Here is a 57671-nt window from a genome sequence, read left to right on the forward strand (position 1 = left end):
AACGAAAAATGGGAACAACAAAAAGAATACGTAAGACAACAGCTTTCAGAAGAGAAAACGGGTGAAATCTACGGTAGGCGTAAAACCGATGTGGAACCAGTTTTCGGATTTTTGAAGGCTAATTTGCATTTCACTCGTCTGTCAGTGAGAGGCAAAGAGAAGGTGAAAAATGAATTAGGGTTTGCCTTCCTGGCGGTGAACTTGAGAAAGTACATTGCCAGGAGCGGCTAATATGATAATAATCCATCTAACGCTCCAACTAAAAAGGTTCCGAACATCATCTTTGGATGTTCGGAACCTTTTTCAATTATTTCTGGCTAGTTATGTCCCAGCCTCTTTTCAACATTAATGAGGGAGTATAAAAAATTTGGTATAGCAGTGAAGCTTTGAAAGCTTACTCTAGAAGAGCGAAGGCTCCGCACTTCGCTTGAAAAGTAAAGAAGATCCCACGCTTTTCTTCATTACCCCCAGCGTAAATTCATCGTTAATGTACAACATCGTGGTAATCCTTCAGCATCCTCAAATAAGGTAAATGTGACACCAGTCGGAGTAAATGTTGTATTTACTTCAGTTGGTACACCTATTTCTCGAATGATTCGATCGACGGTGTCACGGTCTCCTTCTTGAGCAGAGTACATGATTTGGTACATGAGGTCTTGGGATGATGCTAGACTTGTCACTAAACGGTTCCCGTGTTGGATTAATTGTTGATACTTTGATAATGACGTTTCAAATAATGCAATGTTCACAGGAGGGTAAGGATACTCATTTTGTCGGTAATATCGAGGAACATACGGATAGTAATAATAATAGCTCACAGTATGCCTCCTTAGGAGTATTTTGCTGCCATTATAACGTATGTCATTCCATCCTATTGGGTGAATAACCTAAACTTGATTACTACTATTTAATTTGTTTATCATTATGGTAAAATACGACTTTTCCGGTATATTCTACATCTTTTTCTCCAAACCGATAAGAATGATTAAATTCTGGAATTGGAAAATATTCGTATGTGAAATAATGGTATTCACCTGTGAAATCCCAATCAAATAATCTAGGTTTAACAGCTTTTTCAATTTTCATATATACTTCATCATAACCATAATTTTCCATTGTTTCTTTTGGAAGTACATTGTCATACAAATAAATATACAAAACATTAGGGTCAAATTCATCTTTGCGCATCTTATAGCCATTTAAAGCATGTCCTGGAAGGGAGACCGTAATAATTTGTCCATTTTGAAAAAGTTGTTCAATTTCATCCAAAACAGTAACACGATTAGCATGAAACTCTGGCCATCTTAATCGTAGGTCATTCGCATGGATCCATTGAGTTTCTAACATCGAAACTAATGTAGAGTCAGGCTCCGGTGTTTTATCTGGGTCAACTTTTTCGTTAGGGTTATACTGCATTTCAATTGTAGTATCGTTTAATTGATAAGCATATAAATGTCCATCTTGCAAAAAAGGATACATATCTTTTTTATTCGTTAAATCATAACCGATATCATCATAATCCACATTTGGATTAAGTTTCTCATTAAGTTTAATTAAAAAAGATGAAGCAGAAAAATCTAATTTTTCTTCAATGGACGCACCGTTATATATTCTTTCGGCAACTCGAGCGAATCCAGCACAGATTCCGCTACTCCCTTTTATAGTACTAATGTTTGAAAAGCTAAAGGCATGGTAATCTATTCGAAAGCCTGAATCGATAACTAGTTGATCAGGATAAAGGTCGTTATATTCACTTTCGCTTTCATCCTCATCTTTTATTTCTTCGTTCTCATGTTCAGGAGCGTCATGGATCCATGGAATTGCAGTTTCTAACGCAAGATCATAGTTTCCGTGAACTTGTCCGTAATCAATAAACCCACCTTTTCGTAGAGGATTGTCTTCTGGCATTTTAACAAAGTTGGAGTCAAGTTTAGAAAACAATCCCTGTACGGTGTTAGCTGATATTTTTCCAATTCGTTGAAAAGACAATTCTGCTACTCCCCACTCTTCATTTGGAATTGTTTCCACCATGTATTCATCAGAATTTTTTCCTTGAACTTCAAATATATACACTTTATGCCCCCAACCGAGGAAACGTTCTGTAAGCTCAAAGCCAGAGAAACGAAAATATAGAAATTCTTTTTTGTGTGCTTCATCGTCGGCTAGTAATAAAATAGGGTAACGCAAATTAAAGGAAAATGAAATTTCATTAAGATCTTGATTATGTTCTTGATTGTCGATTTTTATTAATTTTCGGTCTTCAAAATGAAAGTAATAAGCGGTTATTTTTTCTTTATCTTCTTCAGAATCTGAATATGAGATGGTGATTTGTCCATCATATCCTAGAACACGAACGGGTGTTTGAAGCGGATTGAACATTTGATTAAACTTACTGTTATAATAAGGTTCAATAAAAGCATAATACTTGTCATTTAAGTTTGTGGTGTGAAGTGTTACACCTAATCCTTCATCTTCAATAACAAAAGGTTCGATGTTTGTTATTGGTTCATGAGGGTCAAGTCCTTCCATAATTTTTACTAAGTCACTAATGCCGTCATCGGCTGAAGAATAAACAGTTGGATCTAGATTGTATTTATGGATAGCGTCATAATCTGAAATGCCATTACCACTAGAATCCCATTCATAAGGATCTAAGCCTAACTCCACTTTTTCACCATATGTCATTCCATCATCATTGACATCGATGTCCCATAGCTCTTCTTCCATATCCTCGGGCATGAGTGTTCCTGCGTGTTCGGTATAGTCAAAAACCGTTTTTTCAAATTCTTTTTTTAATTTATACTCCTGATATTTTACGTAACCGAATAAGGATAAAAGAATAATGGCTACGATGATAATGAATATCAGAAAAGCTTTCATTGTCCAACGGAAAAAAGCTTTCATTTAATACCTCCTATAAAAGTTGTGCTGTAAATAGACAAAATGTATTTTAATAGAAATATACGGAAGAAAATATAAAATGTTTCATAAATGGTAGAATTGAACTAGAATAAATAAGAGAATTAGGAAACTATGATTTTTGGAGGAGAGTGGAACATGTATAAATTTATATTATTTGATTTAGATGGGACATTAACTGACCCTAAGATTGGAATCACTTCATCTGTTCATTATGCATTGACGAAGATGGGGATAAAAGATATCGACTTATCAAGTTTAACGGCTTTTATTGGGCCACCATTGCAAGAGTCGTTTCAGTTGTTCTACTCCTTTCAACGAGAGCAAGTTCAGGAAGCCATTCATTTTTATCGAGAACGGTTTGTTCAAAAAGGAATATATGAAAATGAAATGTATAGTGGAATTGAACGATTGTTGAGTCATTTAAAAACATTAGGTTACACATTAATTGTTGCAACATCTAAACCAACAGAATTTGCTATTAAAATCGTAGAATATTTTAAAATTGATCGTTATTTTGACATGGTTATAGGAAGTCATTTAGACGGGAGGCGTACGTCTAAAGCAGAAATTATACAGTTCATTTTAGATTCATATGACCAAGAAAACAAAGCTGAGTTTATTATGGTGGGTGACCGAAAGCATGATATTATTGGGGCACACCAATGTGGAATTGATTCGTTAGGTGTATTGTACGGCTATGGAACAGAAGAAGAATTAAGAGGAGTAGAACCTACTTATATCGCTAGAAATATTGAAGAAATCAAACGATTATTTACATAGTAACAATGGAATTTACAATTTTGATTGAATTTTTCAAAGAATATTGTAAAGCATGGTAAAAACGAGTATCCTACATCGAGATACTCGTTTATTTCGTTTTTTTGTAAACTAAGAACTCGTAATTTCCCCACCATTTGGGTGTAAAATTTGGCCTGTCATATATGTCGAATCTTCAGACGCTAAAAACACAAAACTTGGTGCAACTTCAAAAGGTTGGCCCGCTCGTTTCATTGGTACTCTCGGGGTGTCCGTTCCAAATGTTTTTACATCCTCTGCCGAAAAAGAAGATGGAATAAGTGGTGTCCAAATTGGGCCAGGTGCAACACCGTTAACTCGAATATCTTTATCAGCAAGTGATAACGATAATGAGCGGGTAAAGGCATTAATGGCCCCTTTTGTTGCTGAGTAGTCTATTAGATCAGGTTCACCTTCATAGGCTGTCACAGACGTTGTATTGATAATCGAGCTTCCTGGTGCCATAAAGGGGAGAGCGGCTTTCGTTAAAAAGAAAAATGCATATATATTTGTTCGAAATGTAATATCTAGTTGATCCGCTGTAATGTCTTCGATACTTTTTTGTACATATTGAACGGCGTGATTATTGACTAAAATATCAATTTTTCCAAAGTGTTGGACAGTTTGATTCACTACTTCATAGCTCATTGTTTCATCTTGTAAATCACCTGGTATGAGTAAGCAATGACGTCCAAGTTGTTCTACTCTAGCTTTTGTCTCTTTGGCATCTTCATGTTCACATAAGTACGGAATTACAATATGAGCGCCTTCTTTTGCAAAGGCATACGCAACCGCACGACCAATTCCACTGTCGCCCCCAGTAATAATCGCAATTTTATCTTTTAATTTATGACTACCAATATAATGAGGGTTTTCTGAAATCGGTCTTGGAATCATTTTATATTCAAGACCAGGATGTTGTTGCTGTTCTTGCGGTGGAAAAGCAACAGGGACTTCTTCGCATTTTTTCTCCTTACCATAGTAATTGTAGACGGGATACATAGTAGACCTCCTGAATGCAAATGTCTTTATGTTTTATGGTAGAACGACTGAAAATGACACTGATACAGTACAATATGCAAAATGGGTATTTATCGTGCATAGAGGTAAATAGAAAATAGTGTTTTGTAAAAATAAATTACTCAAGGAAATAGTAGACACTGAAATTGGGATAACCACCAATGTTCAGTGCCTTTGTATTTTCTTACATCATTTGATTCCAAAATCATCCTTTTTAACTGTTGACATCTGGAATGTTTTAATATTATAATACGTTCAAATAAAATTGAACGTTAAAGGAGAGTAAAACATGTCAGATATTTATAAAATCACAGATATTGAACAATTAAAAGTCATCAGTGACCCAATACGAATAAAAATCGTATGGGAAATTATTGACCATGCAAAAACAGGAAAGATGATTGCCGATATTTTAGAGATGCCAGCTTCAAAAATTCATTATCATTTAAAAGAGTTAGAACGAGTTGGTTTAATTAAAGTAGTCCGAACGGAAGAAAAGAATGGCATAATCCAAAAATTTTATCAATGTATTGCCAGTCAATTCACATTTGATGATATATTGCCTCAGTCGCAACAGCATTCAGTGGCCGATAGCTTAAGAGAAAACATTACAATTTCATTAAACAAGACGGTTTCGTTAATTAAAAAAACGGAAGATGATTATTTAGAGGATTACAAAAATCAATTAATTGGGAATTTATTTGCCATTTTAGAGTTAACAGAGGATGAATTAAAAGTCATCAAAACGAAGTGGAAAGATTTAGTTGAAACAATTCAGGAGTACGGAAAGGATGAACACAAAGAAAATGCAAAGTCATACCACATAAACATGGTCGGTTTTCCAATTGAAAAAACAGAAGATGAAAGCGAGGGGTAAAGATGGAAGAAGCGGTAACACAAGAACAAAAGCAACCATCTCTTTTTAAAGAAAGAAAGTTTCTTTTATTATGGATGGCAGGCTTGTTTTCTAGTTTAAGTACGTCAATATTTATGTTTTCACAGTCTTGGTTTGTCGTTGAAACATTGCAATTAGAGGCCTCACTTGGTTTAATTTTTATCGCATCGACGATACCGAGGCTGTTATTTATGACTATCGGTGGAGTTGTGGCAGATAGAGTGAGTAAATCACTCATTATGTTTCTATCAGACATTTCTAGAGCCATCCTTGTTGTAGGATTAATAATCATGCTTTTCTTTGATGTTGTTTCTTTATGGACATTTGTCGGCTTTGCTTTAATATTTGGAGTTTTAGATGCATTTTTCTGGCCAGCCAGCGGTGCCTTTCTTCCTTCTATTGTGAAAAAGGAACAATTAACGAGAGCAAATTCTGTAGTTCAAATGACAAATCAAATGGCGATGATTTTTGGCCCGATGGTCGCAGGGTTTATTATTGTTCTTGGTGGTTATTCAGTTGTATTTGGTAGTACATCCTTGTTGTTATTTGCGGCTGCATTGTTTATTTATTTTATAAAATTAAAAGCAAAACCTCAACAAGCTGGGACAGAACTTCCTTCGTTTTTAAACTCAATTAAAGAAGGATTGGCTTATGTTAAACAAAGTCAATTCCTTACAGCGCTGTTATTAACCTCGGTGTTTTTAAACTTTTTTATCGTTGGCCCTTTAACAATGGGTTTGCCACTTTTTGTGAAAAATGTGCTCGAAGGGAGTACACTAGATTTTAGTTTTCTAGAAGGTGCCCTTGGAGTTGGAATGGTTGTTGGCTCTGTTGTTGTTGGGATATTAAATATTCGTAAAAAGCGGGGACTTGTTGCCATTGGAGCGTTATTATTACTATCTATTTCGTTTATGTTGTTAAGCACAACAACCGAATTATGGCAAAGTATGCTGATGGTCGTTTTGCTTGGGATTTCATTTTCTATCATTAATATTCCTTTAATTTCAGTTGTTCAAGATGTAGTAGAGGACCATATGATTGGAAGAGTAATGAGCTTATTGCAAATGTCCTCGTTAGGGCTAACTCCTGTTTCTTTTGGAGTAACTTCCATTGTTTTGACGATGGGTGTTCCTATCAACACGATTATGTTAACAGGGGCTTTATGTGTAATACTTGTTGCTTTTGTTGTATACTTCCGAGTTCCTGCTTTGAAGACGACAGATTGAGGAACAATGTTTTTCTTCTCAATAGGAGTTCCATCCTGTAAAATGAACTCAAAAATGAGAGAAAGGGGCTTGTAAATGAATGTCATAGTAAAAGAGATAACAACGATTGAACCGTATTTGAATGAGCTTAGTACCCTATTAATGGATGTTGTAGATGACGGGGCCTCTGTTGGCTTTTTACCGCCATTAAAAGAAAGGGAAGCCACTGAATATTGGGCTACAGTGCAAAATTCTACGGCCGTATTATTTCTAGCATTTATCGAAAACGAAGTCGTTGGAACAGTTCAACTTCAGTTGGAAACGAAAGAAAATGGAAAACACCGAGCTGAGATCGCCAAACTGATGACACACCCTCGTTTTAGAAGAAGAGGAGTCGGTCGCTTGTTAATGGAAGCGGCTGAAAATAGAGCTCGGAGCGAAAAACGAACATTACTTGTCCTTGATACGAGAAAGGGAGACCCTTCCAATGATTTATATACCGCACTTCAGTTTAAAAAAGTAGGTGAAATTCCCGAGTATTGCTTAACTGCAGACGGACAGTATGAAGCTACGGTTTATTACTATAAGCTTATCAATGATAAGTAAATGATTTTATGCACTCTTCGCATGAAGATCGCTTCTTTGTTTTTGCTGTTGGGTTAAAAACAAAAAGACACCAATTAATACAAGAACGCCCCCAATCAATTGCCAATAAACGAGCTTTTCACCAAGTAGAAGGACGGCAAGAATAGTCGCTCCGACAGGCTCACCTAGTATACTCATCGAAATCGTTGTCGCATTCATATAACGTAGCAACCAATTGTGAATGAGATGAGCAAGTGTTGGGATAATCGCTAACAAAAGAAAAAGACCCCATTCTCGACTTTCATATGAAAAGAGAGGAATTTGAGCGATAAGGTTATATCCTGTTAAAATTAAAGCTGTAAAGAAAAAGACAGAAAAACTATAAATCCAATGAGACATGTGTTGGACGACATTTTGTCCTATCATTAAATATCCAACGACAGCAATGACACTGAAAAAGGAAAGAATATCTCCTAAAATTGCTTCGTCACTTAAACCAAAATCACCCCAACCCACCATCATGGCTCCGATAATGGCGATTGTCATCGTGATGATAGCCGATGTCGTTGTTCTTTCTTTAAATATAAAAAAACCACCGATTAACGCAATAATGGGTTGCAAAGCTAGAATAATGGTTGAACTTGCCACGGTTGTCAAAGTTAAAGAAGCAAACCATAATCCGAAATGTAAGGCTAGAAAAATGCCAGAACAAAACAAAAGGTTCAACTGCGTAAAGTGAATTTGTATAATTTCTTTGCGTTTTATCCATAAAACAGGGAGTAAAAAAACGCATGCAAACCACATCCGGTACATTGCTAATATGGTCGGTGGTGCTTCTGACCATTTTACAAAAATAGCAGAAAAGGAAATGAGAATAATAGATAAAACGAGTGGAACGGTATATGATTTTTGTTCTGAATTGAACACCATAGCATTCTCCCTTCATTTGAGCAAACAAGTGAAAAATAAGCATAGTATCTAATATATTATACAAATAACAAGTCGAAAAGAAAGAATAATTTTGACGGAGTATTTGGAGTACCGTATAATATTTTTATAGATTCAGTTACATTTCCTTTTTTAAAAGATAAGAAAAACTTTGGTATAGCAAATGAAGCTGTGAAAGCTTATGCTAGAAGAGCGAAGGCTGCGCACCTGCGCGTTTCACCCCAAGAAGAGCTTGTGGTTCACTGTCAAAAGCGGGCAGGGCTCCGCTCTTCGCTTTTAAGAAAAGACGCTCCACGTTTTTCTTAAAACATGTTTTTCATAGAAACGGGTATGATACAAATAGTATCTATACATAATTGTGGCTAATGTAACGAACAAAAGTCCGGAATCGAAGGAGAATGGAAACAATGTCTAATTTTAAAAAAATTGATGTGAAGTTAACAACTGAAAAAAAGCCAAAACCAAATGCAGAAGAACTTGGTTTTGGAAGAATTTATACGGATCATATGTTTATTATGGACTACACGGAAGGACAAGGATGGCATGATGCACGTATTGTTCCTTATCAACCCGTTGTCCTTGATCCGGCTGCGAAAATCTTGCATTACGGTCAGTCTGTTTTTGAAGGGTTAAAGGCGTATTTATCTGAAAATGACGATATTATGTTATTCCGCCCAGAAAAAAATATGGAGCGTTTAAACAGGTCGAGTGAGCGTGTTTGTATTCCAGCAGTTGATGAGGAATTTGCACTACATGCGTTAACAGAATTATTAAAAATTGAAAAAGAATGGATTCCAAAAGCACAAGACACTTCCTTATATATTCGACCATTTATTTTTGCGACAGAGCCATTTTTAGGGCTAGCACCATCTAAAACATACCAATTTATGATTACGTTATCTCCTGTTGGCGCTTATTATAAAGAAGGAATGAATCCAGTAAAAATTGCTGTAGAAGAAGAATTTGTTCGTGCTGTTCCTGGTGGTACTGGTGAAGCGAAAACGGGTGGAAACTACGCAGCGAGTATCATTGCTCAAGTGAATGCAGAGAAAAATGGATTTTCGCAAGTTCTTTGGTTGGATGGAAAAGAAAAAAAATATGTTGAAGAAGTAGGAAGTATGAACGTGTTTTTCAAAATCAATGGTGACATTGTGACACCAGCGTTAAATGGAAGTATATTAGAAGGAGTTACCCGTAGTTCAATCATTGATCTTCTTCGTTCATGGGATATGACTGTAACAGAAAGAAATATTTCATTTGAAGAAGTATATGAAGCCTTTCAAAACGGCCATTTAGAAGAAGCTTTTGGGACGGGAACAGCTGCCGTTATTTCTCCAATTGGTGAATTTGGTTGGAAAAACGAGCGAATGGTGATTAATGAAGGAAAAACTGGAGAAGTCTCGAAGAAGTTGTATGACACATTAACAGGCATTCAAAAAGGGGAAATTGAAGACCTATTTGGTTGGACAAAAAAATTATAATAAGCACATAAATGAAACTGTCGAAAATTCTCGGCAGTTTTTTGTTTGTTTGTAAATATAGGATAAATTTCTCTTGTGAAACATTAAGCATATATGTAATCTTGGAAATAATGAATGGATAATTTATCCTTTGTTATTTTTGTAACTTTAGTATGAATAGAGTAGGGAAAACAAATGAATGATATTCGCTTCCTGAAAAGTAGGAAGCGAATTGTTTTGTATATAAAAAGAGGGGGAAATTAAGTGAAAGTGAAAAAAGCTTTTTTAATTTGCTGTATTGTCGTACTTCCTTATGTCTTAACAGGATGTGGATTTACCGGTGAAATATTTAAAGAAGTAGTAAATGAAGTAAAGGAAGAGATGAATTCCACAGAGGAACAGGAATCAACAGATGTACAAGAACAGGTTTTTAATACACCGCCTTTAGACAAAGAGGAGTATGTTGAGTATATCGGCTTATATCAAGAACAATTAAAAGAAGAGTTCTTTGAACTTTCTCGTTTGTTACATGATGAAAGTATGGATGATTACGTTCAAGCAAATCAAAATCAAATTGAAAAAATAACAACAATCATCAATCAATACCGTGCTTTACATGCTCCAGATGATTTTTATGATGTTCATTTTGACTATATGGTCGCAATGGATTATTTTGAAAGTGGCTTACAATCATTTGAACAAGGATTAGTGAACGGAGATGATCGTGCGATTGAAGAAGGTCTATTTGATTTAGAACAAGGTCAAAATTACTGGAATTATGCATTTGCCGTTCTTGGGCTCACTGAGGCGATTCCAATGGGAGATGGAACGATTACCTCGCAAGATTTAAAGGAACTTGATCAATTAGCTGGAATGGACCGTGACAGTGTATTGTTAAATTTATCAATTACTGGAGAAGAGTTAGTTGGCCATTGGGGATTTGAAAACGAGGATGGGTCGTTTAATACATCTATCATTCTTCATGAAGATGGAAAATATGAAGGATATAGTAACGGTGTGTATCCCGATGACAACAATGTGATGAAAGGTTATTGGTTATATCATCATTTAACACGTACTTTACATGTGTATACGGACTTAATGTTAGAAGATGGTGAATCTATTCCTGTACCAAGACCAGAAATGATCATGGATGTGCAGTTGTTTAAAGATGATCAAATATTAATGATGGACGTAGAAACATTAAACTCCTTTTTCTACACTAAGGGTGAGTAACGACTGTGTCATAAACTTTGCGGACATATGTTCCGCTATTTTTGAAAAAAGAGCTATTTTTGACAAGCTATCGGACATATGTTCCGTTATATGCATGCAAACGCGTAGGTTTCGTTGGTATTATTATAAAGTAACTGAACGTATGTCCGTTAAAAATGAAAATATCGGTGTTTTTACAGTAATAACGAAACAAATGTCCGTTCAATTAAAGGATAGCCCCTTCTTTAAATAGAGGGGGCTCAAATGTTAAAATCCCTCATCTAAATAATCCATAGTATACGGTGTTCCGCTAGCTGTATGTTCATTCACCCATTCTTGAGCTGCTTCGGAAAATTCATCCCAATGAGCCATTTGCTCTTTATGTTCTTCTAGCCAATTCATACAATATTGTGGGTCAAGATTGTGACTTTGACATGTGGCCAAAAAATGAAGCACCGTTTCTTCTGTACAGTTTTGCCAAGTTCCACAAGTTTCTTTAAAGATCGCTTGAATTTCATTTTTTGTATTTTCCATCCTCAAATTTCACCTGCCTTTCCGTTTTCGAATCCAATACAGTAACATTATGTCCGATTAAAGAAAAACAATGAAAAAGAAAGGAACTTTTTCTTCAACCAGCACATTCGTGAATTAGGTGAATATCCTATTATAATGATGGAAAGGGGGGTGTGTATGGAGTTTATAATTCAATCGTTTGAGTTCCATCATATCATCGTGTTAGTGATTGGGTTGTTGCTTGGGATTTTAGTAGGGGCTCTTCCGGGACTAACGCCAACGATGGGTGTCGCCTTAATGATTCCATTTACCTTCTCGTTAGGACCGACAGAAGGGTTAATTTTGTTAGGTGGCATTTATTGTGGAAGTGTCTTTGGAGGATCGATTCCAGCGATATTATTTAATGTGCCCGGTGCACCAGCTAATGTAGCAACGACATTTGATGGATACGAGATGACAAAACAAGGGCATTCGAGAAAGGCTCTTGAATTGGCCACGATTTCTTCAGTTATCGGTGGCTTGTTTGGAATGTTTTTACTGTTATTTTTTGCTCCGGTGTTTGCTGACTTTTCCTTAAGATTTGGACCAACAGAAAGCTTTTGGATTGCGATTTTTGGTATTACCGTTATTGCCGCCATTTCAGATGGTTCCGTTTTAAAAAACTTAATCGGCGGTGGTATTGGAATTGCATTGTCCTTTATTGGGATTAACACTGTAACAGGGACAGCTCGGTTTACATTTGGAATGGACAGTTTAGTAGGAGGCTTACATCTTGTCGCTGTATTAATTGGGTTATTTGCCTTCCCTCAAGCATTACGTCTTCTAGAAAACCTTCACCAGAAAAATTCGAGACAACCAACAAAAGAAACGAAGCAATCTTCTTCAGTAAAAGAGTCATTTCTTGATATTGTAAAAAAGCCAAAAGCCTTATTTCTTGGAAGTGGACTTGGAGCTTTTATTGGAATGATTCCTGGTGCAGGAGGAAATATCGCCAGTTTACTGGCTTATAATGAAACAAAGCGATTTTCAAAAGAAAAAGAAAAATTTGGAAAAGGACATAAAGACGGTGTTATTGCATCTGAAAGCGCGAACAATGCGATGGTCGGTGGTTCTCTTGTCCCATTGCTTACATTGGGAATTCCCGGCTCACCGACAGCAGCGATTTTTTTAGGTGGGTTGTTAATTCATGGAATTTGGCCGGGCAACAATTTATTTGTTGATCATGCGAATGTTGCCTATACGTTTTTATATAGTATGGTAGCGGCCCAAATTTTATTGTTACTATTAGCGTTACCACTTATTAAATACATGACGAAGTTAACGAATATCCCCGCATACTTTATGGCGCCTATTATTTTATCGTTTTCGATTATTGGTGCGTATACTACGCAAAACAATGTGTTTGATATTTATACGATGATTGTTATTGGGTTTATCATGTTTTTTATGCATAAAATTGGATTTTCAGCAGCGCCAATTGCTTTAGGATTTATATTAGGATCAATAGCTGAAGAGGGGCTGTTGCAAGGGTTACAAATCGGAGGCGCTCATGGTTCGGCATTTGCCTTTTTCTTTACAGGAACATGGAACGTCATTTTATATAGCCTTATTATCGCTACAATTTTAGTTTCGTTTGTGCAAAGCATGAAATCTACGAAGAATAAAAAGCTAGGGATAGTTACTAAAATGGAATGGTTTATGGCTAATGCTAAATCAGCTAATTTTGGTTGGACCTACATTTTTTTAGCCAACCTATTGTTATTGTGTATTTTTGCTATGAATGACATGGTTTTTGGACAACGAATTTTCCCGCAACTTACATTTAGTTTTATGCTCTTTTTCGTTTTATTGGCATGGTTAAAACAAATGATGACTGAAGGAAAACAGACGACCCTAAAAAATAACATAAAAAAATCAGTACTAACTTTTATTATTGCCGTCACTATCATTTGTTCACTCATTACGATTTTAAGTTTTTATGTTCAAGTGTTTCTATTAATGGTTCTCGTTCCTCTTTATATGTATTGCTATAACCGACAGGCTGTTTCTGTTAAAAAAGTGATGATAACAGCTGTGGTATTTCCGACGATGTTATATTTTGTATTTAGTTATTTATTGAATGTGCCGCTACCTTAAAATGAATCGAGCTGCCCCCTTGTTTGAGAAAGGGGGTGGATTTAATGTTGTGTTAATTGTCGACACTAACATCAGTTCCGTTATTGCGATAAAAATGAATAATATGAAATGCTAACAGACATACGTTCTTTTAATAAAGAAACCATACGATAAAAAGTTTTTCATGTTTAGCGGAACAGCTGTCCACTAATCAATTCGAACTTGTTCTTTTAGACACTATACTTACGTATTGGCTATTTTTTTATTTTTTGCTTTCCATTGTGTAAACGAATAAACTGAAAAAACAATTCCGATTATGTTTAGTAAAAGCATAAGACAATAATAAAGAGTAATATGGCCTTGTAATAAATATCCAAGATAGCGAATGCCATTTATGAGTAAAATAACGAATAAAAAGAAATATGTGTACTTATTCAAACGAGTCGTCACTCCTTAAGGATAGATACAATGATATTGTAACATATATTGTACAAGTTATTAAAAAAAGGCCACACTTTTCATGTGTGGCTGGGCTGTTACCATTATTCTATTACCCCAATAGACTGAAGCAATTGTTTGTATGTTTCTGTTCGAACTTCCATATCTGCAATAACGGCATCCCGGTCCATAATGAGCATGTCTGCTCCGGCTTGCTCCATTTCAGCTAAGAAATCTTCATCTTTTAAAATTTCCATAAATGCTAACTCTAGTGTTTCGATTACATTATTAGGAGTTCCTTGCCTTGCCGCAATCCCACGGTCAGTACTCATAACCACTTCTGGATATCCTAACTCAGCAAAAGTTGGAATATTTGGGGCAAATGAATGTCGTTCCTGTGTTGCTATTGCCAAAGGCTTTACTTCATCCCCTAATCGATAGATATCCGATAAATTTCCTGACACTACATCTGTATGACCTCCAAGTAACGAGGCGATTGCATCAGCAGCTCCTTGAAATGGTACGTGTTCTAGTTGGATGTTTGTAGAATCTTCGAGCAAAAGAGTCGCTAAATGTTGACCAACAAACAATCCTGCATTTCCTACTGTTATAGAACCAGGATTTTCTTTTGCCGTAGAAATTAAATCATCCAAGGAATCAATATCACTATCTTTATGGACAGCAAAAACGGTAGGATCCCCGCCCCAATTGACAAGTGGTTCAAATGTTTCGATTTCAAAACTTGTTTGACCTACAAGTGGTTGTGTAATAATATGTGGCAAATTATAAGCGACTAAAGTATAGCCATCTGGTTCAACAGAAGAAAAAGAATTCCACCCCACTTGACCACCACCACCAGGTTTGTTGACGATGATGAGCTCTTGACCTAAATATTCACTGGCATATTTAGAAATAATGCGAGCTTGTGTATCAGTGGCTGCTCCAGGGGAAAAAGCAACAATAAGTTGTATGCTTTTGTTAGGAAAGTCTGTTGTGTCAGTCGCTGGAGATTCGTTTGAACAACTGGCAACGAATAGTAAACAAAAACAAAAAAATAAAGAAACAATCCGTCTTATGTGCATTTGTTATACATCCTTTCTTAATCCTATCTTTTATATAGGTATGCATCTATCTTCTTTTTGCATGTTGTACTCCAAAAGATTGAGCTGCTTTTAGTAAGAGTTCATCATGATTTTCCATGTATTTTTTTGCTTCTTTTTTGCATCTTAAAGAAGAAAAGATTTTACAAAAATTGTAGGTGAAAATGAAAAAGGGGAGAGTGTAACATCTTGGCGAAGAAAAGTAAAGGATTGGTCATATTAGCAATTGGGTCGATTCCACTCATTATGACTTTAGGCAATTCAATGTTAATTCCGATATTGCCACAAATGGAAAAAGAATTAGGAATTACAGCCTTTCAAGCAAGTTTAACGATTACGATATTCTCTATTACAGCCGCCATTTCTATCCCCATATTAGGCTATCTGTCAGACCGTTTTTCAAGAAAAGCTATTATTATTCCTGCATTATCTCTTTATGGAATTGGAGGGTTATTAGCAGGGATTGCCTCTGCTTGGTTTGGAAATCCATATTTATGGATAATGGTAGGACGAGCACTACAAGGAATTGGGGCAGCTGGAACGGCTCCGATTGCCATGGCATTAACCGGAGATTTATTTAAAGGAGGCGACCAAAGTAAGGTATTAGGGATTGTCGAGGCATCCAATGGGTTTGGTAAAGTCTTATCACCGATCGTAGGATCTTTATTAGCGTTATTAGTATGGTACGGTCCATTTTGGGGGTTCCCTATATTTGTTATCATTTCTCTTTTACTCACCGCCTTTTTTGTAAAGGAAAAGAAGAAGAAAAAAGAAGCACCTCCTGTTGGAAAATATGTGAAAGGGCTATTCTCTGTTTTTAAGCATGAAGGAAGATGGTTATTTACTGCTTATCTTGCGGGGGCTACTTGTTTATTTACGTTGTTTGGTATTTTATTTTACTTATCAGATACATTGGAAACACAGTACAATATTGATGGTGTTTTAAAAGGGGCGATCCTTGCCATCCCATTGTTATTTATGATGGTTACATCTTTTACCACAGGAAGTAAAATTGGGAAAGATATAAGTCGAATGAAAAAAGTAATTATTTTTGGGTTTATCTTAATGACCGCTTCCTTTGCCACTTTAGTCTTTTTCACGAAATTGGTGCCATTTATCGCCGTCCTTGTTGGAAGTAGTATTGGGACAGGTCTAGTTCTTCCTTGTTTAAATAGTTTAATTACGGGTTCGGTAGGAGCAGCCCGGAGAGGATTTGTTACTAGTCTTTATGGTTCTGTACGTTTTTTAGGTGTTGCAGCAGGTCCACCAGTGTTTGAGTGGCTTATGAATTGGTCCCGAACAGGAATGTTTTTAGCAACGGCTGGATTAACCTTTGTGTTAGGGTTACTGTGTTTATTTCTTATTCATGTAAAAAAACCAAAAGATGATAAACATGATGGAGACCAACAAACGTTATTCCGAAAATTACAATTAGCAACAGAGTAAAGTTCCATTTTTTATCGCTTATGTTTCTACTGAATAAGAAGCATGGTAACAATGGTGCTTCTCTTTTTAAGCACACATAAAAAGAAATGAGGAATGAATCATGGACCGAGAAATGACGTATGGTGAAGACTATAAATATATTCCAACAACTTCGGTTTCAAGCGGAGAAGGGCTAGAAGTTGTGCAAGATGTCTATTGCCACACTGTACAAATTGTAAATATTTGTTTAGTTGGAAACCCAGAAACAAATGATTTTGTTTTAGTTGATGCAGGAATGCCAAAATCAGCAGATGAGATTATCAGAGCTACGGAAGAACGATTCGGAGAAGGGAGTAAGCCGAAAGCCATTATTCTTACTCATGGACATTTTGACCATGTTGGTGCAGTCATTGAACTTGTGAAGCATTGGCAAGTCCCTGTTTATGCCCACGAATTGGAAATTCCGTACATAACTGGAAAAATTAGTTATCCGAATCCTGATCCAACGGTTGAAGGTGGAATGGTCGCAAAACTATCTTCACTTTTTCCAAATGAGCCGATTAATTTAGGAGACCATGTTTCAGCTTTACCAACAGATAATACGGTTCCTCATATGCCAGGGTTCACTTGGGTTCACACTCCAGGGCATACACCGGGACATGTTTCTTTTTTCCGCGAAGAAGACCGAACTTTACTTGCAGGTGATGCGTTTGTTACAGTCAAACAAGAATCTTTGTACAGTGTATTAACACAGGAGCAAGAAATTAGTGGCCCTCCGCGCTATTTAACACCTGACTGGAAGGCGGCTTGGGAATCAGTGAAAACATTAGCTTCACTTAAACCGAATGTTGCGGTTACAGGTCATGGGCTTCCAATGACAGGGGAAAACTTGCATAAAAACCTTGATAAACTCGCGCTCGATTTTGACAAAATTGCCATACCAGACTACGGATTATTTATAGAAAACAATGTAAAGCATTAATAAAAAGGAGTTTGGACCATTTTGTTCCAACCTCCTTTTCATTTTTACAACCAGCTTGATAATTGTTTTTCAAGCGTGTCTTTGCTAACTTTCATTTTTTGTAATGGAGTTGGACAGAGTGTATTGTATTTTTTTATTTTTTTGTTTATGGTCTCTATTTTTGATTGTATTTCTTTACGTGATAGAGTTGGACGCTCCTTAATAAAGAGCTGAATATCGTTACAAATGGAATGCTGAAGTGCGAGCCATTCAGGACGATAATTTGCATGTTGAATTGTACGGTCTAACACATCCCCTTTTAAAATATGGTCAGGTAATGGTTTCCCACTTCCTTTTAATGGTCCTTCTTTCTTTTCAAAATCTTTAATCATATCCCCGAGCCAATCTCTGGACAAGATCAAAACTCCTTTCATGAAAAAGAATCACTTTTATGATAACAAGAAAAAAGTGGAAATATAATGGCAGTTTTGACAAAATGGTGAAGGTTATTTTAAGCCAAGTGTAGAACCTTAACAAATATAGGATTTTGAGCAACAAAGGTGGGGTATAGATGACAAGCGAAGACATGAGGAAAATGGTTGGGGTAACATTTACTTCATCATCCATTGGTATGTTCCTTTTATTTTTTAGTGTCCATTTAGGGACATACTTTTCAAAAAATTGGTTGGCGAATGTAGGGCAATATAATATTTTGTATGAATCAATTGTAATCACAAGTTTTATAAATATGTTTTTAATATTAGGAGGGGCACTATTACTTTTTGGTCTTTTTTTAGCGGGAATGAGTTATTTCCATTCTATTCGTCAAATGTAAATTACGTATATGACTCATTTCCTGTTATACACCTAGAGTAATTGTCCTATTCGAGTGAAGAAATTAAGGGAATAATGTTGGATTTTAGCTTCTTTTGGTGAATTTAACTTTTTTTTTCATTTGGGTGGTAGAATAGTTTTATAAAAAATAGATGCCAAACTTGGAGGTTAAAATGAAAACATTAGTCCCATTAACGAGTACATTAAAAATTGAGCAAGGTTCTCATATCTTATACTTTTATAATAAAAAGGATGAGTATATCGAGAATGCTGCTTCCTATATATTAGCTGGTATTGACCAAGGTCATCATATTGTTTTCATTGATAGTGAAGATCGCTTTGCTAAAATAAAAGAAAGACTCGGCTCTATCGATTTAAGTCATGTTCATTACGTAAATAATTATGACTTTTATGAAATGTATCAAGATTTTCATTTTGAACGGATTTTAAATAATTTATCATCCATTGTTGTTCCTTATGTTGAACATGAGTTAACGGTTCGAATCTGGGGTCATGTGGATTGGATGGAACAAGATAATATTACAAGTAAACTACATACATATGAATGCAAATGTGATATTACAATCGCAGGGTTAGGCTATACAACTGTTTGTGCTTATGATGCGGAATCAGTTCCCGCAAATATTTTATTAGAAATGATGAGAAGCCATGAATTTCTTATGACTGATAATAATATAACGCGAAGTACTCTTTATAAAACGTCGAATGAGTATAATCCTACTGCTTTCCCATCGTTATCGATTCAAACAAAGATTGATTCTGAAATTGACTTGTATAAACAAAAATTAGACTTTGTCCATGTCGTTTCCCATGAAGTACGAAATCCTTTAACGGTCATTAAAGCTTATTCTAAGTTGTTAAAAGAACAAGAGCATGATAGGGAGAGAGTTTTGCGACTTCAAGCTATTTATGATTCAGCGGTTGTAATCGATAATGAAATTTCACATATTATTACAACAGAACAAATGTTATCAACCGATGCGTTTTGGCAAAAAAATTTAATTTTTGTAAAATCGGCTGTCGACGAAGTTGTTGAAATTATGAAAATAAAAGGCCAGACACAAAATATAAAACTAGCGACTTTCATTCTTCTGAGCGGAAAAGAAATGGTCCTAAGTAACTTTATGGGTTTTAAAATGATTGTCTCAAACTTATTAAGTAATGCAATAAAATATAGTGAAGAAGGAAGTATAGTTACATTAGAGGTTTTTCAAAAGGATGAGCAGCTTATTATTGTAGTTGCGGATAACGGTGTCGGTATGACAAAAGAGCAATTAAGTAAATTATATATTAAATATGAAAAAACAAATCAAGAACAAAGTGGACAAGGCATCGGTTTGTTTATGGTTAAGAAACTTGTTGCCCACTTTGATGGTGAAATTGAAGTGGAAAGTGAAGTTGGCAAAGGAACTAAGTTTCAAGTCACATTGCCGATTATTCGATAAATCATTGCTCAAGTGAGGAGAAAGTACAACAGTCACAAATTTTTTTGTGCTGTTGTACTTTTTATTATTGAATGGGTAGCCAATTTGCCTTCCAACTTTCTCCTTCTTCGATTAATTGGAAGGTAAAGGGATGTTCACTATTTTGTGAGAGTATATAGACAATTGGATGGTCATTTTTTTCGTTATCTTCATATATGGCAAGTAGTGAATCGGAAGACTTATTCGATGTTCTTCGCATTTCATCGACATAATGTTTTTTTGATTTGTAAAGAAGAGAGCTTTCATGTTGCGTATGTAAATCATATAACATGTCATAGTCATGTTGTTGTTCTGTATAATAATAAAGCTCAACAAACTCAGTTTTTGATAGACTAGACAAAATCGAATTTAGCCCCGTTTTTTTATAAGTCGTATAAGTTTCAATGATGAGAGGGGAGAACTCATAATCTGGCATAGGATTTTGAGTTAAAATATTGTCTTGAATAAAAAAAGATTGCTCTTTTTTTGTGATTGAGTACGTAACTAGCTGATAATTATTGTCTTTTTTTGATTGATAGGCTAGCTGTACTATGATTTCATTTTCATTATGTTCAACTTCGGTAACAACAAAGGATGGAACAGAAACAATCTCGTTATAAAATTGGATAATCTCACTATAATTAACATTCTTTACACTGTATTGTTCCACCTCCTTAACATCTTGTTGTTCTATTGCTTGAAAATATGAGGTTAAGCTAGAAACAGCGAGCTTTGGCATTCCTTTTGCTAGCAGTGTTGCTTGAAGTTGAGCAAATGATCGAATTGGTTGTACTTCTTTTGAGTCGTTTTCTTCCCGTTCATCTGTTATAGGTGATATTCCAAAAAAAGATTGAAATCCATTTTTTATTGTGTCAACACCAGAAAATGAAGTAACCCATATCGTGGATATAATCGCAACAATTAGGAATGGAGCGAATTTAACGACACGAAGAATAGAGTGAGTCCGTTCGACTCTTACCGCTTTTTGACGAAGCAGTTGTTTTAATTCTTTTTTCGCTTCTTGACGCGGTTCGAAGTAAGGATGGCTTTTCAGCTTGTTTAATACGTCCTCATTCAAATGTTTCATTAGAAAAAATTCCTCCTTGTTCTGGAGATAGTAAAAGGTGTAACTGCTTTATCGCTCGGTGATAGTCAACACGAACTTTTGCTTCTTTGCAATCTAGTATTTCTGCCGTTTCTTTCGTACTTAGTTCATTAATGCCTCTCAAAATTAAAATATTACGATAATGTGGCTTTAACAAAAGTAAGGCATGTTCGATTTCTTGCCAATTTTCTTTTGCTTGTACCTCCTGTTCTGGCAAACCATCAATTGCGGCTTGTGAAGGCAATAATAAAGATGGAATAAACTGAATTATCTTCTTTCTGCGGTAATGGTCAATGGCTGTATGTTTTGCAATGGAAAGCACCCATGTTTTTATAGAAGAGTGATTTTTAAATTTTTTTAATCCTTTTAATACTTTTATAAATGTTTCTTGAGTTAAATCTTCGGCTTCATTGTGATGGTTTGTGAAGTATAAACAGTACTGATAAACGTCACGATAATATTCTTCACATATAGAATCAATTTCTTCTCTTAGTTTTTTTTCATTTTCCAAAATTCCCCCTCCTCCTATATGTCTATGTGTTTACCTTCTATTAATTTGTCGAATAAAACTTAAATATGTTTCATAAAAACAAAAATATTTTTGCTATTTTAAGCTACATGATAATAAAATAAAAGGTAGAAAATGGTCTTTATAAAATAGTGAGGTGAAAGTATGAGAATAGGGTTAGCGCAAGTTCCATTTTCATTAACTCCGCAAAACGGGTTACAAAATGTTATTTCAATGGTAGAAGAGGCCTCCAACAGGGGATGCGATATTGTTTGTTTCCCAGAATCTACTATACCAGGTCTACGTGGAGTTGGTTTTGATGTAGCCCCTTATGATCATCAATTTCAAAAGGACGCTTTAATGAAAGTGCAAAAGTTGGCGAAAATAAAAAACACGGCAATTATTTTGCCGATAGAATGGCAAAAGGAAAATAAGTTACATATAATCGCGGTTGTGATTTCAAAAAATGGTGAAATTCTTGGCTATCAAACTAAAAATCAAATTGACCCCGACGAAGATCAATTTGGCTATGAACCTGGTAGTGGTCGACAAATATTTGAGATTGAAGGTGTGAGGTTTGGAATCGTCATTTGTCATGAAGGGTGGAGGTATCCAGAAACCGTTCGTTTTGCAGCAGTAAATGGGGCTTCTATTATATTTCATCCTCAATTTACAAATGATGTTGAGAACTCAAGTTTTTATGAAAATGCGATGATTTGTCGAAGTTTGGAAAATAATGTTTATTTTGCTAGTGTGAATTATGCACTACCTAATCAACAAGTGAGCACAACATTGATTTCTCCAACAGGTCAATGCTTAGCTAAAGCTCAGCGAGAACAAAATGAATTAATTGTATTTAACATCGATCCTGTGAAAGCAACTAGAGTATTAGCAACTCGATTTAACAAACATTTAATAAAAAAGGAAACAAGTACTGACTTGTAAACGGTACTTGTTTCTTTTTTTATTTCTAATAGTTCTCTTGATATAGTGTGAGTAAGTATAATTGAACTAGAATAATAAGTTGATCTTTACCTTATTCAATGATTATCACTCAAAAAAAAGAAAATATTTTGGTAAATTACGAGAAATATTGTCTAAAATGTGAAATTAGCTATAGTTTTCCTGTATAATAAAGTTTGTCGGTCTTAAGACAATCTTACCAAAGGAGGTGTTCGTATATGGAAAATCTCCAGCCTTTCCAGTCATTTTTTAAGAGTATTAAAGAAGCGGCCGATCATATATTAGCTGTTATTAGTCAACAAATTGACGTAAATACATTTTGCGTTGCTAGCAATGACAGGAATACAAGTTTAATCTTTAGTGCTTTTCACCGAGACCATCATTTATTTGATCCAGGGACAAGCCTAGAATTTATGGATGCTTACTGAAGCATAATATTAGATGCAGGGCGTGACCCTGTTATTATTGATGATACATCAAAACATAACATTGCAAGCGAGTTAGAGGTAACATCACAATTAGGAATTAAAAGTTTCTTAGGAGTACCTATTGTTTTAAAAAATGGTGAAATGTACGGAACGTTATGCGCGATTTCTACATCTTACTATTCGTTTAAACAAAAGGATATAGATTTACTCTATTCAATGGCTTCTTTTTTAGCGTATTTTATTGAATTAGAGCATACAGAAAACTTATATCGACAACTCGTTGAAAAATCACCCGATGGTATTATTGTTGAAAAAGAGGGAGAGCTTGTTTACGCAAATCCAGCAACCTTTACTCTTCTAAATAAGCCTAAAAATAACGATTTAACTGGTGAAAAATTATCAAATTTACTCATAAATGAAGATTCTCCACGTTTTCCAAATAAGAGTAAGGATAGAGAAAAAACAAGTTTATTTGAAGAAAAACGATTAATCCAAGATAGTGGTGAACACTTAAGTGTAGAAACGATTAAAGAGCCCCTTTGTTATAAAGGGGAACCGGCAACCCAAATTATGGTCAGAGATATTTCATACCGTAAATATATTGAAGAAATGATTAAGCAGTCTGAAAAGCTATCATTGGCTGGTCAACTCGCTGCGAGTGTCGCTCATGAAATACGTAATCCGCTAACAGGGATAAAAGGGTTTATTCAATTATTAAAAGCATCAGCGACAGAAAACCATAGTTATTACGATATCATTATGTCAGAAGTTGAAAAAATTCGAGAAATCGTTAACGAGTTTTTATATTTGGCTAAGCCTGAAATACCTGTTGTGACTCAATATAATCTTGTTTCATTACTACATGAAGTGATAGTGTTACTTCAAGCGCAAGCAACGGCTCAGCGAATTACAATTCGTACAACATATAGTCCAAACCTACCTTCAGTGTTATGCGAAAGCAATCAAATCAAACAAGTGTTAATGAATATAATCAAAAATGCAATTGAGGTCATGACAGAAGGTGGTCAAATACAAATTCATGTTGGGCAAGAAAATGAGATGGTAAAAGCTACAGTTTCAGATGAAGGTCGAGGCATTCCGAAAGAACGGCTCGAACGATTAGGAGAACCTTTTTATACGACAAAAGAAAAAGGCACTGGTCTCGGACTAATGGTAGCAAAAAAAATTATCCAAGAGCACCGAGGGGAACTATTATTTGAAAGTGTTATTAATAGAGGAACAAAAGTTACGATGCTCTTGCCGATTAAATAAACCTAAAGCTGCATCCAATGGATTGAAATCATTGAATGTAGCTACTTTTTTAGTCATCAAAGAGAAGAGCATCGAGAAATGGAGGCGACATTTTTGATGATGAGTGTAAGCGATTTCTTGGAGGCGCAAAACGAACAAATCTCTTCCTTATATCAGTCTGTTTTAACATGCCATTGGATGGCAGCTACGACAGGTAACAAAGAGTGGAGCGATAAACATGAACGAGAGTTATCGAATTACTATAAGTACTTTTCTAACAAACAATCATTCGAACTTGTTCAATATTACTTAAGTCAAAATGAAATAACTAGTATAGAACGCCGGCAACTAGAAGATTTGTTTCATAAGATGGTAAAAAACCAAATCTCACTCGAAAAAATCAAACAAGGATTAGCACTAGAGAAAAAAATAGCAGAACGGTTTACAAATTTCCGACCGACATTTCATTATAAGGAAACAACGAATCATGAAATTCTTGATGTATTAAAACATAGCCTTAATGAAGAAGAACGGAAAGAAGCTTGGCTTGCAAGTAAACAAATTGGAAAAGTCATTGAGCCATCGATTCATGAACTCATCAAGGTTAGAAATGAGCAGGCTAAGGAACTTGGGTTTCAAAATTATTACGAAATGTGTTTCAATACCCAAGAATTGAATATAGATGAAGTGTTTCATTTATTTGAGCAATTACTTCAGTTATCTGAGGATTCATTTCAAAGGGTGAAGTTTGAAATTGATGAAGAAAGAGCAATATTATTTCAACTTCAAAAAGAAAATCTTCGCCCTTGGCATTATGTTGACCCTTTTTTTCAAGAAGCACCTTCAATAGAAAATCAGAACATGGATGCCCCGTATAAAGAAAAAGATATTGTCTCTATCGTAACGAATACCTTTACACAAATGGGTTTTCAAATTGAAGACATTGTAAAGCGAAGTGACTTATATCCTCGAAAAAATAAAAACCCATTCGGATTTTGTACTGATGCAGATCGAAATGGAGATATTCGTGTTTTTGCTAATATAGACGAAAGTGCATTTTGGACTTCTGTTCTTCTTCATGAAATGGGTCATGGTGTTTATTTTCAGCATATTAATAAAGAATTACCCTTCCTTTTGCGCTTTCATGCCCATACATTAACAACAGAAGCAAGTGCGATGTTCTTTGGAAGATTAAATAAAACGAGAGAATGGCAACGTTTATTTTTACATGAAAATGAAGAACAAATGAAGTCGAGTGAAAAAATGCTGCAAAGACAAATGCTTGTTTCAGCAAGGTGGATTATTTTGTTTACGTTTTTTGAACGCCAATTATATGAAAATCCAACCCAAAATGTAAATAAATTGTGGTGGAAGCTTGTTAAGGAAATCCAAGGGATAAACCCTCCTGAAGAAACAGATTATCCGGACTGGGCTGCAAAAATGCATTTTTCGTTAGCACCTGTTTCTTATCAAGATTATTTGTTAGGGGAGCTTACGGCATCACAACTATCCCATTATATTCAAACCCATATATCTGAAAATATATATAAAAAAGAAGTCGGTGCTTTTTTTATTGAGAAATTTTTTAAGCCTGGATTATCGATGCACTGGAATGATTTAATCCGATCAGCTACAGGGGAGCAGTTAACTCCACGTTATTTTGTTGATGAGTTTATGATTAATAGTAGGAAAGTGGATTCCTAATTGGTGATTGAAACAGAGCCTTTTATTTGGAAAAAATAGAATAATGGATTTTCAATAATACTCTCGATATTTACTCTATTCTTGAGTAGAATTTCAGTTAAAAGAGGACTACGGATAGGGAAATGGTTCATTATTTTCCGGGCAAGCGCAAATTTTGACAAAATAGTCTGAATTCTTCACTTGATACTAAAGAGACTTTTGTGATTTTTACCGTCCATTAGAATAGAGAACGGCTAAAAACACTTCCTTTTAAAAGCAAACAACTAATTTTCATTGCATAATGAAGGCAAATGGATATGCGGAGGTTTATGCTGGTAAAAACAGTGTCGAAATCATATGTGACTTCACCCCTTCATTGTACAAAAGCATAAACGTACAAACGGATTGGAGCGTTAATGGACGTCATTGCAAAATAAAATGGTAGCTTTTATACTTTTTTCATAGGAAGGGGAAGGTTACCATGTATAAACAAATGAGACAATATGGGGCTATGATTCTAGGAACATTTATGATTGCGTTATGCTTTACATTGTTTTTAATACCGAATGAAATTGCATCTGGAGGTTTGCCAGGTGCATCGTTAGTTATAAGTTCAGTTTTTGAAGTGAAAACATCCATTGTTCTATGGATTATTTCAATTGGTATATTACTAGGGAGTCGGTTGTTTTTAAGTTGGGGTGTTGTCGTTAAGTCAGTTATCGGATCATTGTTAGTTCCATTTTTTGTGAATATTACGTATAACGTGACACCATTAACGTCTGATCCATTGTTAGCAGCTATTTATGGTGGGTTAGGGATTGGAGTCGGGTTAGGAATCATATTACGATCTCAAGGAAACATCGGCGGATTCACATTAATTGCGATTATTTTGCATAAATATAAACAAGTTAAACCGAGCACGACAATTTTAGTGCTGGATTCAATCGTCATTGTTTCAGCAGGGATGATTTATTCACCAGAAAAAGCACTGTATGCTTTACTTGGAATCTTTTTAATGCGAAAAACAATGGATTTTATCATGCAAACAAAAGCATCAAAAATGGCGTATATTATTTCGTCGGTTGAATATGAAAACACAATTAAAGATGCGGTATTGTATGAATTAGATCGTGGATTGACCAAAATATCTGGTCAAGGCGGGTATAGTAAAAATGAAAGAGTTATCATGATGACAGTTTTACATCCAACAAAAGCTAGTCAATTAAAAGCTATGATTCAATCGATTGATCCATCTGCTTTTATCATTTTTTGCGATGCAACAGAAGTTGTAGGAGAAGGGTTTACAGAAGCAGTTCAGCGGTCACGACAACCTCGAACTCAAAATCAATTAGCTACCCAACAAAGTTAATAAACTTTTAAAACTCATCTAAAGGAAGCACGTCTGTAACCGTGTTTCTTTTTTTGTTTTTATATTTTATGACAATTACCCCATTCAATGGTAATATAAGCAATAGAATTATATACTCATAGGGGGCAAATCACATGAACAATCCGTTAAACAGACCTTTAGGATTTGGCCAAATTTTAGACCAAACCTTTTCAATAACGAAACGACATTTTTTAAACTTTTTTTTGATTATCCTTATTTTATCAGGTCCGTTTTATCTTCTCCAAGCGGTCGTTGAACTTTTATATGGGGCTACTTTTTTTCGTGCTGTTGAGCTAGGGACAAATTGGTTTGATGATCTTTTTATGAGCTTTGATACTACATCCCCATCAGGAAGTGTCGCAGCTGAGCTTTGGAGTGGTGGTATCGAATTGATTTCATATGTTTTTCTCCCCATAGCACAAGCATCGATTTTATTAGCTATCTTTTCATTACGACAAGGAGAACAATACTCGATTGGGAGTGTTTTGAAAAAAGCTTTTTCGAGGTTTTGGCCAATTATTGGATGTAGCCTGTTATTTTTTCTTATTATGTTGGGACTTATTTTTGTTCCTTTCATTTTGATTATGATTTTAACTATGGCGTTTGGTTTTATCCATCCTGTATTAGGAGCGGTTATAGCCATAATTTTATTTATCCCTTGCTTTTTTGGAGTCTTTTATTTTTACATCCGTTGGGGTTTTTATTTTGGTTCAGTCGTTATCGATAGGATTTCCCCAGGCTTAGGTCGAAGTTGGAATTTAACAAAGAAAAGAACATGGACATTAATGGGGATTTACTTTTTACTCTTTATCATTGTATTACTTACCATGAGTGGGGTTGAACTTGTGTTTGGGGCTTTTCTAGGAAATAGTGTTTTATTTCAGCTTATTTTAAATGTCGTTGAAATGATTACATGGGTTATTTATTCGGTTGCTTTTGCTGTTATGTTTTTTGATTTAAAAGCTCGTTATGATGCAGATGATTTAAAAGAACTAATCGAAAGCTATGAACCGCTCAAATCAAATTAGAGAAGTGGTGATGGAATGGAAACAGAGGCTAGAGAAAAACTTGAAGAAATTTTAAAGCAAACCGAGTATACGGCGTACTATGACCAAACAGAATCATTCATTGAATCGATCTGGGCAAGAGTAGAAGCTTGGATTGTTGAAATTCTAATCAAACTATTTCCATCGCTTGAACCAACAGGAAGTATTGCCCAACTAGCTGTTATTGTTATTGTCATTGTATTTGTTGTTATTTTATGTATTTCCTTATTTTTTATCGGAAGAAATGTGCAACGAAGACGTAAGTTTCGATCAGCAAAACCATTTCAGTCCGCTAATGAATTTAAATGGACATATAGAGAACATAGAGAAGCCGCCAAAAATTATGAAAAAGAGAGTAATTATAATGAAGCAACACGACATTTATTTTTTGCGTTACTGCTATTTTATCATGAGACAAAACGGTTACATGCAAAAATTTGGAAGACAAATTGGGAATATTACGATGAACTGCAAAAAGGAGATTCAAGTGATGCCGTACTGTTTTTTAATTTGGCATTGTTATTTGAGAAGGTGACATATGGTGAAGGCGCAGTTGAAAAAGAAGAATATGATTCTTATCAATATGAAGTGAACCAAAAAATAGAGATGCACAATAGAAACATAGCGAAGGAGGAATGATCCTGTTTTGAACAGTTCCAAATTTACAAAAAAGAGTTGGCTGTGGATCTCTGTTTTGCTACTTTTGTTTTTGCTGTTTGGTTACTTGATTAGTTCAAAACAGCAACAGCTTATTGAATATCCACGATATGTTTCAGAATCACCTTCTCCAACAGGTGTGAAAGCATGGTTTACCTACTTACAACAAGAAGATCTTCAAGTCGATAAATGGACTCACTTACCGTCTTATCTTCCAAAAAATGACGATCATCAAGTTTTGTTTATGATAGAACCTTTTTTTATACCAACAAGTACTGAAATGCAAGATTACATAAATTTTATGGAGGAAGGAAATACAATCATCTTGTTCCATGAAAATCCTAGAGGAATGTTTGATTTACAAGTTGAGTATGTCGACTCAGGATTTGAATTGGTTCAGACGATAACATCAGGACAAGGAAACCAATATGAAGGACATGTTTGGTCTAACGTCCGACTTCTTCCTAAAGAAGAAGACCAAATGTTGTTTCATGATGACTTTGGTGTTATTGCGCTAAAGCGGTCATATGGTGAAGGATCATTATTTGTATTGAACACTCCGCAATGGGTTACGAATGAACATATTTTATCTCAACAGCATCTTTCCTTGTTGTTTTCGTTCCTTCAACTTGATGAATATACAGCAGTATTATTTGATGAATATATTCATGGTGCTCATAAAGAAACAGTTTGGACCGTCTACCCAACGTGGTTTTTACTTTTGCTTGTTCAAGGTGCTGTCATCACGTTAGTGTGGCTTTGGTATAAAGGGAAGCGTTTCGGTCCGATTATTACCCGGCGTGAAGAATATGTTCGATTTAGTGATGAAGGAATTCGTGCTTTAGCAGCATGGTATAATCGTGGTCAGCTTTATCGGGAAGCACTAGTTATTCAAGCTGATTATGTGAAAATCAAAATGCAAGAGCGCTGGGGGCTTCCTTATAGTAAAGCATGGGTTGATTGTAACGATACGTTTGAAAAAAAATGGAATGGCATGGCAAAGGAAGAGATTCATTCGTTTACGAGTCGAATTCAGGATGTACTACGAAAAGAAAACATAAGCAAACAAGAATTTCTTTTCTGGACGAAAATGATTGAACAATTGCGAAAAGAGGTGGAAGAAGGATGAGACAAGAGCTTACATCCTTAATTGAACAGTATGAAACACATATTCATGGTCAAAGTCTGAATATAAAGCTATTGTTAGCTTCGATTTTAACAGGTGGACATGTGTTATTAGAAGGTGTTCCAGGTACGGGAAAAACAAAAATGGTGCGAACGTTAGCGTCTTTATTAGGTGGTACATTCCATCGTATTCAGTTTACTCCAGATTTGCTTCCGAGCGATATTACAGGAAGTATGATATACAATATGAAGGAAGGTTCATTCCAAACGTTAAAAGGTCCCATTTTTACTAATATTTTGCTTGCGGACGAAATTAACCGAACACCAGCGAAAACACAGGCAGCTCTTTTAGAAGCGATGGAAGAAAAACAAGTGACAATCCAAGGGGAAACATTTAAATTACCTGATGTGTTTTTTGTAGTGGCTACGCAAAATCCAATTGAATTTGAAGGGACATATCCACTCCCAGAAGCTCAACAAGATCGCTTTTTATTTAAATTAATAATCGATTTTCCGTCTTTAGAGGAAGAAACAAAAGTATTACGAGAAGTGATTGAAAACAAGTTAAATTTTCAAGCTATTCAAGCCAGTCTTGATATGGATACTTTTTATAACATTCGAAAAGAAATGGAACAAGTGACAATTCGGGACAGTGTGCTCGAATATATTTTGAAAATCGTTAGGCTAACGAGAGAATCAGAGATGTTTCGTTTTGGAGCTAGTACCCGTGCAGCAATAGCCATTGGAAAAGCGAGTCAAGCGTGGGCTTATTTATCAGGAAGGGATTATGTGACTCCTGATGATATAAAACTTGTTGCTCGACCAGCATTACGCCACAGAGTTCAATTATCTCCTCATATAGAATTGGAGGGAGCGACCGTTGACCAAACCATCGCAGAACTTATTGGATCGATTCCTGTTCCGAGATAAAGGAATTGTACCTTCGAAAAAACTAGTAATTTTTCTTAGTGTAACTGCAGGGATTTTTTTAATTGGAAGCTTTTTCGGTCTTTCGTTCGTTTTTATTCTTCTCTTGTTCATTATTGTTTTACTTGCAAGCTTAAGTGACTTATTGTTTTCTGCTAAAAAAGGGCAATTAACATTTACTAGAACTATCGAGGAGAAAATCGAGCGTGGTCTATCGTATCGTGTTTCTATTACAATAGAAACGATGTCTTCTCATTGGATAAAGATAGAACTTATTGATGGATTGCCACAATCTTTTGTACGGTCATTTCCGATTCATGGTGTATTATCGAGCGAAAGAACAACCGTGATTTATGAAACGATCGCTCCCATACGAGGGGATTACACGATCTCGTATTTGTTCGTTCGCTATGAAAGTAAACTTGGATTATGGAAAAAACAAATAAAAGTACCCCTTGAGGATAAAGTGAAAGTCATCCCTGATATGACGGAGACAAAACAGTATTTAGAAAGTGCTCAACGATATTTATTATATGAAGGTTCAATGAAGAGAAAACATCGAAGTGGTGCAGGTGAATTTTCAAAAATTAGAAACTATGTCGTTGGGGATGACCCGCGCTTAATTAATTGGCGTCAAACAGCAAAGCTTCAAGAAGTCATGTCGAACGAATATGAGCCTGAACACGGTAAATATATAACAATTTTAGTTGATTGTGGTCGTATGATGGGGTCGGAGTTAAAAAAAGGGAACCGTTTGGAAAAAGCGTTAGAAGCGGCATTAACCGTTACAGCAGCAGCGCTAAATAAAGGTGATTATGTTGCCGTCATTGCTTTTTCGAAAGATGTGAAAGTTTTTGTGCCTCCGGGTAAAGGAATGGCGCATTTTCAAACGATTTTGCATGCAATTTATGATGTACAAGTGGATGCAGCAGAATCAAATTATGGAGAAATTTTACGTTACTTAGAACTTGTTCAAAAAAAGCGCAGTTTCCTTTTGTTATTTAGTGATGTAAGTACGTTTTTACATGAAGAGAGTGCACTTCATTATTTAATAAGATTACGAAAACGCCATTTGTTTTTGATGATCGGTGTAGAAGATGAGACATTATTGGAAAGAGTTGCTGACTATCCTACGACGGTTCAAAACGCTATGGTAAAAACGATAGCACAGCAACAATGGGTAGTAAAAAAACGCGGAAAAGCAAAGTGGGAAAAACAAGGCCTCCACTTAGTGGAGGCAAAAGAAGAGAGGTTGGCAACGGTTGCTGTTTCCTCGTATATCAATATAATTAATCGTGGGTTGTTATAAGTTGTTTTTTCGTAAGTAATCTATTTCCAACGATAATATAGGCAAGTAATCCAATGACGGTAATAAAAGCAACAGCATATTTAGCTCCTAGCGGGATGGGAGCTGGTGTGATAAACCCTTCAACAAAGGCAGCAATGATGAATAGCGGAATGGTACCAAGTAAAAGTAAAACGGAGCGTTTCCCGTTTTCTTTTAATTGGTAACCTCTAGAATATTCACCTGGCACAAATAACTTATATCCCATTAGTAATCCTGCACCGCCTGCAATAAAGATGGCCGTCAATTCAATCATACCGTGTGGGACGATATAAGCCCAAAATTGATAGGACATTCCATAATGCCAAAAAAGAGCAGCCAAAGCACCAACGATAATCCCGTTATAAATTAAAACGTACACGGTCAGAATGCCAAATGTCACCCCTCCAGCAAAAGCTAAAATAGCAACTTGGATATTATTTAACATAATGGTGACGGACATATAAGAAGCATTTATCATATCGTGATTTTTCCCTAATTGCTCAGGATCCACTGCTTGAGCAATATCAGCAGGAAGAATCGAATATAAATAAAGAGGATCTTGTAACACCGTAAAAAAACTTCCAAGCATTCCTAACGAGAACAAAAGCATCGCAACAATAATAAATTTCCATTGTTGGAGAAAGAGCCCAATAAAAGTTGTGCCAAAAAATTGTCCGATTTGTTTTAAACTAGAAACTTGGTCACGGTATAGGAGATTATGAGCTTTCGCAACAAGACCGTTTAAGTAAAAGGTAACATCTTCACCTTTAAAATAAGTTTGGCTATAGGATAAATGTTGCGCTGTTTTTTGATAAAGTTTATGAAAGTGTTCGATTTCTGCTCCTGTTACATTCCGCTTTTTTTTGTGGAAAATACGAATGAGATGTTCAAGTTGCTTCCAATCTTCGCGGTGCAATTGAACAAATTGTTTCATCTTCATTATTGTGACACCCTCTTATCATTTACATACGAATTAAGACAAAAGCCTTTATATCTATTATAGTGATACGATAGAAAAATAGAAACAGATAAGTTAAATTTTTACATGCATGAGGTGAGAATAAGTGAATGAAATCGAAGTGAAAACACCAGAATATGTGTCACTACAGTTTGAACCTGCAGGGTTAGGAAGTCGCTCTGTAGCCTTTATTATTGATCAAGCGATTTTAACAGTCGCAACAATAATACTTGTGGTCATTTTTATGATCATTTTGCCTGTACTTGAAGCTGGAGGTGTACCGGCGGCTTTTGCAGATATTCTGTTAATCTTATTTTTTGTGTTATTATTTTTAATTAATTGGGGATATTTTGTTGTATATGAGTTTTTTTCTGCTGGACGCACAGTTGGTAAAATGGCTATTGGTATTAGAGTTATTCAGGAAAACGGTCATAGCATTACGTTGTTATCAAGTTTTCTGCGTAATTTACTCCGAATCATTGATGCTTTACCAACGAGTTACTTACTAGGGATCCTGATGATTTTTCTTCATCCGAAACATAAACGAATCGGTGATTTAGTTGCCGGAACCATTGTCGTTCATGAAAAAAGAAAAAAAGCTATAAAAAGAACCTCGATTGATGTTGAAATCGAAAAAAGAAAAATACAAAGCTCCGATCAACCTATTGTGCTCTCTTCTTTCGGGAAAAAAGAATGGGACCTTCTTAAAATGTATAGTGAGCGACTATTGCATTTACAGCATGAAGAACGAATACAAGTAACTGAACAATTAGCAGCAAAACTATTTCCGAAAGCAGGTATCCCTGTCGAAGGAAAAACACATTTCGAACGAGAGAATGGCTTGCTTCTTCTTTATGTGAAAATGAAAGAGGAGTGGGAATTCGAGCTTTAAACTGCCGTGAAAGTACGGCAGTTTTTTTTTTTTTCGCTTGTATGGGAATCGAAAGCCACTCGCTACGTTTTTTTGTTATATGATTTATATGCCGATATATATGAATACAATTGAACATATGTCAGTATTGAATAAAACATAGGTAGTGTTTCATAAAATATCGAAAGAAACGAACTTGGCTATTCATTAGAAAAAATTACGAAGCAGAATTCTAGAAAAATGTTAAAAATAGGAGTAGTCTATACTAAGGAATTTTAACATGTTGAGAGAAGGTATTATATGAATGCTTCATTAGGAACGATTAATCGAAAAACCGTTGTTGCTTTATTACTGATTGGTTCATTTATTGCCATATTAAACCAAACATTAATGATTACTGCGATACCGCCGATTATGAATGAAATGGGAGTTAGTCCGAATAGTGCACAATGGCTAACGACTGTTTTTATGCTAGTAAATGGAATTATGATTCCTGTTAGTGCATTTTTATTAGAACGATTTACAACGAGACAATTATTTATTACCGCAATGAGTGTCTTTGCCTTTGGTACACTTGTTGGTGGGTTTGCGGCTAATTTTGAAATGTTGTTGCTTGCCCGAGTCATTCAATCATTAGGGGCAGGCGTAATGCTACCATTAATGACAACCGTCTTTTTAATGATTTTTCCAAAAGAACGGCGAGGGTCTGCCATGGGATTAATCGGGTTAGTGATTTCCTTTGCCCCAGCAATTGGTCCTGCATTGTCAGGCTGGGTCACTTCGAATTACTCTTGGCGTGTGTTGTTTTTTATTATTTTTCCGATAGCCATTATCGATATTATTATTGCGATATTTGTGTTGAAAAACGTAACTGAGGTAACTAAGCCAAATGTCGATATCATCTCCATTCTGTTTTCTTCCTTTGGGTTTGGTGGATTGCTATATGGGTTTACAAGTGCAGGGAATAACAGTTGGACACATTTCTTAACGTTACTTTCATTAGGGATTGGGGTATTGGCGTTACTACTATTTATTTTGCGGCAATTAAAGCTTGCACATCCTATGCTTGAATTCCGTGTATTTACATACTCAATCTTTCCATTTGCTGTTATTATCGGAATGATTGGATTTATGGGATTAATAGGTGTTGAAACATTAGTTCCAATGTACATGCAAAATATGAGAGAGTTCACCGCTTTTGAAGCAGGATTAGCTTTATTACCTGGGGCATTAGTCATGGGAATGATGTCGCCGATTACAGGGAGGATTTTTGATAAAATTGGGGCAAAATGGTTAGTCATTACTGGGTTACTCATAATGACAATTTCTTCTTTTGCGTTCGTCATTTTAAGTCCCACTACATCTTTTGTTTATATTACCGTCATGTATACGATAAGAATGTTTGGATTATCAATGGTGATGATGCCTGTTGCAACGGCAGCACTTAATCAGCTTCCTAACCGATTAATCCCACATGGAGCTGCGATGGATAATACGATGAGAATGGTTGCAGCTTCAGTAGGGACGGCGATATTAGTGACTGTAATGACGACAACTAAGCAAAGAGCAGAAAGTCAAGGTCACCTTGATTATCCTGATATTTATGGGGTGAATATGGCATTTATCGTATTATCTGTCTTAACTTTGCTTGCTTTAATCGTAGCGTTGTTTATTAAATATGAACGAAATAAAAACAATGAAACGGAACAAGAAGGCGAACAAGGATAAATAAGAGTGAAAAGGAAAAAACGTTAGCCAGGTGGTTGACGTTTTTTATTCACAATTAAACTTATAAAGTGAAACCTTTTGACTTCTTGTTCGTAATAGTAGAAATAAAAGGGAGGCATAGTTAAATTATGAAACTATTATCCGGAACGATAAATCAAGATATTATTATTGAAAGAGATACTGTACTGCTTGGGAAAATTAAAGGTACTGTGACTGTGTTGAGCGGGGCGAAATTAGAATTGAGAGGGGAGGTAGATGGGACAATTATTATATCTCCATTCTCACGGTTAGTTGTGGAGCACACCGTTTTCGGCGATATAGTCAATCGAGGTGGACAAATCGAAAAGATTAATGGAGATATTAAAGGTCAGATTATCAATGAATAATATTAAGACCAATGTTTTCATCTTCTTCCAGTAAGACTTTTTTAGTCCTAACCAAAGATAGGCATTAAGTTCCTTTCATCTATAATTCATCGTGTATAACATGTCGTTTTTGCGCGACTTATGCAGTGTTTTAAAAGATTTCATCGAATTGTTGCTTAGAACATTGTATAATAGGAAAATCCGAAGAATGTACAATCTAGTAAGGGAGGGCCTACCAAATGGTATGGGTATTAACTTTTTTGTTTGTTTCAGCGATTGTATTGCTCGCCGTGTCATATGTAAAAATGAAGCAATCAAAAACAGAGGAACAACATCATATTGAACAAGTCTCTATTTCTATGACAGAAGAATTACTTAAAGTTCAGGAACAACTTAGAAAAATAGAATTAGATGCTGAAATTACGGCACAAGAAGCAGAGGTAAGTACTGGGGAACAAAGACAGTTAATCCGTGATGTGTTAGATTTACATAGGCGAGGATATTCCTTTGAAAGTATTGCGAATGAAAAACAACGCAGTGTACCTGAGATTGAACTTATGTTAGCTCCTTATGTTCAGCATAAGAATGAAAGGAGAAAGGTAGCCAATGACAGCTAATCAAATGCGCAGTTTTGCTATCGGGCTACTCGTGGCAGCTAGTGTATGTGCTGTTGTTTATTTTTCTACTCCTGGCCAAGCAAGTGTAGCAGAAAAAGTTGAACCTATTACAATTGAAGTGCCAAGAGAGCCTGAAGAATCTGAGTTAAAAAGTATGCTAGAAGAAAAAGGCTATGTTATTTTAACAGATTCAGAATTACAAGCCAAACTTGATGAAGTAGAAACGAAATGGACGGAACAGCTAAAAGAAATAGAAAAGCAACAAGAAAAAGAGCAAGAAGAAAAGGCAAAAGAGAAAGAGAAAGAGAAAAAAGACGATAAAGAATCTGAAGTTGTTTATCGTACGATGCTTTCTGTCGTTTCTGGAATGACAAGTATTGATGTCGGTGACGCCCTTGTTCGTGCAAACATCATTGAAAGTTCAAGAGAATTTTCTGATGAAGTAGAGAAAAAAGGGTTAGCTCAAAACCTTCGACCAGGCACATATGAAATTGATAGTAGTATGTCAATGAGTGAAGTTATATCTATCATCTTTAAATAAAACAAACGCACCTTTATGGCTGCGTTTGTTTTTCTTTATTTGTTAACTCAAATGATATCGAATCTAGTTCATTCCCGTTAACGATAATTGAAAGGTGATGTGTTCCTGCATAATGTATCCGTGTTGATAAGTTTTTAAAAGAATGACGTCTTGTAAATTGAACAGTGCCATGTTTGTATTTATTTTCAGTGATTTTAAATAGCTTTCTTGAGTGTTTGCCATTTGCTTTTACAAAATCGATGGCATATTCGACCCGGAGTAACGCTGCTTCTTCTAATGGATTCGTTAACCTGAATTGAAATGTGAATGATTCGCCAATATAGATGCTGTTTCCCGATATCGTTAATTGGTCGACGATGACTGTTGGATTTTTTGAAAATCCAAATAATTGTAAAATATCTGGATGTGCTTGTCTAAGTAAAGTTCGGCATCCATGTTTGATAATCCAGTCTGTATAAGGGTTGGTTCCTTTCCATAATTTACAAAGGTTAATGACGATATTTGGGTTGTCTTTTGAAATATCATTTAAATGATTAGCAACGCTTTTGCGCACATATTGGCTTTCGTCTTGCTTAAGCTTTATAAGGAGAGGAAGGATAGGTGTTGGGTCCCTTTTAAATTCATGTAACGGTTTAGCCCATGGAAGTCTTGGACGACTCCCTTCACTGGCTAGCCTCCGAATATGCTCATTTGGGTTGTCTGCCCAAGTTATCATAGTAGCCACCATTTTTTCTGGATCCTTTTCTATAAAAGGACGAACGGCATATTCAGAAGTGCTTCCTGATGTAAATATGGTTAAGGCATGCAAGGATAAATCCCAGTCGTTTTGACCGTACACTTCAACAAAATCAGGAAAAAATAAGTATTCAAATCCTTTGCAAGTTTCATGCAGTGTTAAAAGGATACGAAGTGAGTCTTCATAAGAGTCCGGAAATGTGTATGCAATGGAATGGGTGATGTGACGAATCCGTTCTTTTAATTCTTTTGTTTCCCAATTTTCATCAAAAAGAAAGTGTAAAAATCTCCTCTCTTGAAATTCAGGATAAACAGCTTTTACTTTTTGAAAAAACTGCGAAAAAAAAGCGTCATTATACATATTTTTTAACGGTTCAGCCATGTTCGTTATTCCTTTCTTTTTCATGTAATATTGGAAGCGCATTTGAATATTTCACTTCACGTAACGCTAAACTTGTTTGCATTTGTGTAATCCCAAGCTTGTTTAATTTGCGAACAAATCCTTCGAGTGATTTTCTGTCTTTATTTGCTACTTTTAAAAGGTAGTCATATTCACCAGTTATACAATGACATTCTAATACTTCTTCCATTTCAAACAATGCTTTTTCTAACACGTCTAAGTTTTCAGCTTTATGATTGTTTGAACTAATAAAGACAAAAGAAAGCAAATCAAACCCTAATTTTTCTGCATCTAATATCGCAACATGTTTTTGAATATATCCTTCTTTATGAAGTCGTTTAATTCGGGCATGTGTTGCTGGTGGCGATAAATTGACGATTTTTGCAATTTCGGTATTTGTCAGCTGTGATTCTTTTTGAAGTAAATCTAAAATTTTCAAATCGAGCGGGTCAATAATTTTTTTCGTAATGGTTTCCATAGTAATCGCATCCTTAAAAAAATTCGATAAAAAGGGTAAAGAACTACAATTAATTGAATTAATTTTTGTTATTTTAATTATATACTTTATTTTCTTTTGAAATCCTTCTAATTAACAAAAAAATATCTTGAAAACAGCAATATCATTGTAAAATAGAAGATATAAGATGTTTCATCTAAACATGAGAAAGAATAATAATATCAAAAAATATGAAAGCGTTTACTTTTCATAATGGAGGAGAATAAAATGGGTCAAGAAAAAAATCGCTTTGAAACAAAAGTCATTCACGAAGGGTATAATATGAATGAATTTGCTGGAAGTTTAACACCGCCAATATTTCAAACATCTACCTTTACATTTGAAACGGCCGAGCAAGGTGAAAAACGATTTGCTGGTGAAGAATCAGGGTATGTCTACTCAAGGTTAGGAAATCCAACGGTGACGATGTTTGAACAAAGAATGGCTCAACTTGAAGGTGGAGAAATGGCACTTGGTTTTGCTTCAGGTATGGCGGCTGTTTCCGCTGTATTAATGAGTCTTACAAAATCAGATGACCATATTTTATGTTCTCAAGGCGTTTATGGTTGTACGTATGGACTGTTAGAACTATTTCAAGAAAAATACAATATCGCTTTTGACTTTTCAGCGATGAGTTCAGAAGAAGAGCTTCGCGCAGCAATTACTGAAAAGACAACATGCATTTATGTTGAAACACCGATTAATCCAACGATGCAAATCATTGATTTAAAAATGGTCGCCAAAGTCGCAAATGAATATAGTATTCCTGTTGTCGTTGATAATACGTTTTGTTCTCCTTATTTACAAAGACCATTAGAGCTTGGTTGTGATATTGTTGTTCATAGTGCGACAAAATATTTATGTGGTCACGGTGATGTGATTGCTGGTGTTGCAGTGGGAACAAAAGCAATGATGGAAGAAGTTTCGTTCACGACGAGGAAAGATGTTGGCGGAGTATTGGCTCCATTTAATGCATGGCTATTATTACGAGGACTAAAAACATTACCAATTAGAATGGATCGTCATTGTGATAATGCTGTTCAAATTGCAACATATTTGCAAAAGCATCCATATGTCGAAAAAGTTGTGTATCCAGGGTTTGGCATGCAAGATGACGAGCAAATGAAAAAAGGCGGCGGAATGATTAGCTTTACCATAAAAGGCGATAAGAAAAAAGCCCAAGAATTTATGAATAACTCATGCTGTTGTTCCTGAACAAAGACGGGAAGAGATGGGGATCACAAATAATATGCTTCGACTATCTGTAGGTTTAGAAGCTTGGGAAGATATTCAGATGGATTTAGAGCAAGCGCTTGATCAAATGCAACTTTAAGAAACGATGAAAGCACTAAAAAAGTAGAGTTTTACTTTTTAGTGTTTTTTTTTTGCGAAAAAAGAGGATAGCGATTGCTTCTATAAGACAAAAAGAGAGAGAAGAAGGGAGGAAGTGTCTAATAGAAGGCGTCTATTAGACAAAACAGGAAAGAAGAGAGGAGGAAGTGTCCAATAGAAAGCGTCAATCAAACAAAAGGAAAGAGAAATGTCTTTATTCAAAAGATAAAAAAAAATTTTGGTGTAGCAGTGAAGCTTTGAAAGCTATTTCAAGAAGAGCGAAGGCTCCGCACCTCACGTTTCACCTCAGGAAAGAGCAATTGGGGTTCACTTTCAAAAGAGGGCAGGGCTCCGCACTTCGCTTGAAAGAAAAGACGCTCCGCGTTTTCTTATCGTGTAGGAAACTATAAAATAGTCGACTTGTGTATAACAATGCTCTGATAAATGAGTACTATGAGACAGCAAGAAAAGACCCAAGTGAATCATTCAACACTTGGGCGGGTTTATCGCGTTAGCAATTTTGTTGATTATGGTAAGTAAGCGGCCATGAAAACCGTTATCTGTGAACATTGCTAGCGTTTTGGAAAGTTGGAGGACACAGGAGCCGTTATTCATAATATATCGCTAGGAATAGAGTGGCTTTGGCGTGAATAAGCGCTCCTGTGGCCGCTAATAAACGGAAACCCGTATCATGTTCACAAATAACGGCTGCTCTGACCGCAAAAATGGGAAATGGGATGTGTTTTTTGTTTCATCATGCACTTCGCTTGAAAGAAAAGAGGATCCGCGTTTTTCTTAAGTGACATTTCTCTCTCTTTAACGTTACAGCTGTTTTCTCTGATTAGCAACATTCTCAGTGAAGCATTCATTTAGTTTTGTAGTCAGTTGTTCCACATCTATTTCAGAACCGATAAATAGGAATTCTGATAAATAGGATAAATGGCTTTTTTCTTGTGTGACTATTGTCTCAACCTGGACTGATGAGCCTACTTGGGAAATGAATGTTGTTTCTTTTGTGTTAGAATCAACGTATTTTCCTTTCATTCGGAACACTTCTGCAGGAAGAGTTATGAGAAACTGTTCTAATCTTGAAAAGTCAATCGGCTCATCTCGTGTAAATAAATACGTAGATATTCCAAAGTCATATAAAAGCCTTACATTGCACCGACTAATTGCTTGTTTCTTCTGCATATCAAACAACATATGGTGAGAACGAGCTCCGGCAAGACCTTTTCGATTTTCCATAAATGTTGGGTCATATGTATGCTCGTCGTTAACGACGGCAAATGGTTGTATTGCATGTAAAAATGCAAGTAGCTCCCCAATTTGTCGTTCAGATAATTTAGATTGGTTAAACACAACGATTGTATCGGCACACTCGATTTGCTCGGTTATTTTTTCACCTAATGTATAGTCGAGATCTTCCCCATATTGTTGCTTTATAACATGTTCAGAAAAATAACTAAACCAAAAGTCTTTCGCATCAATGATGTGAAGATGTTTTAGGTTTGTTGAAGGAAGACACTCTACAATTAAATGAATGTCAGAAAGTGGATGAACATCAACAATAATATGATGAATAGAATTACGTGATGATAAGTCATCAAAAATAGAAGATAACGTCTCATAACCATTCACTTCAATATGGTGATTGACTTCGCCAATAAAGCGAGATAAAGGGAAGAAATCACCTTCTTTTTCAACCACTTGAACTGAACTTGGTCTAAATAAAATTGTGAAGCATTGTTCGAAATGAGTATGTTGTAATTTCTCAATGACATTCCTTTTTTGCTTCGCATTACTTCCCGTTAATAGTGTAAGTGATGTTTGTGTTGTCAAGGAGTCCACACCCTTTTTGACGGAATAGGGGGAAACGACTGTTTCCTTACCAACTTGACTTTTTAACACCTGGAATTTGGCCTTTATGAGCTAATTCTCGAAATGCGATCCGTGATAGTTTAAACTTCCGTAGTACACCTCGAGGACGACCGGTTGCTTCGCATCGGCGTGTTAAACGACTTGGTGCAGAATCTCTCGGTAATTTGCTTAAACCAATATAATCTCCTTTTGCTTTTAATTCTCTTCTTTTTTCTGCATATCGAGCAACAAGCTCTTGTCTTTTCTTTTCCTTTGCTACTTTCGATTTTTTCGCCATGTTTATTCACCTTCCATAATTAATCGTAATGGTTACGATTAATACAATATCGAAAAAAACATCAAATGTAAAGGCGAGGATAAAAATAATTCGAAATTATTACGATTTATAATTGACGAAATAGACGAGTATTTTGTATAGTAATGAAAGTAAATCTTAATGATTACGATTTTCTATTGGAAGGGAGTATTGTGGGATAACGTCTACATAAAAGAAACAGTAGGATAGCTGTGGTACTGAGGCTATCGCATAGCTAAGTATTTTTTAGAGAAAGGGTTTGAAAGAAAAATGAAGCACAATGTTTTCGTATATTTACTGATTTTATTAACATTTCTTTTTGTTGGATGTTCTAGTACGAGCAATGATACGACAACAAATGAAAAGGACCATGAGGAAACTGGATTAAAAGGCGAGGAAAAATCACTAACACTTTTATTTAGTTTTGCATCAAAAACGATTGACCCACACCAAGATGCGATGGGTGTGAGAGCAGGTATAGCAGAAACATTAGTAAAAATTGATGAGAATTTAAATATTCAACCGTGGTTAGCAGAAAAGTGGGAGCAAGAAGATGACATTACGTGGACATTTACCGTAAGAGACGATATTACGTTCCATGATGGTACAGTTGTTGATGCGAATGCTGTGAAAGCATCATTCGACCGATTGCTAGAAGTAAATGACGCAATGGGATCGGCATTAAAAATCGCGTCAATCGAAGCGAGTGGGCAAGAGATTACGTTTGTTACGACTGAGCCATATCCGGCGTTTTTATCTGAACTTGTTCATACAAATACATCTGTCGTAAAAGTAGATGAAGAGAATATAAGTGAAAAACCGATCGCAACAGGCCCATTTAAAGTCATTGACTTTATCTCGGAATCTGAAATTAAACTTGAGCGATATGATGGGTATTGGGACGGAGTAGCACATATTCACAACGTCATGATAAAATTTAATGCTGATGGAAATGTACGTGCTCTCGCTTTACAATCGGGTGAAGCTGATATTGCCTATCATTTACCACCAGAAGCACTAGAACCGATTGAAGTTAATGATGATTTACGAATAGAATCGATTTCTAGTTTAAGAGTTCACTTTCTATTATACAATGCGACAAAATCAGCATTACAAGATTTGAATGTACGAAAAGCGCTTGATTTATTAGTCAATCGTGAAATAGTCGTCAGTGAAATTATGAATCACCATGGGACAGCTGCAAGTAGTCCTTTTCATCCGAATTTTCCATTTGCGAATGAAAAAACTGAAACTGCGTATAATCCAGCTGAAGCCGAAGCTTTGTTGAAAGAAGCAGGATACGAAAAAAATAGTGAAGGAAAGCTTGTAAAGGATGGAGAAGTTTTAGCATTAACACTAGCAACCTATCAAGGAAGACCAGAATTACCATTAATCGCTCAATATTTACAAGCAGAAGCAGCTAGTATTGGGGTTGATATTAACATAACTGTTATTGAAGACATTGATAGTTATTTATGGGAAAAACAAAATGAATGGGATATTGTAACATACTCTAATTTAACGGCTCCAAGAGGGGACGGAGGGTATTTTTTAAATGTAGCTTATCAACCAGAAGGGTCTTTAAATCCAGCACAAATCAATATTCCTGAATTAAATGAGGTGACGAATCATCTAAATGCAACGGCAGAAACAGAAAATAGAATCGAGTTGACGAAAGAAGCAGTGACCATTATCCAAGAAGAAATTCCACAGTCTTTCGTCGTTTTTCCTCATATTATTGTTGGTGTAAACGAACGTGTTAAACATTGGACACCAGGTTCAGAGGAATACTATCTCATTACAAATGAAATGGACGTCGAGTAATCATAAGGGATGTTTTAAAAGGTCATTATAGACTTTTTGAGACATCCCTAATCCAGTAAAAAAAGGGTCCAAAGTAAAAGTCTTGAAGGTGAAAAAATGGGTAATGTAGTAAACATGATTAAAAGAAGAGGATTGCAGTTGATTATCATGGTGTTTCTATTATCATTCGTTAGTTTTCTACTAATGAAGATAACACCAGGGGACCCGATACGAGAACTATTAAAGGTAGACGATATTGCTGCTACAACGATAGATGAAGAAAGACTAAGGCAAGAATATGGATTTGACCGACCGATCCTCATTCAATATGGAGATTGGATATGGGGAGTTATGAATCTTGATTTAGGTGAATCTATTATTTCGAAACGACCAGTATTAGATGTGATAATGAGTCGGCTTCCAGCTACATTAGCATTAGCATGTGGAGGACTTCTAGTTTTATTCTTGATTTCGCTTCCTCTTGGTGTCATTGGAGCGCTCTATAAAGACCGTTGGCCGGATTATATTAGTCGGGTCATTGCTTTATTTGGAGCTTCGATGCCAAGTTTTTGGTTAGGCTTAATCCTTATTTATATTTTTTCATTACAGTTAAATCTACTTCCAGTGATGGGAAAAGGCACACTTGCTCATTTTATATTACCTTCCGTAACACTCGGTATGGCGATGGCACCGATGTATATTCGATTATTAAGAGAAAGGTTAATTTCAATTTTTCAAAGCTCTTATATCGAAGCTGCTATGGCAAGGGGCGTAAGCAAAACGAGAATTTTAATCTTTCATGCGGTAAGAGGAAGTATCATTCCGGTTGTCACTTTATTTGGTTTAAGTATGGGGAGTTTATTAGGTGGCATTACTGTCATCGAAATCCTATTTTCTTGGCCAGGGATGGGAGAATTAATTGTGAATGCAGTCAGTCAACGAGATTATCCTGTAATCCAAGGTTATATACTCATAGTTGGGGTGCTTGTTGTTGTCATCAATTTAATCGTGGATATTCTTTACTGGTTTATTGATCCACAGATCAAACATGGAAAGGAAGCCGCTTAAATGGAAGTAGCGTTTAAAAAAAATAGTAAGCGACGTCTTTCCAATCCAAGTATGATTGGAGGGCTAATATTAGCGAGTTTGATAGTAAGTCTTATTTTTCTTGGCGAGTGGATGTCTCCCCATCATCCATATGATATTAATATGGAAAATCGACTTGAACCAAGTTCGGATGAACATTGGTTTGGTACAGATCAATTAGGTCGGGATGTCTTTTCTCGAATCGCAGCAGGAGCAAAAATCACGATAGGTTTAGGAGTAACCGCGATCTTGTTATCTTTAGTTATTGGTGTACCGATAGGGTTGATTTCAGGGTATGTCGGGGGAAGAATCGATGCGATTTTCATGCGAATGGTGGATGGTATATTGGCTTTTCCCGATTTTATCTTAGCAATTGCAATCGCGGGAATATTAGGACCAAGCTTAACGAATATCATTATTGCGATTGTTCTTGTCCGGTGGATTATGTATGCTAGAGTCGTGCGAGGTTTACTTTTATCTGAAAAAGAAAAAGAGTATATTTATGTATCAAAACTATCAAATTCAAGCTCTTTTAAAACGATTCGAATGCATCTTCTTCCCCAAGTCTTACCAGAAATTATCGCAATGGCAGCCATTGATGTTGGAAAAGTAATCTTACTTATTTCTGCATTATCTTACATAGGGTTAGGCGCACAACCTCCTATTGCTGAATGGGGAGCAATGTTAAATGACGGTCGAGGCTATTTTCAAGTTGTGCCTTCGCTAATGATATATCCAGGTTTAGCCATTATGGTGACTGTGCTATGTTTTTATTTATTAGGAGATGGAATTAAGCACAAGCTTGACATCCAACGAGGGAGGAATGAATGGTGAATCCGGTACTATCAATAAAACAACTAAGTATTGATTCGATATTACAAGGGGTAAACCTTTCAATTGAAAGTGGAGAAATCATAGGACTAATTGGGGAAAGCGGCAGCGGAAAAAGCATGACAGCAAAAGCGATTTTGCGCTTTCTTCCAAATGGGTTGACCGTAAGTGGAAACATCTTTGTAGATGGAGTAGACATATTTTCTGTTCAAAAAAAAGATCATCATAAAAAACTAGGAAGAGACATTTGTATGGTGTTTCAAGATTACCGTGGTAGCTTCACCCCGTTTATTAAAGTTGGAAATCAAATGGTTGAAACGCTTTGTGCCCATCAATTTTCAAAGGTTGAAGCTAAAACGGTTACGCTGAATGTATTAACCCAAATGGGGTTAAATGCACAACAAATTTATCGAAGCTATCCATTTCAATTAAGTGGTGGGCAAGTTCAACGAGCCGCGATTGCGATAATGCTCGCATTAAAACCAAAGCTATTAATTTGTGATGAAGTAACAACGGCTCTAGATGTAATGAGCGGGGAAAAGGTGTTACAGGCCATTCATGAAGTGAAAAATGAAACAGGGTGTGGTGTTTTATTTATTACTCATGACCTTGTTCAAGCATTTAAACATACATCTCGTCTTTATGTAATGAAAGAAGGTACCATTATCGAAGAAGGAAAAACGGAAAAAATTCGATATCAACCATCTCACTCTTATACAAAGCAGCTGTGCTCTTCATTATTGTTATTGCCTCCTGCTCCAACGAACAGAAAAAGGGGATTATTATGAGTTTGTTATCCTTTGCGCATGTAGCCAAAACATATGATAAAAACCACGAGGCATTAAAAGACATTTCATTTTCAGTTGAAAAAGGAGAATCTGTTGGTATTGTTGGTGAAAGCGGAAGCGGAAAGAGCTCCATTGCTAAAATTATCGTTGGGTTAGAGTCGTTTCATAAAGGAGAAGTTTTATATAAAGGGATACCTCTACCTATTGTCAAACGAGAAGAATTAGGACAATTTCGAAAAGAAACGCAATTCATTTTTCAAGATACAACAAGTACATTAAATCCTAAACTACAAATTTGGAAAAGTATAACAGAGCCTTTATCGAACTATCCTGAAGTTTTTCCATCCTTTTTAAATGAAAAGGCGATGTCTCTGGAAGTTACGGCAAAATCTTTGTTAGACATTGTTGGTTTAGATGAAACTTTTGTCCATAGATATCCACATGAGTTAAGTGGAGGGCAAAAACAAAGAGTTAGCATTGCTCGGGCCCTAAGTGTTGAGCCGTCATTGCTTATTTGTGATGAACCAACGGCAAGTCTTGATATGATGATTCAAGTTCAAATTTTGCAGTTGCTTAAAACACTTAAGGAGAAAATGCAAATGACGATTTTATTTATTTCACATGATTTACGTGCGGTTTCTTTTTTATGTGAAAACATTATCGTTCTTAAACAAGGAATGATTGTTGATTCTTTTCAAATCGCTGACTTATATCATAATCATCGTCATCCATATACAAAAGCATTAATGGAGGCAGCATCTACACCTGAAAAATAGAAAGAAACAAAGGAGTCATTATGAAAGCAATACCTTCTTTAAAGCATCAGGAACAATCATTTACTTATCGTCATTATTTATATTTAGCGATTCCATTAATTATTTCTGGCATATCTACTCCATTATTAGGAGCTGTTGATACAGCTGTTATTGGACAAATGGGAGATGCTTCCGCTATTGGGGGAGTAGCGGTTGGGGCTGTTATTTTTAATACGATGTACTGGTTATTAGGATTTTTGCGAGTGAGCACAAGCGGTTTTACCGCCCAGGCAGATGGAGCTAACAACAAAAATGAGACGATGTTAGCTTTGCTACGTCCTGCTATTATTGCCATTGTCGTAGGGTTGTTATTTATTGTTTTACAAAAGCCCATTTTACAAATCGCGCTAGCTGTCATCGGAGGAAATGAATCCGTATCCGGCTTTGCGGCAGATTATTTTTCGATTCGAATATGGGGTGCCCCATTTTTACTGTTAAGCTATGTTATTATTGGTTGGCTAATCGGATTGGGAAAAGTGCGTTTGTCACTTAGTACCCAAATTATCATGAACATGTTAAATATTGGATTAGACTTTCTTTTTGTTTTACAGTTTGAAATGGGTGTTGTCGGTGTTGCTTATGCAACGGTTATTTCAGAGGTATTAGCGGTTGGATTAGGGATATTACTTATTTTATATTCTAAAGGTCTAACATTATCTTCAATAACCGGAAAGATGATATTCGACATCGAGTCCGTAAAAAAAATGTTTCGAATGAACCGAGATTTGTTTTTACGAACCGTATGTTTGTTAACGATGACGGTTTTATTTACTTCAAAAGCAGCTAGTATGGGCGATACAGTGTTGGCTGCAAATGCCATTTTGCTTCAAATTCATTATATTATAGCTTATTTCTTTGGTGGCTTTGCGAATGCTTCTAGTATTGTCGTAGGAAGGTCGATTGGTTCAAATAATTATTCGTTATACCGAAAAGCCTATATTTTATCAGCACAATCTGGTCTTATGGCGGCTGTTGTATTGTCAACATGCTTATATATATTCGATGATTTTATAATATCCATGTTTACAACAAGTCCAGAAGTGGTGAGTCTCGTTCATAACTATCTTGTATGGATGTTGATTTTCCCATTTGTTGGATTTTGGGCTTTGCAATTAGAAGGAATTTTTTCGGGAGCAACGGAAGCCCGAGCAATTCGGGACGGTATTTTTTTCTCGTTGTTATTGTTTTTAGTTGCTTTGTGGTATTTAGCGCCATATGGAAATGATGGATTATGGATAGCATTTTTATTATTTAGTATTGGGCGATCTTTGTTTTTATCTCTATTTATAAAAAAAGTTACACAGGTTCATTTTAACCCTGTAGACAAAACAAATTCGAAAAAAGAGATTAGCTAACATCAATGAAGGAGGAAGTCTCGATGAAAGAATGGACAATTATAGGCGGAGGAATTCAAGGGTGTACGATAGCTAATTATTTACTTAAATCAAAACGGACAACAGTAGAAAATTTAGCTATTATTGACCCGAATCATTCGCCTTTATCCACATGGAATCGTTGCACGTCACAAATTGAAATGCCATTTTTGCGCTCTCCTTCGATCCATCATATCGATATCGACCCATTTTCTCTTGAGAAATTTGCAAAGTCAAAAGAAGGAAAACAATATGCCGACTTTTATGGTCCATATGACCGTCCATCTTTATCGCTCTTTAATCATCATTGTGAATCCATCTTTGAGGACATACAACTAAGTAGAAGTTGGATTACAGGAACGGTAAACCAAGTAAAACGAAAAATGTCACAGTGGGATATCACATTGGCAAGTGGGCAACAATTTAAAAGTCAAAAAGTAGTATTAGCGATGGGATTGAGTGACCATCCGTACTGGCCTGAATGGGCTCAAAACATAAAGGAGATGGGAGCAAATATCCATCATATTTTTGAACGACATCAAGCAAAACCACTGGATGAACAAGACGATGTTGTTGTCATTGGCGGTGGCATTAGTGCTGTACATACGGTGATTAAATTAGCAAAAAATCACCGAGGGAAAATAAAACTTATTTCGAGGCATCCTTTCCGTGTCTTTCCTTTTGATTCGGATCCGGGCTGGTTAGGGCCAAAATATATGAGGAAATTTCAAAAAATTAAATGTTATGAAACGAGAAGGCAAATGATTGTAAAAGCTAGACATCGAGGTTCGATGCCAAACGAACTAAAAGTAAAAGTAAACAAACTGCAAAAGAAAAATAAAATTGAGATTCTCTTCGGTGATATTAAAGACGTTACGTTTGTTCAAAACGAACTTAGAGTGGAACTTGAGTCAAAAACGATACAAGCGCAACAAATATTACTAGCGACGGGGTTTCATTCTACTGCTCCTGGTATGCCCTGGTTACAATCGACAATTCAAGAGGAACAATTACGGTGTGCGACATGTGGTTATCCGATAGTTTCTGCTGACTCTTTACAATGGGGTGAACAATTATTCGTAACAGGAGCATTATCAGAACTTGAGGTTGGTCCTGTTGCGAGAAATCTTTCAGGTGCAAGAAGAGCGGCTCTTAAAATTGTTGGTCATTAATAAAGATGTTTTTTGATAATAAATATGACTTGATATGTAACCTTAATATTTTTGTTAAACATTGCAATCACCTATTCGTAATAGGTATCTAGAAATTTACAGAAAAGTATCAAAATAGTGAACATTTAAACTTTAGGGAATCGAAATACTTTTACTTTAAATTTGATTCATATTTTACTATAATACTCACTGAGAGAAAAATAGTAAAATAGGGGATGAAAAAAATGAAGAAATTTTTAATCATTTTAGGAGCAGGACTTCTGTTAGCTGGCTGTGGAAATACAGAAAGTAATACGAATGAACAAGAACAACCAGTTGAGGATGTTGAAGCGACAGAAACAGAAGAAACAGTTGAAACAGGTGAAGCTGATTCTACGTATTTAACTGCAGAAGAGTTTATTGCTAAAGCAGAGGCAGAAGAATCATACCGTTCTTATGCAGCAAATCTATTATTATGGGTATCTGCTCAAGAAGCGCGTTTCATGGAAACCATTGCAACTGACAAAGAAGAATATGGTGCACATAAAGTTGATATCGTTGTTGTACAAGATGGTGTTGTTGCCGTTGGGTTTGATGGCGAAGAAATTACAGGCACATGGACTTTTGATAGCGTAGATGAGTTAAAAGAAGCGGTTGCCATTTCAGAAGAAGAATAATAGGAAATCAAAGTGAGGGATTAATCCCCTCACTTTTTCTACATATAAGAAAGCATAAAAATTTAGGTTTAGCAGTGAAGCTTTGAAAGCAATTCTAGAAGAGCGAGGGCTGCACAGATCCTCGTTTCACCCCAACAAAACACTTGGGATTCACTATCAAAAGTCGGGTGCTTGAAACGAAAAGACGCTCTTGTGTTTGTCTGATTAAACATCACATCAATTCATTAAATTTCACGTACCATATTATTAGATTTATGTATCAACAATATAATCTATCATCAAAAGAAAAAGCATGCCTATTATTAGATAAGACATGCTTCGCAGTAATTAGTTTGGTTTATTGCCATTTCCATTGTTTTTTAATAATACTTTTAATCCTTGTCCCATATCTGAAGCTAAAACATAGTTTCGATCTACGAATACGCCCCATATGTCTGAATTTTCAGGTGTATAACGGCCAATTTCTACAGGGTTACTCGGATCAGTTATGTCAACTGAAATAACGCCACCTGAGTAATAGGATAAATATAATGTATTTCCATGTACTTTAGGATCATGTACAGTTTTTGCGAATGTTGTCCGACCTTCAGCCGTTGGCGGAATGTCATATGTTAAATCCGTTTTGAATTCACTAAGTAATTGAGGATTTGTTTTATCACTGATGTCAAAGATGCGAGTATAGCCGTAGGCACTTTCATATCCTACACCAACAGGGTTAGCGATTTCTCGTGTTTCAATGAGTACGTTACCACCTTTGGCAAGAGCAGCGGAATGGGCGGCTCCTTTTTGATAATCTGCAAACTCAGTTCTTCCTAAATAAACTGGGTTTTCTGGGTCCTTAATATCAAAGATAACCGTACCTAAATCCCACATCGATACATAAGCATATCGTCCATTATTGTTTGTAATTACACTATGGTTAAAGACAGGTCGTGTTTTTCCATCAGGAGATGCCCAATGATATCCATTAAAGTCATCTGATACTTCGGGGAGTATTCTTGGGTCAAACTGCCATAAAAATTCTGGATTCGCGGGGTCACTTACATCAATAATTTGAAAATCTTTATGAACCCCATGAGTATAATAATCTGCATAAGGGTTTGATGCTAGTAAAAGAGCACGGTTACCTTGGGTTGTTAAGTAAAGTTCATGAGTGCCAGTAATGCGACGGTCTAATTCATAAAAACCTAGTTTTGTCGGTTCGTATGGATTTGTAACATCGTAAAGCAAGACGCCACCTTTACTATTTGGACGGTTAGCGTTATTTCTTGATGTTTGTTGTACACTAACAACGGCAAGTTCACCTTTGAAATGAGGTGTGTTAACCGTTTTTACAATGACTTTTTCTTGCCAAGTATGTGGGATGTCTTGTGCGAATACTGCAATTTCAACTGGGTTAGAAGGGTCTTTTAAATCGAAAATACGAACGCCACCATTTCCACCATTTGCGGTATGGGTTCCTAAATAAGCAAAGCCTTTATGGGCGTAAACGTCAGCTGTATTGTTCTGAATTCCATTAACTTCATTCAGTTGTACACTAGCAGCTTGGTGTAGAAATTTCAAATTTTTTTTGCTCGTCATACTATACGGCATTGTTGATACGGCATCATGATCAAAAATAGTTTCTCTCTCTTTTGAAATCCCATCAACTTCTAAAGCATCATGTGCAAGTACCCCAGGTGCGAACAAAGAAAAAGCAAGCGCACTAGCAAGAGTGGAATGTAAAAATACTTTTTTCTTACTCATTTTCTTACCTCCTATTTTTCTGAGTTTTTGAACAAAGTTATTCTAACAAGAGATTGAGTAGTTTACTAGAATGAATATTCTTAATAATTCGACAATAAATCCGAAACAAGCTACAATCGTCCTGATTAAAAGGTCGAACTTTTATGTCATACGCACTGTTTTTACTCTAATTACACAATATTACAATAGTTTATAGTTAAAAATGTTAGTATAGTACTATCGATAAATGTTTTATAAATTCTTGTATTTTTAAAACTATTAGCCGATTTATAACTTAATCGTTTTATGAGTTAATAGCAGTATAATAAGGAACAGGGAGTGAGAAAATGGAGATAATCGAAAAAATTGATACGATATGTCTTAAAGTAAATGAAATTGAAAAAGCGAAAAAATGGTATATAGATAAGTTGAATTTTAAAGTGAATTATGATGGAGGTCATTATATTGTCTTTCAAATAGGGGATAGTAGCGTACCGTTAACTCTTGAACAAGGAGAGAAAAAAAGTGGCACAACTTACCCGATTTTTTATACGACTCATATAAAGGAAGCGTATGAACATTTAAAAGCTAAGGGAGTATTGGTGGAGGATATTCAAACAGACGAAGTAAATACTTTCTTCACGTTTTACGATTTAGACGGTAACCTACTCCAACTTTGTTATTGGCAAGCCTAAACGATACATATTAGCATTAGAATATCGATTTGTTTTGTAATAATAGATGACATATCCGTTAAAATGTCAACTGTCAAAAAAGCATCTGAACTGTGCAGATGCTTTTTTACTTTTGTATTTTGCTCAAAGTTTGTTATAAAGACAACGCTTTTTGTGCTAAGTTCACATCATTTTCTAATAGTTTTACAAAGTCATACGCTGGATAATCACTTTTTTGATACATATAGTTGAATATCGTAGCATGTGTCTCAATTGCTTTGAGTAAGTGATTGGTTAATACAGTTCTTAGAGCCGGTGTGGCAGTTTCAGTAATGGCAATCGCATAATTCCGTACAGAGGTTTTTGCTAAAGCTAATAAATCACCAGCAAAGAATGACGCCATGTCATTTCTTTCTGCAACTTCACGATTTGGTTTCGGTGCTAACGGGTAAAATTCCAGTAGTTCCCGAATGTTTTGACTGAGACCTTGAATTGTCTGATCGTATATTTTTTTTAGTTCGGAATCTGTAATTTCTGGCAACGCTTTTTTTAAGTTCATAAGGCCAATCGATTGAGTTGCAACAAGTTCATGTATTTCTAATGTTTCATGCCAAGCTAGGTGACGTGGTTGTTGTGTTTTCTTTGAAAACTCCATGTTTCTCCTCCTCATCATTCATCCTTTTACATATATGATTGAGTTAATTAATTGGAAATTTGTCTCTGAAATAAGGGATAAAAGTAATGGTTGGGGTTATGATAAGGTAGACAAAAAAAGGAAGTGAGGAAAAGGAATATGACAATGTTTGAAGTAATTTTACGAGCTACGATTGCTTTTGTTATCTTATATATTTTATGTAGATTATTAAATAAAAAATTAATTTCTCAAATGACTTTCTTTGATTTTGTTGCTGGAATCACGATTGGTTCATTAGTGGCAAGTTCGATCATTATGACAGATGTGCCGATATTAGTAAGTATGGTTGGTTTATTTTTCTTTTGTTTATATGTGTTTATTACAAGTATTATTGCGATAAAAAGTTTATGGGGAAGAAAAATATTAGAAGATGAACCAACCTATTTAATGAAAGATGGACAGGTTTTAGAAGAAGGTTTAAAAAAGTCTAGGTTTACTGTGGATAGTCTTTTAACAAATTTGCGAAAAAAAAATGTGTTCAACATTGATGAAGTTGATACAGCGATTCTTGAAACGGATGGGACGGTTACCGTCTTGAAAAAATCACCCTATTTACCAGCTATGCAAAAAGATGTATTTAATGTACAAGTAAGTAGAGGAGTAGGACAAGCTTTTATAATCGATGGGAAAATTTTAAAGAAAAGCTTAGATATTTTAGAAAAAGACATTGAATGGGTTAAAAGTGTGTTAGCACAACATAAAATTAGTTCTATTGAAGAAGTGTTTTTTGCCCAAATTGATAAACAAGGGGTCGTTTATATTGATAAAAGAAGTGATATCATTTAATAACCGATGAGAAAAAATTCTCATCGGTTTTCTGTGGGAAAATAAGAAAGAAATTTTTGGTATAGCAGTGAAGCTTTGACAACTTATTCTAGAAGAGCGAATGCTCCACACTTCGCTTGAAACAAAAAGGCGCTCTCGTGTTTTTCTTTAATGTCTTTCGATAAGGATAGAAAAAATACTCGAAACGGATATTATAAATAGGATATAATTAGAAGTTGTATAAAACTTTGAAAGTGAGTGTTCAACATGGGTCGTAAATGGAATAATATTAAAGAAAAAAAAGCGTCTAAAGATGCGAATACAAGTCGCATTTATGCCAAGTTTGGTCGAGAAATTTATGTAGCGGCAAAACAAGGAGAGCCAGATCCAGAATCAAACAGAGCTCTTAAAGTTGTGTTAGAGCGTGCTAAAACATATAGCGTGCCCAAAGCTATCATTGAGCGTGCCATTGAAAAAGCAAAAGGTGGTTCTGAAGAAAGTTATGTTGAATTACGATATGAAGGGTTTGGTCCTAATGGGTCGATGATTATCGTTGACGCATTGACAAATAATGTAAATCGAACTGCAGCAGAAGTGCGTTCCGCTTTTAATAAAAATGGCGGAAACATGGGTGTGAGTGGTTCTGTTTCTTATATGTTTGATGCAACCGCTGTGTTTGGAGTAGAAGGGAAAAGTGCGGATGATGTATTAGAACTTTTAATGGAAGCAGACATCGATGCTCGTGATATATTAGACGAAGAAGATTCCGTCATTGTTTATGCAGAACCTGACCAATTCCATGCGGTACAGGAAGCTTTCAAAAATGTAGGTATTACTGATTTTACAGTTGCTGAATTGACAATGATCGCTCAAAACGATATTACATTATCAGAAGAAGGCCAAATTCAGTTTGAAAAATTAATAGATGCATTGGAAGATTTAGAAGATGTTCAACAAGTCTATCATAATGTTGAACTTAGCTAAATGAACGGTATTGTGCGCTGTTCAACGACCAAATGAATGTCTACTCATACTTTTCCTTAAAGTATGAGTTTTTCTAAAAATTCTCCATTTCTTGCATATTTTCATAGTATACCGAATAAACGAGGAAGTAGTGATATGATGAAGGACTTAAAACGATCTGAAAAACAAATCATTTTATATGCAAAATGTTATTTTGGAAAAATCGATTATGACAATGATTTAAAATATTTTGTGGCAGATGATTTACAAACTACAGGTGATAAAGTACATAAAGACGATATCGTTCAATTTATCTTTAACTTATATGACAAGTTAGTTGCCAATGGGTATATTCCATTTAGTGTGAAAAAATTTGTCGAACGTACATATCAACGAAAATGGGTGTATGAAAACCAAATCGATATTCGAAAAGAAGATATTATGAAAAATATGTTGTCTGAAATTCAAGCAATGAAAATAAACGGATTGGATTTACCAGATCCTGATTTTACGATTTTAGTTCATAAATACACGATATATGGAATTGAGTTATATGACGGAAACGGTGAACTTAGAGATGGGAAGGAAATTCAAGCAGAAATCCGTAATATTGAAGATTCATTTGATTTTGACTCTGTCTAAAGGAAAGTTACGTTAGTGTCTTACTGCTAGTAAGGTGAATATAAAACTTTCGGTTACTAAAAAGGAGGGGTAGTTTGTTGAAAAAGCTATTACGTTTATTTTTAGGAATTGTATTTTTAGGTGCCGGTCTTAATGGGTTTCTCGTCATCTTTTCTATTGATCCTTGGATTGAAACAAGTGAACAAGCAATGGTGTTGTTTCAGTTTAATTACTTACTTGTTGCTGTTAAAAGCTTAGAAGTTTTATGTGGTGTGTTGTTATGTGTAAATCGGTATGTTCCACTCGCTTTAGTGCTCCTTTCTCCTATCTTAGTTAATATTCTGTTATTGCATATTTTTGTAGACCATTCCCTGCTCCCTCTTGCTTTCATTCTTTTTATTGCACATGGTATTTTAGTTCTTTTTTATAAAGACAATTTCCGCACTTTACTTAAAAGATAATGTTAAAATAGCTAGAACTTATCCATCACACATTCTTACTATAAGCATACATATATAGTCGAGTTCAAAAAAAGAAGAAAAAAGTCTAGACAAAAAGACTGAAATATGGAAAAATAGTAATTGTTGCACGTGGGAAACAAATTTTGTCCAAGGAACAAAATGAAACTTCCTAGATATTTTTTTACTTAAAAAGTTGCTCGTAGCCAAATTAGTTAGTGGTGGACAAAATTTATAATTAAGGTAAAAAGGAGAGGGGAAGCAATATGTATAAGAAATTTTTGTTTGTTGTCATGAGTAGTGTAGTTATCTTTTTACTAGCAGGGTGTGGAAGTGATGAAGCTTCATCTTCAACTGATTCTGAAGGGCTAGAAATCACAACGAGCTTTTCAATTTTAGGGGATGTCATTAGTGAAGTTATTGGAGACCGTGGTACAGTAAACTATATCGTTCCTATTGGAGAAGAACCGCATGAATATGAGCCAGTTCCAAGTGATTTTCAACGTGTAAGTGATTCTGATGTTTTTTACGTTCATGGCTTAAACTTAGAAGAATGGTTAGAGAAGTTAATTGAAAATGTGGGAGATGTTCCTGTTGTAACAGTTAGTGAAAACATTACTCCGATAATGCTTGAAGGAGATGAAAATGAGCCAGATCCTCATGCATGGATGAACGTTGCTAATATGCAATCTTATATTGAAGTAAT

The 57671-nt window shown here is 35.6% G+C and carries 58 protein-coding genes and 1 pseudogene (1 of these 59 running past the window's edge); 42 read left to right on the forward strand and 17 right to left on the reverse strand.

Annotated elements, in window-relative coordinates; translation table 11 throughout:
• The coding region (locus tag T323_RS26505) for a transposase (protein WP_051556476.1) at window positions 1-231 on the forward strand (231 nt) is incomplete at its 5' end.
• A 230-nt stretch (window positions 232-461) separates the two neighbouring features.
• Here T323_RS26505 and T323_RS0110450 read toward each other — a convergent pair.
• A complete protein-coding gene (locus T323_RS0110450; protein WP_026673234.1) occupies window positions 462-818 on the reverse strand; it encodes a YuzC family spore coat inner layer protein in 357 nt (118 codons plus the stop codon).
• A gap of 85 nt (window positions 819-903) precedes the next feature.
• Window positions 904-2904, reverse strand: coding sequence for a hypothetical protein (locus T323_RS0110455; protein WP_026673235.1), 2001 nt, complete (start codon window positions 2902-2904; stop codon window positions 904-906).
• Between the two features lie 153 nt (window positions 2905-3057).
• Here T323_RS0110455 and T323_RS0110460 point away from each other — a divergent pair, with 153 nt between their 5' ends.
• Window positions 3058-3702 (forward strand): HAD family hydrolase, encoded by a 645-nt coding sequence (locus tag T323_RS0110460; protein WP_026673236.1) that lies wholly within the window; start codon window positions 3058-3060, stop codon window positions 3700-3702.
• 108 nt (window positions 3703-3810) lie between these two features.
• On the opposite strand, the gene T323_RS0110465 is transcribed toward T323_RS0110460, so the two are convergent.
• Complete coding sequence (locus tag T323_RS0110465; protein ID WP_026673237.1) at window positions 3811-4719, reverse strand: SDR family oxidoreductase; 909 nt, start codon at window positions 4717-4719, stop codon at window positions 3811-3813.
• 307 nt (window positions 4720-5026) lie between these two features.
• Here T323_RS0110465 and T323_RS27945 point away from each other — a divergent pair, with 307 nt between their 5' ends.
• From T323_RS27945 to T323_RS0110480, 3 genes are all read left to right on the forward strand, one after another.
• Entirely contained in the window at window positions 5027-5614 is a 588-nt protein-coding gene (locus tag T323_RS27945; protein ID WP_051556477.1) for an ArsR/SmtB family transcription factor, read from the forward strand.
• A 2-nt stretch (window positions 5615-5616) separates the two neighbouring features.
• Window positions 5617-6858 carry an MFS transporter gene (locus T323_RS0110475; RefSeq protein WP_026673238.1) on the forward strand — a complete coding sequence of 414 codons (1242 nt, stop codon included), beginning with the start codon at window positions 5617-5619 and terminating at the stop codon, window positions 6856-6858.
• 75 nt (window positions 6859-6933) lie between these two features.
• The gene (locus T323_RS0110480) at window positions 6934-7443 is read left to right on the forward strand and encodes a GNAT family N-acetyltransferase (protein WP_026673239.1); all 510 of its coding nucleotides are present in this window, start codon (window positions 6934-6936) and stop codon (window positions 7441-7443) included.
• Between the two features lie 6 nt (window positions 7444-7449).
• On the opposite strand, the gene T323_RS0110485 is transcribed toward T323_RS0110480, so the two are convergent.
• The gene (locus tag T323_RS0110485) at window positions 7450-8352 is read right to left on the reverse strand and encodes a DMT family transporter (protein WP_026673240.1); all 903 of its coding nucleotides are present in this window, start codon (window positions 8350-8352) and stop codon (window positions 7450-7452) included.
• A 425-nt stretch (window positions 8353-8777) separates the two neighbouring features.
• Here T323_RS0110485 and T323_RS0110490 point away from each other — a divergent pair, with 425 nt between their 5' ends.
• On the forward strand, window positions 8778-9851 hold the full coding sequence (locus tag T323_RS0110490; protein ID WP_026673241.1) for a branched-chain amino acid aminotransferase: 1074 nt from the start codon (window positions 8778-8780) through the stop codon (window positions 9849-9851).
• A 243-nt stretch (window positions 9852-10094) separates the two neighbouring features.
• The gene (locus tag T323_RS27950; protein ID WP_051556478.1) at window positions 10095-11066 is read left to right on the forward strand and encodes a DUF3994 domain-containing protein; all 972 of its coding nucleotides are present in this window, start codon (window positions 10095-10097) and stop codon (window positions 11064-11066) included.
• Between the two features lie 246 nt (window positions 11067-11312).
• Here T323_RS27950 and T323_RS0110500 read toward each other — a convergent pair whose 3' ends face one another.
• On the reverse strand, window positions 11313-11579 hold the full coding sequence (locus T323_RS0110500; RefSeq protein WP_026673242.1) for a hypothetical protein: 267 nt from the start codon (window positions 11577-11579) through the stop codon (window positions 11313-11315).
• Between the two features lie 156 nt (window positions 11580-11735).
• On the opposite strand from T323_RS0110500, the gene T323_RS26520 reads away from it, so the two are divergent.
• Complete coding sequence (locus T323_RS26520; protein WP_051556479.1) at window positions 11736-13694, forward strand: tripartite tricarboxylate transporter permease; 1959 nt, start codon at window positions 11736-11738, stop codon at window positions 13692-13694.
• Window positions 13695-13916: 222 nt separating this feature from the next.
• Here T323_RS26520 and T323_RS0110510 read toward each other — a convergent pair whose 3' ends face one another.
• Both T323_RS0110510 and T323_RS0110515 read right to left on the reverse strand, forming a co-directional pair.
• A complete protein-coding gene (locus tag T323_RS0110510) occupies window positions 13917-14111 on the reverse strand; it encodes a hypothetical protein (RefSeq protein WP_026673243.1) in 195 nt (64 codons plus the stop codon).
• Window positions 14112-14215: 104 nt separating this feature from the next.
• Window positions 14216-15193 carry a tripartite tricarboxylate transporter substrate binding protein gene (locus T323_RS0110515; protein WP_051556480.1) on the reverse strand — a complete coding sequence of 326 codons (978 nt, stop codon included), beginning with the start codon at window positions 15191-15193 and terminating at the stop codon, window positions 14216-14218.
• Window positions 15194-15457: 264 nt separating this feature from the next.
• Here T323_RS0110515 and T323_RS0110520 point away from each other — a divergent pair, with 264 nt between their 5' ends.
• Entirely contained in the window at window positions 15458-16657 is a 1200-nt protein-coding gene (locus T323_RS0110520) for an MFS transporter (protein WP_180320847.1), read from the forward strand.
• A gap of 100 nt (window positions 16658-16757) precedes the next feature.
• Entirely contained in the window at window positions 16758-17618 is an 861-nt protein-coding gene (locus T323_RS0110525; RefSeq protein WP_026673246.1) for an MBL fold metallo-hydrolase, read from the forward strand.
• Between the two features lie 44 nt (window positions 17619-17662).
• Here the strand turns inward: T323_RS0110525 and T323_RS0110530 are convergent, their stop codons facing one another.
• Window positions 17663-18013, reverse strand: a complete 351-nt coding sequence (locus tag T323_RS0110530) for a DnaJ family domain-containing protein (RefSeq protein ID WP_051556481.1) — start codon at window positions 18011-18013, stop codon at window positions 17663-17665.
• 155 nt (window positions 18014-18168) lie between these two features.
• On the opposite strand from T323_RS0110530, the gene T323_RS0110535 reads away from it, so the two are divergent.
• Both T323_RS0110535 and T323_RS0110540 read left to right on the forward strand, forming a co-directional pair.
• Window positions 18169-18432, forward strand: a complete 264-nt coding sequence (locus T323_RS0110535; RefSeq protein WP_026673248.1) for a hypothetical protein — start codon at window positions 18169-18171, stop codon at window positions 18430-18432.
• 172 nt (window positions 18433-18604) lie between these two features.
• Entirely contained in the window at window positions 18605-19897 is a 1293-nt protein-coding gene (locus tag T323_RS0110540) for an MEDS domain-containing protein (protein WP_026673249.1), read from the forward strand.
• Window positions 19898-19961: 64 nt separating this feature from the next.
• On the opposite strand, the gene T323_RS0110545 is transcribed toward T323_RS0110540, so the two are convergent.
• Both T323_RS0110545 and T323_RS0110550 read right to left on the reverse strand, forming a co-directional pair.
• A complete protein-coding gene (locus T323_RS0110545) occupies window positions 19962-21002 on the reverse strand; it encodes a hypothetical protein (protein WP_026673250.1) in 1041 nt (346 codons plus the stop codon).
• Window positions 20986-21531, reverse strand: coding sequence for an RNA polymerase sigma factor (locus T323_RS0110550; RefSeq protein WP_051556482.1), 546 nt, complete (start codon window positions 21529-21531; stop codon window positions 20986-20988). The genes T323_RS0110545 and T323_RS0110550 overlap by 17 nt, the downstream gene beginning before the upstream one ends.
• A gap of 162 nt (window positions 21532-21693) precedes the next feature.
• Between T323_RS0110550 and T323_RS0110555 the strand changes: the two genes are divergently transcribed.
• The 10 genes from T323_RS0110555 to T323_RS0110600 all read left to right on the forward strand — a co-directional run bounded on the left by T323_RS0110555 (window position 21694) and on the right by T323_RS0110600 (window position 32307).
• Window positions 21694-22473, forward strand: coding sequence for a carbon-nitrogen hydrolase family protein (locus T323_RS0110555; RefSeq protein WP_026673252.1), 780 nt, complete (start codon window positions 21694-21696; stop codon window positions 22471-22473).
• A 236-nt stretch (window positions 22474-22709) separates the two neighbouring features.
• Entirely contained in the window at window positions 22710-22919 is a 210-nt protein-coding gene (locus T323_RS26525) for a hypothetical protein (protein ID WP_035178418.1), read from the forward strand.
• A gap of 33 nt (window positions 22920-22952) precedes the next feature.
• Window positions 22953-24191: an ATP-binding protein gene (locus T323_RS29305; protein ID WP_281175736.1), complete on the forward strand. Its 1239-nt coding sequence runs from the start codon at window positions 22953-22955 to the stop codon at window positions 24189-24191.
• A 96-nt stretch (window positions 24192-24287) separates the two neighbouring features.
• Window positions 24288-25874: a M2 family metallopeptidase gene (locus T323_RS0110570; RefSeq protein ID WP_245613716.1), complete on the forward strand. Its 1587-nt coding sequence runs from the start codon at window positions 24288-24290 to the stop codon at window positions 25872-25874.
• A gap of 460 nt (window positions 25875-26334) precedes the next feature.
• Window positions 26335-27222, forward strand: coding sequence for a YitT family protein (locus T323_RS26535; protein ID WP_051556484.1), 888 nt, complete (start codon window positions 26335-26337; stop codon window positions 27220-27222).
• Window positions 27223-27356: 134 nt separating this feature from the next.
• Complete coding sequence (locus tag T323_RS0110580; RefSeq protein ID WP_026673254.1) at window positions 27357-28271, forward strand: hypothetical protein; 915 nt, start codon at window positions 27357-27359, stop codon at window positions 28269-28271.
• A gap of 15 nt (window positions 28272-28286) precedes the next feature.
• Window positions 28287-28928: a hypothetical protein gene (locus T323_RS0110585; protein ID WP_026673255.1), complete on the forward strand. Its 642-nt coding sequence runs from the start codon at window positions 28287-28289 to the stop codon at window positions 28926-28928.
• A gap of 7 nt (window positions 28929-28935) precedes the next feature.
• Window positions 28936-30075 (forward strand): DUF4350 domain-containing protein, encoded by a 1140-nt coding sequence (locus T323_RS0110590; RefSeq protein WP_026673256.1) that lies wholly within the window; start codon window positions 28936-28938, stop codon window positions 30073-30075.
• A complete protein-coding gene (locus tag T323_RS0110595; protein ID WP_026673257.1) occupies window positions 30072-31001 on the forward strand; it encodes an AAA family ATPase in 930 nt (309 codons plus the stop codon). The genes T323_RS0110590 and T323_RS0110595 overlap by 4 nt, the downstream gene beginning before the upstream one ends.
• Window positions 30952-32307: a DUF58 domain-containing protein gene (locus tag T323_RS0110600; protein ID WP_084309239.1), complete on the forward strand. Its 1356-nt coding sequence runs from the start codon at window positions 30952-30954 to the stop codon at window positions 32305-32307. The genes T323_RS0110595 and T323_RS0110600 overlap by 50 nt, the downstream gene beginning before the upstream one ends.
• Here the strand turns inward: T323_RS0110600 and T323_RS0110605 are convergent.
• A complete protein-coding gene (locus tag T323_RS0110605) occupies window positions 32288-33265 on the reverse strand; it encodes a stage II sporulation protein M (RefSeq protein ID WP_026673259.1) in 978 nt (325 codons plus the stop codon). The genes T323_RS0110600 and T323_RS0110605 overlap by 20 nt on opposite strands.
• A 124-nt stretch (window positions 33266-33389) precedes the next feature.
• Between T323_RS0110605 and T323_RS0110610 the strand changes: the two genes are divergently transcribed.
• The 5 genes from T323_RS0110610 to T323_RS0110630 all read left to right on the forward strand — a co-directional run bounded on the left by T323_RS0110610 (window position 33390) and on the right by T323_RS0110630 (window position 37405).
• A complete protein-coding gene (locus T323_RS0110610) occupies window positions 33390-34175 on the forward strand; it encodes an RDD family protein (protein ID WP_026673260.1) in 786 nt (261 codons plus the stop codon).
• A 279-nt stretch (window positions 34176-34454) separates the two neighbouring features.
• Window positions 34455-35882 carry an MDR family MFS transporter gene (locus T323_RS0110615; protein WP_035178422.1) on the forward strand — a complete coding sequence of 476 codons (1428 nt, stop codon included), beginning with the start codon at window positions 34455-34457 and terminating at the stop codon, window positions 35880-35882.
• Window positions 35883-36010: 128 nt separating this feature from the next.
• Window positions 36011-36268 (forward strand): hypothetical protein, encoded by a 258-nt coding sequence (locus tag T323_RS0110620; protein WP_026673262.1) that lies wholly within the window; start codon window positions 36011-36013, stop codon window positions 36266-36268.
• Between the two features lie 218 nt (window positions 36269-36486).
• Window positions 36487-36864, forward strand: a complete 378-nt coding sequence (locus T323_RS0110625; RefSeq protein ID WP_026673263.1) for a hypothetical protein — start codon at window positions 36487-36489, stop codon at window positions 36862-36864.
• Complete coding sequence (locus T323_RS0110630) at window positions 36854-37405, forward strand: hypothetical protein (RefSeq protein ID WP_026673264.1); 552 nt, start codon at window positions 36854-36856, stop codon at window positions 37403-37405. Before T323_RS0110625 ends, T323_RS0110630 begins: the two co-directional genes overlap by 11 nt.
• Before the next feature lie 13 nt (window positions 37406-37418).
• Here the strand turns inward: T323_RS0110630 and T323_RS0110635 are convergent, their stop codons facing one another.
• Together T323_RS0110635 and T323_RS0110640 are read right to left on the reverse strand one after the other, a co-directional pair.
• Complete coding sequence (locus tag T323_RS0110635; protein WP_026673265.1) at window positions 37419-38522, reverse strand: DNA alkylation repair protein; 1104 nt, start codon at window positions 38520-38522, stop codon at window positions 37419-37421.
• Window positions 38515-39018 (reverse strand): Lrp/AsnC family transcriptional regulator, encoded by a 504-nt coding sequence (locus T323_RS0110640; protein WP_026673266.1) that lies wholly within the window; start codon window positions 39016-39018, stop codon window positions 38515-38517. The genes T323_RS0110635 and T323_RS0110640 overlap by 8 nt, the downstream gene beginning before the upstream one ends.
• Window positions 39019-39264: 246 nt before the next feature.
• On the opposite strand from T323_RS0110640, the pseudogene T323_RS26540 reads away from it, so the two are divergent.
• A pseudogene (locus T323_RS26540) lies at window positions 39265-40369 on the forward strand (aminotransferase class I/II-fold pyridoxal phosphate-dependent enzyme).
• An 821-nt stretch (window positions 40370-41190) separates the two neighbouring features.
• Here the strand turns inward: T323_RS26540 and T323_RS0110655 are convergent.
• Both T323_RS0110655 and rpsN read right to left on the reverse strand, forming a co-directional pair.
• The gene (locus T323_RS0110655; RefSeq protein WP_026673268.1) at window positions 41191-42207 is read right to left on the reverse strand and encodes a GTP-binding protein; all 1017 of its coding nucleotides are present in this window, start codon (window positions 42205-42207) and stop codon (window positions 41191-41193) included.
• 46 nt (window positions 42208-42253) lie between these two features.
• Window positions 42254-42523 carry a 30S ribosomal protein S14 gene (rpsN, locus tag T323_RS0110660; protein ID WP_026673269.1) on the reverse strand — a complete coding sequence of 90 codons (270 nt, stop codon included), beginning with the start codon at window positions 42521-42523 and terminating at the stop codon, window positions 42254-42256.
• Between the two features lie 288 nt (window positions 42524-42811).
• Here rpsN and nikA point away from each other — a divergent pair, with 288 nt between their 5' ends.
• From nikA to T323_RS0110700, 8 genes are all read left to right on the forward strand, one after another.
• Window positions 42812-44365 (forward strand): nickel ABC transporter substrate-binding protein, encoded by a 1554-nt coding sequence (gene nikA / locus T323_RS0110665; RefSeq protein ID WP_051556485.1) that lies wholly within the window; start codon window positions 42812-42814, stop codon window positions 44363-44365.
• A gap of 96 nt (window positions 44366-44461) precedes the next feature.
• Window positions 44462-45412, forward strand: coding sequence for a nickel ABC transporter permease (nikB, locus tag T323_RS0110670; protein ID WP_026673271.1), 951 nt, complete (start codon window positions 44462-44464; stop codon window positions 45410-45412).
• Window positions 45413-46264 carry a nickel transporter permease gene (gene nikC, locus T323_RS0110675; protein ID WP_026673272.1) on the forward strand — a complete coding sequence of 284 codons (852 nt, stop codon included), beginning with the start codon at window positions 45413-45415 and terminating at the stop codon, window positions 46262-46264.
• The gene (locus tag T323_RS0110680) at window positions 46258-47049 is read left to right on the forward strand and encodes an ATP-binding cassette domain-containing protein (RefSeq protein WP_026673273.1); all 792 of its coding nucleotides are present in this window, start codon (window positions 46258-46260) and stop codon (window positions 47047-47049) included. Before nikC ends, T323_RS0110680 begins: the two co-directional genes overlap by 7 nt.
• Window positions 47046-47825: an ABC transporter ATP-binding protein gene (locus T323_RS0110685; protein WP_051556486.1), complete on the forward strand. Its 780-nt coding sequence runs from the start codon at window positions 47046-47048 to the stop codon at window positions 47823-47825. The genes T323_RS0110680 and T323_RS0110685 overlap by 4 nt, the downstream gene beginning before the upstream one ends.
• 20 nt (window positions 47826-47845) lie before the next feature.
• Window positions 47846-49219 (forward strand): MATE family efflux transporter, encoded by a 1374-nt coding sequence (locus tag T323_RS26545; RefSeq protein ID WP_051556487.1) that lies wholly within the window; start codon window positions 47846-47848, stop codon window positions 49217-49219.
• Between the two features lie 23 nt (window positions 49220-49242).
• Window positions 49243-50409, forward strand: coding sequence for an FAD/NAD(P)-binding protein (locus T323_RS0110695; RefSeq protein WP_026673275.1), 1167 nt, complete (start codon window positions 49243-49245; stop codon window positions 50407-50409).
• A 224-nt stretch (window positions 50410-50633) separates the two neighbouring features.
• Window positions 50634-51065, forward strand: a complete 432-nt coding sequence (locus tag T323_RS0110700) for a hypothetical protein (protein ID WP_026673276.1) — start codon at window positions 50634-50636, stop codon at window positions 51063-51065.
• A 327-nt stretch (window positions 51066-51392) separates the two neighbouring features.
• On the opposite strand, the gene T323_RS0110705 is transcribed toward T323_RS0110700, so the two are convergent.
• Entirely contained in the window at window positions 51393-52811 is a 1419-nt protein-coding gene (locus T323_RS0110705; RefSeq protein ID WP_026673277.1) for an LVIVD repeat-containing protein, read from the reverse strand.
• 326 nt (window positions 52812-53137) lie between these two features.
• Between T323_RS0110705 and T323_RS0110710 the strand changes: the two genes are divergently transcribed.
• Window positions 53138-53485: a VOC family protein gene (locus T323_RS0110710; RefSeq protein ID WP_026673278.1), complete on the forward strand. Its 348-nt coding sequence runs from the start codon at window positions 53138-53140 to the stop codon at window positions 53483-53485.
• A gap of 133 nt (window positions 53486-53618) precedes the next feature.
• Here the strand turns inward: T323_RS0110710 and T323_RS0110715 are convergent, their stop codons facing one another.
• Window positions 53619-54119, reverse strand: a complete 501-nt coding sequence (locus T323_RS0110715) for a spore coat protein (protein WP_026673279.1) — start codon at window positions 54117-54119, stop codon at window positions 53619-53621.
• Between the two features lie 144 nt (window positions 54120-54263).
• Between T323_RS0110715 and T323_RS0110725 the strand changes: the two genes are divergently transcribed.
• The 5 genes from T323_RS0110725 to T323_RS0110745 form a co-directional block, all read left to right on the forward strand.
• A complete protein-coding gene (locus T323_RS0110725; RefSeq protein ID WP_169737890.1) occupies window positions 54264-54944 on the forward strand; it encodes a DUF421 domain-containing protein in 681 nt (226 codons plus the stop codon).
• Between the two features lie 246 nt (window positions 54945-55190).
• The gene (locus T323_RS0110730) at window positions 55191-55907 is read left to right on the forward strand and encodes a YebC/PmpR family DNA-binding transcriptional regulator (RefSeq protein WP_026673281.1); all 717 of its coding nucleotides are present in this window, start codon (window positions 55191-55193) and stop codon (window positions 55905-55907) included.
• 135 nt (window positions 55908-56042) lie between these two features.
• On the forward strand, window positions 56043-56528 hold the full coding sequence (locus T323_RS0110735; RefSeq protein WP_026673282.1) for a hypothetical protein: 486 nt from the start codon (window positions 56043-56045) through the stop codon (window positions 56526-56528).
• Window positions 56529-56605: 77 nt separating this feature from the next.
• Window positions 56606-56968 (forward strand): DoxX family membrane protein, encoded by a 363-nt coding sequence (locus T323_RS0110740; RefSeq protein WP_245613714.1) that lies wholly within the window; start codon window positions 56606-56608, stop codon window positions 56966-56968.
• A 263-nt stretch (window positions 56969-57231) separates the two neighbouring features.
• Window positions 57232-57671, forward strand: partial view of a metal ABC transporter substrate-binding protein gene (locus tag T323_RS0110745; RefSeq protein ID WP_026673284.1) — the beginning only. It continues 466 nt past the right edge of the window; the window shows 440 of its 906 coding nt (coding positions 1-440); the start codon lies at window positions 57232-57234; its stop codon lies off the right edge, out of view.

This window comes from Alkalihalobacillus bogoriensis ATCC BAA-922 (assembly GCF_000621445.1).
In the GTDB taxonomy this organism is placed as follows: Bacteria; Bacillota; Bacilli; order Bacillales; family Bacillaceae_F; genus Bacillus_AO; species Bacillus_AO bogoriense.

Excerpts from the sequence above, each read along its gene's own strand:
- T323_RS0110615 (WP_035178422.1), top strand. The coding sequence starts at position 34,455 with ATGAATGCTTCATTAGGAACGATTAATCGAAAAACCGTTGTTGCTTTA.
- T323_RS0110455 (WP_026673235.1), bottom strand. The coding sequence starts at position 2,904 with ATGAAAGCTTTTTTCCGTTGGACAATGAAAGCTTTTCTGATATTCATT.
- T323_RS0110475 (WP_026673238.1), top strand. The coding sequence starts at position 5,617 with ATGGAAGAAGCGGTAACACAAGAACAAAAGCAACCATCTCTTTTTAAA.
- T323_RS0110585 (WP_026673255.1), top strand. The coding sequence starts at position 28,287 with ATGGAAACAGAGGCTAGAGAAAAACTTGAAGAAATTTTAAAGCAAACC.
- T323_RS0110730 (WP_026673281.1), top strand. The coding sequence starts at position 55,191 with ATGGGTCGTAAATGGAATAATATTAAAGAAAAAAAAGCGTCTAAAGAT.
- T323_RS0110635 (WP_026673265.1), bottom strand. The coding sequence starts at position 38,522 with ATGGCTGAACCGTTAAAAAATATGTATAATGACGCTTTTTTTTCGCAG.
- T323_RS26545 (WP_051556487.1), top strand. The coding sequence starts at position 47,846 with ATGAAAGCAATACCTTCTTTAAAGCATCAGGAACAATCATTTACTTAT.
- T323_RS0110465 (WP_026673237.1), bottom strand. The coding sequence starts at position 4,719 with ATGTATCCCGTCTACAATTACTATGGTAAGGAGAAAAAATGCGAAGAA.
- T323_RS26520 (WP_051556479.1), top strand. The coding sequence starts at position 11,736 with ATGGAGTTTATAATTCAATCGTTTGAGTTCCATCATATCATCGTGTTA.
- T323_RS27945 (WP_051556477.1), top strand. The coding sequence starts at position 5,027 with ATGTCAGATATTTATAAAATCACAGATATTGAACAATTAAAAGTCATC.
- T323_RS0110460 (WP_026673236.1), top strand. The coding sequence starts at position 3,058 with ATGTATAAATTTATATTATTTGATTTAGATGGGACATTAACTGACCCT.
- nikA (WP_051556485.1), top strand. The coding sequence starts at position 42,812 with ATGAAGCACAATGTTTTCGTATATTTACTGATTTTATTAACATTTCTT.
- T323_RS26535 (WP_051556484.1), top strand. The coding sequence starts at position 26,335 with ATGTATAAACAAATGAGACAATATGGGGCTATGATTCTAGGAACATTT.
- T323_RS0110540 (WP_026673249.1), top strand. The coding sequence starts at position 18,605 with ATGAAAACATTAGTCCCATTAACGAGTACATTAAAAATTGAGCAAGGT.
- T323_RS0110580 (WP_026673254.1), top strand. The coding sequence starts at position 27,357 with ATGAACAATCCGTTAAACAGACCTTTAGGATTTGGCCAAATTTTAGAC.
- T323_RS0110735 (WP_026673282.1), top strand. The coding sequence starts at position 56,043 with ATGATGAAGGACTTAAAACGATCTGAAAAACAAATCATTTTATATGCA.
- T323_RS0110625 (WP_026673263.1), top strand. The coding sequence starts at position 36,487 with ATGGTATGGGTATTAACTTTTTTGTTTGTTTCAGCGATTGTATTGCTC.
- T323_RS26525 (WP_035178418.1), top strand. The coding sequence starts at position 22,710 with ATGGAAAATCTCCAGCCTTTCCAGTCATTTTTTAAGAGTATTAAAGAA.
- T323_RS0110500 (WP_026673242.1), bottom strand. The coding sequence starts at position 11,579 with ATGGAAAATACAAAAAATGAAATTCAAGCGATCTTTAAAGAAACTTGT.
- T323_RS0110620 (WP_026673262.1), top strand. The coding sequence starts at position 36,011 with ATGAAACTATTATCCGGAACGATAAATCAAGATATTATTATTGAAAGA.
- T323_RS0110640 (WP_026673266.1), bottom strand. The coding sequence starts at position 39,018 with ATGGAAACCATTACGAAAAAAATTATTGACCCGCTCGATTTGAAAATT.
- T323_RS0110680 (WP_026673273.1), top strand. The coding sequence starts at position 46,258 with ATGGTGAATCCGGTACTATCAATAAAACAACTAAGTATTGATTCGATA.
- nikB (WP_026673271.1), top strand. The coding sequence starts at position 44,462 with ATGGGTAATGTAGTAAACATGATTAAAAGAAGAGGATTGCAGTTGATT.
- rpsN (WP_026673269.1), bottom strand. The coding sequence starts at position 42,523 with ATGGCGAAAAAATCGAAAGTAGCAAAGGAAAAGAAAAGACAAGAGCTT.
- T323_RS0110570 (WP_245613716.1), top strand. The coding sequence starts at position 24,288 with ATGATGAGTGTAAGCGATTTCTTGGAGGCGCAAAACGAACAAATCTCT.
- T323_RS0110715 (WP_026673279.1), bottom strand. The coding sequence starts at position 54,119 with ATGGAGTTTTCAAAGAAAACACAACAACCACGTCACCTAGCTTGGCAT.
- T323_RS0110515 (WP_051556480.1), bottom strand. The coding sequence starts at position 15,193 with ATGCACATAAGACGGATTGTTTCTTTATTTTTTTGTTTTTGTTTACTA.
- T323_RS0110705 (WP_026673277.1), bottom strand. The coding sequence starts at position 52,811 with ATGAGTAAGAAAAAAGTATTTTTACATTCCACTCTTGCTAGTGCGCTT.
- T323_RS0110490 (WP_026673241.1), top strand. The coding sequence starts at position 8,778 with ATGTCTAATTTTAAAAAAATTGATGTGAAGTTAACAACTGAAAAAAAG.
- T323_RS0110480 (WP_026673239.1), top strand. The coding sequence starts at position 6,934 with ATGAATGTCATAGTAAAAGAGATAACAACGATTGAACCGTATTTGAAT.
- T323_RS0110525 (WP_026673246.1), top strand. The coding sequence starts at position 16,758 with ATGGACCGAGAAATGACGTATGGTGAAGACTATAAATATATTCCAACA.
- T323_RS0110485 (WP_026673240.1), bottom strand. The coding sequence starts at position 8,352 with ATGGTGTTCAATTCAGAACAAAAATCATATACCGTTCCACTCGTTTTA.
- T323_RS0110555 (WP_026673252.1), top strand. The coding sequence starts at position 21,694 with ATGAGAATAGGGTTAGCGCAAGTTCCATTTTCATTAACTCCGCAAAAC.
- T323_RS0110535 (WP_026673248.1), top strand. The coding sequence starts at position 18,169 with ATGACAAGCGAAGACATGAGGAAAATGGTTGGGGTAACATTTACTTCA.
- T323_RS0110695 (WP_026673275.1), top strand. The coding sequence starts at position 49,243 with ATGAAAGAATGGACAATTATAGGCGGAGGAATTCAAGGGTGTACGATA.
- T323_RS0110595 (WP_026673257.1), top strand. The coding sequence starts at position 30,072 with ATGAGACAAGAGCTTACATCCTTAATTGAACAGTATGAAACACATATT.
- T323_RS0110605 (WP_026673259.1), bottom strand. The coding sequence starts at position 33,265 with ATGAAGATGAAACAATTTGTTCAATTGCACCGCGAAGATTGGAAGCAA.
- T323_RS0110700 (WP_026673276.1), top strand. The coding sequence starts at position 50,634 with ATGAAGAAATTTTTAATCATTTTAGGAGCAGGACTTCTGTTAGCTGGC.
- T323_RS0110725 (WP_169737890.1), top strand. The coding sequence starts at position 54,264 with ATGTTTGAAGTAATTTTACGAGCTACGATTGCTTTTGTTATCTTATAT.
- T323_RS0110545 (WP_026673250.1), bottom strand. The coding sequence starts at position 21,002 with ATGAAACATTTGAATGAGGACGTATTAAACAAGCTGAAAAGCCATCCT.
- T323_RS0110685 (WP_051556486.1), top strand. The coding sequence starts at position 47,046 with ATGAGTTTGTTATCCTTTGCGCATGTAGCCAAAACATATGATAAAAAC.
- nikC (WP_026673272.1), top strand. The coding sequence starts at position 45,413 with ATGGAAGTAGCGTTTAAAAAAAATAGTAAGCGACGTCTTTCCAATCCA.
- T323_RS0110710 (WP_026673278.1), top strand. The coding sequence starts at position 53,138 with ATGGAGATAATCGAAAAAATTGATACGATATGTCTTAAAGTAAATGAA.
- T323_RS0110520 (WP_180320847.1), top strand. The coding sequence starts at position 15,458 with ATGACTTTAGGCAATTCAATGTTAATTCCGATATTGCCACAAATGGAA.
- T323_RS0110630 (WP_026673264.1), top strand. The coding sequence starts at position 36,854 with ATGACAGCTAATCAAATGCGCAGTTTTGCTATCGGGCTACTCGTGGCA.